The sequence below is a fragment of the Clostridium sp. HBUAS56010 genome, assembly GCF_007115105.1.
Taxonomy (GTDB): Bacteria; Bacillota; Clostridia; order Lachnospirales; family Lachnospiraceae; genus Lacrimispora.
Genome location: NZ_SULJ01000007.1, coordinates 127400 through 185070, shown reverse-complemented (window position 1 = coordinate 185070; position 57671 = coordinate 127400). Strand labels below are relative to the sequence as shown.

Sequence of the window (57671 nt, the reverse complement as noted above, 5' to 3'; positions counted from 1 at the left end):
CACTCCCGTAGGTCCTAAGAATAAGAAGGAGCCAATGGGGCGTTTTGGATCTTTTAATCCCACTCTGCCTCGTCTTATGGCTTTTGCAACTGCTGTAACCGCTTCTTCCTGACCGATTACCCGTTCATGAAGAATATTCTCTAAATTCCGCAGACGCTCGCTCTCCTCTTCTTCCAGTTTTCTAACCGGAATCTTCGTCCAGCTTGAGATTACATCTGCAATCTCTCCCTCGTCAACAATCAAACTCTTGCTTGTCTTTTCTTTCTGCCATTTCTCACGGATCTTTTCTATCTTTTCCCGCTTCTTTTCCTGTCTTTTCTTAATAACTCCTGCTTTTTCATATGCCTCTGCTTTGATTGCTTCTTCTTTCTGGTCTTCCATCTGCTCAATCTCTGCTTCCAGCACTTTAATCTCTGCCGGTTCCACATAGGTAGTCAGACGGACTTTCGAAGACGCTTCATCAATCACATCAATGGCTTTATCCGGAAGAAAACGGTCATTGATATATCGGGAAGACAATTTCACTGCTGCCTCCAGGGCATCTTCTGTAATGGTCACTTTATGGTGATCTTCATAGCGTCCTTTTAATCCTCTTAAGATTCCAACCGCTGCTTCTTCTGATGGTTCCTCTACGGTTACCGGCTGAAAACGTCTCTCAAGAGCAGAATCCTTTTCAATATATTTTCGGTATTCTTCTATGGTTGTTGCTCCAATCAGCTGAAGCTCTCCCCTTGCAAGAGAAGGTTTCAAGATGTTCGAAGCATCAATGGCACCTTCCGCTCCGCCAGCACCAATGATGGTATGAATCTCATCAATGAATAAAAGAACTTCCCCATCTTCAATGACTTCAGCAATTACCTTTTTAATTCTTTCTTCAAACTCTCCCCGGTATTTGGAACCAGCTACCATTCCGGATAAATCCAGGGTTAAAAGACGTTTTCCGGCAATTGTCTCCGGTACATCTCCATTTATAATCATCTGGGCAAGACCTTCCACCACAGCCGTCTTACCCACTCCTGGTTCTCCGATCAGACATGGATTGTTCTTGGTTCTCCGGCTTAAGATCTGGATAAGCCGCTTGATCTCTGATTCTCTTCCAATCACCGGATCCAGTTTTCCCTTCTGGGCAAAATCAGTCAGATCTCTGCTGTAGCTGTCCAGAGTAGGTGTATTGCCTTTTGCCTTATGACCTTTAATCAAATCCTCTTTATTGGCAGGTGCATCTTCTCCCATGGCAGCCAGCACGTCAATATATAACTTCTGAATACTGACGCCAATGGTGTTTAATAGTCTGGAAGCCACACAGTCATTGTCTCTGATCACAGAAATCAACAGATGTTCTGTACCGATTAAATTCGCCTTAAACCGGACTGCTTCCCGGTAACTGTTCTCCAGAACTCTTCTGGCACCAGGAGTATAACCACCGTCTTCCTGAAGACGAACCGGCTGATCCGGAGAGATCAACTGACTGATTAAATTTAATACTTTTTCTTCCTTTACTCCATTTTCCTCTAACACTCTGGCTGCAACCCCGGTACCTTCTTCCAGAAGCCCGATCAGCAGATGTTCTGTGCCCACATAACCATGCCCCAGCCGTTCAGCAGCCTGTACAGCCAGATTAATCGCTGTTCTGGCCTTTGTCGTAAATCTGTCTATCATGAATGCAATCCTCCTGTTATATTAATTCCGGCAGCTCACTGCGAATAAAATCCGCTCTGGCTGAATCCAGTTCTTCCTTATTAAGAGGACGATCTGAAATCTTCTGTAAATTTGCCGGCTGTATTCCAAGCATCAGACGATAGATGGATACTTCCTCTCTGGTCTGAATCAACTCATCTGTTTTGGCTGCCATTAACTGAGACAAAAAAATCATGGCATCCCGAAACGTCAGCCTTCTGGCATATTTTAAAACACCATAAGACTTATAAACTTCATCCTCCCGCTCCAGTTTCCTTCTTTGAATCGAGAGCTTTCTTACCTGCATCTCCTGGTTAGTAAGCTGAATCGCTGCCTTTGTCACTGTATCTATAATCTCTCTCTCCGTCTGCCCAAGAGTCTTTTGATTGGAGATTTCAAAAAGAGAACCAAAATTTTCTTCGCCTTCCCCGCATACTCCCCGGATCGTCGCCCCAAAACGGCTCATATCACCAATCAGACTGGAGAACTTTCTGCCAAGAGACAGCATAGGCAGATGAACCACGACCGAGGCCCTTAACCCTGTTCCAACATTGGTGGGAAATGTAGTGAGATAGCCATAGCGGTCATGAAAGGCATAAGGGAAACGCTCATTGATATAGTTATCAATTCTGTCCGCCTTTTCCCACAGCTCTTCCAGATCCAATCCGGTTTTTAATAACTGGATTCTTATGTGGTCATCGCTGTTTAAAACGATTCCTGTATCTTCTTCTTCCGAAAGAAGAATAGCAGCCGGTTTTTTCTTCTTAACTGCTGCCAGATTAAGTACCCTTCTCTCCTTTAACGCTACCCTGTCCAGTTCTTCCAGATCGCCTAACAGAGAGAATACAAACGCTTTTCCTTCTTCATTTCCCAGATCCTTTAATCCAAATTCCAGGCGGTGAACCACTTCTGCACTTTCCTTTTCATCAAGTTTTGCCGGAAAACGATATTCCTGCAGATTCCTTACCAGACGGACTCTGCTGCTGATTATCCCTGGTCTATTCGTATCTGCACGCTCAAACCACCTACTCATTGGTCTCATTTCCTTTCCTGAGTTCTCTGATTTTATCCCGGCATACGGCAGCCGTCTCATAATCCTCAAAACGAAGCGCTTCTTTCAGTCTGGAATCCAGTTCATATAACTCTTTTTCCTCTGCGGAAGCATCTTCTGTCACTGTCTTACGATTTCCGTCGACTGCGGTAGAAGATGCTTCTGTATTTTGATAGACAGGTACCTTACCTGTATGAACTAAATTTCCTTGAAGCTGCTTTAAACTATCTTCCATTAATGGACCAAACACGCTGTAACAATCTGCACACCCAAACCGGCTGTCCCGCACGAAATCATCGTAGCTGGCACCACAGGTGGGACACGCAATCTGATGAAGCTTATCTGGTCCTTCGTCTGTTTCTTCAATTCCCAGAAGTCCGGAAAGCAGCTTTCCCAAAGGAAAATCGCCGTCAAAAATAGCTGCATAGACACCAAAATCCATCTCTTTCGCACACTGTGCACAAAAATGGTGTTCCTTCTTCACTCCATTAACCACTTCCGTATATTGAATATTTGCTTCGCGAATCTTACATCTCTCGCATAACATAATGAACCTCCAATCCAGTGAATCATTCTCCCCTCTGGTTTCTCATAAATGATTGAAATATCTCATCTACCAGTTGGTGTGCTTCTTCACATGTTACATTTTTACAGATACCTCTGGCCAATACAACACTCAGGTCTCTACGCATCTCGTCAAGAACCTGGATTTTATCCACATCCAGAGATACAACGGCTCCTTTGCGGCGGTCAAGCTTTACAAAGCCTTCCTGTTTTAATACAGTGTACGCCTTATTCACCGTGTGCATATTTATCCCTATGTTATCGGCCATCTGGCGTACGGAAGGCAGGGGATCTCCTTCTCGGATACTTTCTGTGGCGATTCCTATGATTATCTGGTTCCGAAGCTGGATGTAGATAGCTTCATCACTGTTAAAATCAATTTGCAAAAACATTTTTTCACCATCTTTCGTTATATCTGTTATATGAATATTAGCACACATCACTTTTTTTTTCAATACTCTTATGCTCTCCAGGTTTTAAACTTTTCTCATTTAAAAATTTATCCTTTTTCTTTTTTATAGTTTATTCTCTCCCAGCCTTTTAATTTCCTGCTATTTCAAATAGTCTGATGTGTCTTTTATTATGGAGGAGTTTGTGGAATTTTTCCAGGATAGAAAAAACTGCTGTGCGATAACTGGTTTCCAGTCACTGCACAACAGTTTTTCTTTTGTTAAAAACCTTGTTTTACCACACGTTAAGATTCATCATCCAGATCCAGGAACTCGAAATCATCTTCTTCATCAGAAGAATCTGTCTGATCTGGCATAGCCGGTGTCTGATCCTTTTCCTGGCTGACAGCATCAGGCTGCCTTTTTGTTGGTCCTCCAAACGACAGTTCCTGCTCGACTTCTTCAAGAGTGGACTCTGTAATAAAATCATCCTCTTCATCCGGCTCTTCTTTCTGTAAGAAATCAGGCTTGTCCGTAACAGCATCAAATTCTTCTCTGCTGTAACGTTTGATTCTGCTTGAGGGAACTTCTTCTTCCGGCTCATGATAGAACCTTGGTTCTTCTGTCTTTTGCTTTCTGCTGCTTCCAAACTCTTCTCTCTGAGGGGTATCCTTACCAGAACCCTTACCTTTTCGCAACAGGAGAATCAAAGCTACGAGAAGACCCAGCCCAGCCACACTCACTGCAATCAAAACATAGAACTGAATATGGTAATCTTTTCTAAGGGCTTCATAAGTTTTTGCCAGATTCACATACTCTTCATTGGATACTCCGGAAGCAAAGTATCTCTGAACGGTTTTTTCTTTCAGATCATAACGATAGAAAAACTTTTCTCCATTCCAGTTCATGGCATAAAAGATGCAGTATTCCGGCTCCGCCTCTGTTTTGGCAACCCAACCGGTTACTCGTACCCCATCAATATCCACCTGGCGCTCAGTAAAGCCTTCCGGTATTTTGGTATCAGAATCCAGAGGAATGATGACGATTGCTTTGGAACTGGTCTCTACCTGTACAAACTGGGACCAGGAATCGGAACCTTCATTGTAAATAAAGAATCCTCCGTTTCCTCCTGCATCCTTTAAATACAACAGTAAAAGGTCTTTCTCCAATCCCTTTCCTGACATAACCTCAGTTCCTTTATAAGAATAGGTTCCAGCCTCAAATCCTTCTGGAAGAGCTGATTCGTCAAAGGAAGTTGCAACGTTATACTCCGTTCCATTAACCATAACCTTTGTTGATCCGAACTCTGGTTCTTTTGTCTCTCCATCCCCATCTGCCGGGGGAACTGCATCTCCGCCCTCAGGTTTTGTAACATGAATGGTGTAATTTTTCACTGTCTGCCCGTCTTCTGCAGTAACTTTGACAACAACCGGGTTCTCTCCCGCTTTCAGTCCTTTATCTCCCTGTAGCGCAACACGGGCACCAGCATTGGCTGCCACAGCATTCACCACCAGATCAGCCGTATTTGCATCTACTTCTGCTGTGTACTGATCAACAGAGGGAGAAAAAGCAGGGGTTAGGTTTCCAGGAGAAATCTTTAAAGATTTCAAGGTGGCATCCTTGGAATAATTGGCTGGTGAAGTCACCTTTACCGTAGCACTTCCCTGTTTGCTCACAGACAGTGCCTGGGAATTCACATCATAGATCTCCTGGGATGTAACCTGGATCTTGGCATTCCCTGCCTGCAGAGTCTTAAACTTCAATGTAAAATTAAATGATTTCTGATCTGCTGATTCCATGCTTCCAAGAACCTTAATGGCACCTGCACCACCATTGGCATTGGTGCCGCCTGTAAATTCCAAAATACCCGGATCGTAGGACAGCATCACTTCCGCTGTTCCAAGGGCAGTGTCACTGGTCACTTTCATACTCACTGTTACTTCGTTTCCTACCATAACAGACGGGTCGGAAAATGCAATCTTTGTGTTGGAAGCCCAGGATATCATCTGACCCGCAGGACTTCCAATCGTGATGATGCAGACAGCCAGCACACTGACTATCAGTCTTTTTAGTTTCCTATTCATATTGTCTCCTATTTCTGCAAAGCCTTAAAGTCCCAAAACTTTCTTTTTCAAAAGCAGAAGATCTCTGGAATCTACTTTTCCATCTCCATTTAAATCAGCCGCTTTTTTCTCTTTCTCAGACAGTTTTTCCAGTCCAAGCAGATGACGCTGCAGTTTTAAAACATCCTTGCTGCTGACTTTTCCATCGTTATCAAGGTCACCTATAAGCAGGGTTGACTTGGGGCTGGCTGCACTCTCAGGGGCGGCCGTCTGCTTTTGTGTCTCCGGGATAGCTTCGGTTGCCTGTATCTGGGTTCCCGGTCCCTGCAAAATCACTCCGGAAGAAGTCTGCACCGAAACTTCAACCTTACCAACCGGGGCAATGGTTACATTGCTTCCTCCCGGTGTTCCTCTGTTCTCTTCCTCTTTTGGCCGGCTGACTCCAGGACCGTAACTGCTTCCGGGACCAGATGAAGTGCCGCTGCCCTGGCTGCCGTGATTGTTCTGATTATTCTGACTGTTTCCTGTTCCTGCCCCAGCCCCGGAAGAATAAGTAGGGCCATTGCTCTGACGCACCACATGAAGAATATACTCCCTGACATTGCCATTCTGAGCTGTCACTGATACCTTAATATCATTATTGCCGTTCGAAAGAGCGATTGTACCTGTTCCCTGAATGGAGGAAGACGAATTTAATGCGGATGCATTTACCTTAATATTCGAAACAGAAGGATCGACGATTAAATTATACTCCCTGGTATCCCGGTTAAACGTCGGGGTCATAACAAAGCCTTCCACGCTTAAATTAGCCAGCATATTATTCGGATTACCATTGCCAGTAGGCTGACTGGCTGGAGATTCCGGCATATTATTATAAACAGGTATCTTAAATTCCAGTGCGTTCTTCTTCATCTCACTGTTATATGCCTTTGAAAAAACAGCTCCCTCTGATGCGGCTCCCTGCACATTGGTCATATACTGGTGCTTATAAAGGTTTGATCCCTGTACATTGAATTTCTTCAGATAAAATGTATCCTGCCCAACTTTCACATAGTTATTACCATAATATAGAGCGCCTCCTAAAATTGACTTCTCAGGAGAATTCCACGGTCTTCCATAATTGCCGCTTTGAGAAGCCCACCACAGTCCTCTCTGAACCGCTGACATACTTCCTGACTGATACGCTTCTATATTAAAAAAGTTGTAATATCCTTCATATCCGGATTCTTTTCCGGAAACGCTTTTACCATTGCCTGCAGAACCCTGCTCCTGAATAATCATTGCCGCAAGAACGTAAGGATTCACTCCCGACTGGGTTGCCGCATTCATAATCATATTAGCATAGGCATTACTTCCGGATACAGAACCGGTGTTATTGCTGTCAGATGACGGTCCCGTCAGATTAGCTCCTGGACCATATTCCATGAGCACCCAGGGATTCTTTGGTGTAATAGAGGCACGGGGTGCTTCCAGACTTACATTCCCAGAACCTGATTCCGGACTATTATCTGTGCCGGAAGAAGCTCCGGGGCCACCGGAAGAATTCCCAGGAGAAACCGGAGAACCAGAATTATCAGGCAAACTGCCGCCATTTCCTCCGCCTGCCGCCTCACCAGATAAGAATGTTCCTTTTATTAATGTATGAAGCCCATCCATCGTCTGTCTGTTACTGTCATAAGAATGGCTTAAAAACTGAAAAACATTTGACTCATCTAAGAAGTTTCTCGGATCCATATAATATCTTACAATCTCTTCCGAAGCTGTTACCCAGCTGCTTCCGTCAAATCCAACCCATGTACTGTTATCCCAGTTATAAGCTCCAGGAAGCATGGACTTCCAGGAAGACATGCTGTTTGTATGTACAAGAGTCTTTCCTACCTGACTCTCTTCTTTTACTGCTGTATTCCAGTCCAGATTGGTCTTTTGTGCACGAAATATCCACTGAGGATACTGAGCATGAAGTTCCCTCAGACGTGCTTTATAACTTTCAGGAAATCCTTCTGCACTAAGGCTGGCTTCAAAATTCCCATCCTGAGTGTAAGAAGCCGGAAACCGGATATAACTTTTAGAAACATAGCCGGACACAGCACTCCCGTTGGAATTAGAAAAACGGATATGATACCACAACGCTCCATCGGACGCATTCTTTTCATCAATCACTGTCACAGCAGCACCATTTGTTAATTTCGTAACAACAGAATAGGTGGTTCCCGGTCCGCTCCTCACATTTAAAGAGGTGGCGTTCACCGTAGCCGGTCTCTCCGTGTAAGCATATGCACTAATGTGTGGTGAAACGACTCCCAGACCGGAATCCAACACCAGGACACTGGCCAGAACTGCGGCCATTATACGAGCTTTTTTATACTTTTTCATCTGTCTCTCCCAAAATGCCCTTATGTATTTTAAATTTTACAATTATATGTAGATTACCCATTTTCTTATTATAATGACAAATGATACCATGTGTCAACTGAATCAGTAAATCTTCAGGCAATTGGAATTATTTGTAAGAAAATCTTTCGCATTTAAAAAGCCTCCCAATATCGGGAGGCAAAAGTCCGGTTATACCGGGTATACTTTATTATCTTTATCTGCAATATTTGAATCCACACCTGTCTGCTGCGCTGCCCTGTATTCAAAAAATTCTTTTGCAACAGCAGGAAACAGTGCATAAGACAATACATCTTCATCCTGTTGTTTCCACTGTGCACATTCTTTTTCAAATCCTGGAAGCTGAGGAGCAATATTATCTGCTGGACGGCAGGTAATGGGAACTTCATCACCGATGATTTTTTTCTGAATTTCTGCGTTAAAGGGTTTTACTGTCTGCCCAAATTCTCCTAAGAACATCTTCTTGGTTTCCTTGGTCACCATCTTATACCGTTCACCGCTGATTACATTAAGAACCGCCTGGGTTCCAACAATCTGGGAAGATGGTGTAACAAGAGGTGCTTCTCCAAGATCTTTTCTGACTCTTGGAATCTCCTGAAGAACTTCCATGTATTTGTCTTCCTGACCTGCTTCTTTTAACTGATTCACCAGATTGGAAAGCATTCCTCCAGGTACCTGATACTGAAGTGTTTTAATATCAACACCAAGTACTTTGGGATTTAAAAGACCGCTCTTTAATGCTTCCTCACGGATTGGCTGTAAGTAAGAACAGATCTCAGCCAGAAGGTGCTGATCAAATCCTGTGTCATATGGAGTTCCCCTGAATGTTTCAACCATCACCTCGGTAGCCGGCTGACTGGTACCCAGTGCCAGAGGAGACATCGCCGTATCAATGATATCACAGCCTGCTTCTACCGCCTTTAAATAAGTCATGGAAGCAACACCAGACGTATAATGGGTATGAACATCAATAGGAAGCTTTGTGGATTCCTTTAAAGCGCTTATGAGTTCTTCCGCTTTATAAGGTGTTAAAAGTCCTGCCATATCCTTTACGCAAATGGAGGAAGCTCCCATACCTTCGATTCTCTTTGCAATATCCTTCCAGTAATCAAGGGTATATGCGTCACCAAGAGTATAACTTAATGCAACCTGTGCATGACCCTTTTCCTTGTTGCATGCACTTACAGCCGTCTCCAGATTGCGGATATCATTCAAACAGTCAAAAATCCGGATGATATCAATTCCATTGGCAAGGGACTTCTGGACAAAATATTCAACCACGTCATCGGCATAATGATTATAACCTAAGATATTCTGTCCACGGAAAAGCATCTGCAGCTTCGTATTCTTAAATCCATCTTTTAATTTCCGAAGTCTCATCCAGGGATCTTCTTTTAAAAAACGGAGACATGCGTCAAACGTTGCTCCGCCCCAGCATTCCACTGCATGATAACCAACCTGATCCATCTTTTCCACAATCGGAAGCATCTGTTCAGTTGTCATTCTTGTAGCAATCAGAGACTGATGAGCATCACGAAGAGCTGTCTCAACAATCCTGACCGGCTTTTTCTCTATTACTGCCATTGTCTTACCTCCTGATCATTGTTATTCATTCAATGTGGCTAATGTAGCACCTGAATCTACAGACTCACCCGATGATACATGAATGCTTGCTACGGTTCCATCAGAAGGTGCTACAATCTCATTCTCCATCTTCATAGCTTCAAGAACAACCAGTACATCTCCCTTTTTCACAGACTGTCCTGCACTTACCTTAACGCTTAAAATCTTTCCTGGCATGGGAGCTGCCACAGTTACGGAACCTTGTGTGCCAGAAGGTGCTGCTGCCTTTTGAACCGGTGCTGCCGGAACAGGTGCAGGTGCTGCTGCAGGTACCGGTGCTGCTGCCCTTGGTGCCGCTGCGGCTCTTGGTGCTGATGCCTGGGAAGTTCCTTCCTCTACGGTTACGTCATAAACATTGCCATTCACTGTAATTGTATAATTCTTCATAATGAAAATCCTCCTGATTATTTAGCATTTTTCCATCTGCCTGCCGGCGCACGTCTGATTGAACGAACTACAAGACTGCCTGGTGAACTTCCTGTACTTGCCGCAATCGCTGCTGTAATAACTGCAACCAGCTCCAGATCATCAACAAGCTCAGCCGTCTCACCAACCGTTTCCACACCTGATTCCATTAATGGCGCTGCACCAGCAGTTTCATCATTTTCTTTGCCGGAACCAGTCTCTGGTCTGCTGTTATATTTACGGAATCCAACAATCACAATCACGAGAACGATGGCACCCACTGCCAGCCAGCCATATAAATCTTCCTGACTGTTTCCCGCTCTTTCCGGTTCAAAGGTTACACTCAATAACTTTGTAATTCCAGGATCCGTTGTGATGGTGAAATTCAAATTTTTATTTTCAAATACAGCCTCTAATGTTGCACTGTACCCTTCCGGCACTGCTTTTACTTCTGCCCTTTCTTCTATGGAAACCAGTTCTCCCAGTTCCTGTCTTATGCTCTGCCAGGTATCGGTTGCCGGGATAAGAGGGGCATAACTTTCAATGTTTTCCAACTGTGCCTTAAACTGTTCTGCTTCACTGTCCTTTAAATCCACAAACGCCTGTAAAAAAGGCTGAGGAAGCTGCTCAAGCCTCACCTTTACACTGTCATCAATTTCTGTAGGAACGGTGTCAGCTTTACTGTTTATGGGAAAGGAAAAGAGACAGACTGCCATGGCAAGTCCCAACACTACTCGTTTTAAATTCAGTTTCATATTTCCGTCACCTCATTCTAAATCGTGCCATGTTTCTTTGCGGGACGATCCTCATTTTTCGTAAATAACATCTCAAATGCAGCGATCACTCTGGCTCTTGTCTCGCTGGCATCAATGATATCATCGACATACCCTCTCTTTGCTGCTGAAACTGCACTGGACTGGAGCTTTTTATAGCTCTCTGCCTTCTCACTGATGAGAGCCTTTCCATCTTCCGATTTTGCAATCTCATCGGCATATATAATCTTTGAAGCTTCCTCTGCATCCATCATGCCGATAGAGGCATTCTGCCAGGCATATACCATATCAGAACCAATGGATTTACTGTTCATGGTTAAATATGCGGTTCCAAAAGCTTCACCAATTACGACTGTAACCTTTGGAACGGTTGCATTGGCAAAGGCATAGGTCAGTTTTGCTGCCGCTTTTCCAATCCGCTTTTCAGAACACATGGTTGTCTCATATCCCTTCGTATGAACAAGGGTGAGAACCGGAATGTCAAAAGCATTGCAGAAATTCACAAATTCTGCCGCCTTCTCACAGCCTCGTGCTGTTAAAAGAGGCTCGTATGAAGCTGTTTTAATCCCACTCTCATTATAAGCTTCTGTTCTGTTGGCAACACAGCCTATGGTCGCTCCGTTTAAACGGATAAATCCAGTAACCATGGAAGGTGCATAATCTTTCTTTGTCTCCAGAAAAAACTGGTCATCGGAAATCATGGTAAGAGCGATTGCCGTATCTCCCACATAATTGGACAAATCAGAACAGATTCTGTTTAAATCATCTTTACACTCCGTATAAGAAAGATCATCCTGATTGTTAGAGGGAAGAATGGAAATAAGAGTTCTGATCTTAGATAAAAGTTCTTCTCCCTCTCCGGTAAAGTCCACCATACCTGCTTCTTTGCTCTGGAATTCAGCGGAAGCAGTATTGCACTTTTCCGTATAATTTTCATGGATTGCATTCGGAGAATTAACAAACAGTTTTCCGCTCCTGCTTTCCATTAAAGTGAAATCTGCCATTGCTGCTGAAACCGCCATTCCGCCGCCGCAGGCTCCAAATACTGCGGTAATCTGCGGAATCACACCGGAAGCCAGAGTCTGACTCATATAAATCTCGCCAAAACCATTCAAAGCATCGGTTGCCTCCTGGAGCCTTAATCCTGCACAATCAACCAGGCCGATTACAGGTGCACCTGTTTTCATCGCCATATTGTAAAGTTTTGTGATCTTTTTTGCGTGCATCTCTCCTACAGAACCGCCAAGAACTGACGCATCCTGGCTGTATACATAAACAAGACAGCCCTCAATTGTACCATAGCCAGTAACAACACCGTCAGCCGGAGTCTCCTTTGATGGCATATTAAAATCTGTGCTTCTTGCTGTTACACAGGCGCCAACTTCAACAAAACTGTTCTCATCAAGCAAAGCATGTATCCGATTGCTTGCTGATGTTTGTGTTGAATTACTCATTTTGCAATCCTCCATTTTGTAATAAATATATAATTTCACCTGCATCTATCAGGAAAATTATAGAAAACACTCAGATTCTTCCTTGTAATTGTATAATTAAATATGACGAATTACAAGCTGTTTTTAGCAAAAAAAGAACAGGAATCTATTTGTTTTTCACAATGATAGACTCCTATTCTTTCCATAAATAAGCATTTTGATGTAACTCTTGGATATATACGTCGATTTGTATAGTTTTTTGTATTATTTTTATAAATAATTCACATAGCTATTCTTTAATTTCTGTTATTCCCATGGTTCCATCGGTCTTAACCTGGTAGATAATTCTTGATTCTCCTTCTCCCAGGACAATTCCTGCGGGAGAGATCTCTAACATCCCAGTGTCTACATTGGCGACTGCAACCATCAGGTCATCTCCAAAAACCATATCCGGGTTCTGCTTTGTTAAATCATCTCTTTTTTCAAGAATAATCTTTTCCTGATCTCCGGTTATAAATACACATGGGTAAAACAGTAAGTCTGCTAATGTATCCAGATTCCGGTCAGAAACTGCCTCCTGGATTTTCTCTGCAAATGCCTCTGCTTTTTTATCCGGTTCCTGACTTTCACTGCTCTCCATTGCGCCCGGTCCTTCCTCACCCACCATTACCTGTAAGGTCTCTTCTTCTGTCTGGACGGCTACAGTTTCTCTTTGTGTTGTCTCCTCCGTGATTGTTTCTGTTGGAGTACTCTCGGAATCTGCTGCTCCTTTTCCACTGCAGCCGACCAAGAAAACCATGACAACCAGCGCGGCTAGACAAATGCAACTGATTCTTTTTCTGTTCATTCCTGGTTCCTCCCTGCGTCCATTCATTGCTTCGGGCACAGTATAGCACTTAAAAAGACGACAAGTCAATAGAGTTTCTAAAACCGTAAACCTTAGACTGCAATCTGTAAGATTCTGTAAATTCTTTCGTTCTGCCTATTCCTTTTAATTTCTACTTTTATTCTTGTGGAATTATGTGATATACTTATTTCTGATATTGATATCAAGGAGGAAATTCATGGAAATCTATCTAATCGTAGCGGCTGTCATCTGTATTCTCTGCATTCTTGCCAGCAACTTATCTTACCGGATCGGCGTTCCGTCATTGCTGCTCTTTATCTTACTTGGCATGATGTTTGGAACAGACGGAATCTTTCGAATCAACTTTTCTGACTATGCCCTTTCCGAAACCATCTGCTCCGTTGCTCTCATTTTCATCATGTTCTATGGGGGATTTGGTACCAACTGGCATGAAGCGAAACCAGTGGCAGTCAAATCTATCATTTTATCCAGTGCAGGTGTAATTCTCACCGCAGTTATTACCGGTCTTTTCTGTTATTTCGTATTGAAGACTTCTCTGCTCGAGGGACTTCTCATCGGTTCTATTTTAAGTTCTACCGATGCAGCAAGCGTCTTTTCCATATTAAGGGTTAAAAAACTGAATCTGGTCAATGGTATGGCTTCTGTTCTTGAGGTGGAAAGCGGAAGCAACGATCCGGTTTCCTATATGCTGACCATCATTGTTCTCGGTATCATGAACGGAAAAACTTCTGCCGCTTCTATTGGAATCATTTTTGGCGAAGAAGTTTTATTCGGACTGATTTTTGGTGCACTGGCTGGTGCTGCAGGCTACTTTATTTTCCGGATCAAACAGTTTCGTTCCAGAGAAATGCTTCCGATTCTGGGCATGTCCATCGCCCTTTTGACCTTTGGTCTTTCCAATTCCGTAGGAGGAAATGGTTTTTTAAGCGTATACATAGCAGGAATTATAATTGGAAACAGTAAAATCCATTATAAAGCAGAAATGGTTCACTTTTTTGACGGAATAACGGGTATGATGCAGATCGTACTGTTCTTCCTTCTCGGACTCTTATGTTTCCCTTCCAGAATTGTTCCTGTCATTTTACCCTCCATCGGCATCTGGGCATTTATGCTGTTCATCGCAAGACCCATTGTGGTAGGTATTATCCTCACTCCATTTAAGGTTCCTTTCCGACAGCAGCTTTTAATCTCCTGGGCAGGTCTTAGAGGGGCTGTTTCTATCGTCTTTGCCATACTTGCCGTATTAAACCCCACAGTCCTGGAACTGGATATATTCCATATTGTTTTCTGTGTCTGCCTCCTCTCCGTATCCATTCAAGGATCTCTGCTCCCCTGGATGGCAAAAAAGTTAAACGTCATTGGAGCAACGGATAACATCTTTAAAACCTTTAACGATTACAGCGAAGATCCGTCTATCCATTTAACAGAGATCCGGCTGCCCCAGGATCATCCCTGGATTAACCATACCTTAAAAGATATTGTATTTCCAAATGGAATGATGGCGGTCATGATTTTACGGGATGGAAAGACCCTCATTCCCAGAGGAGATACTATGATTCTGGCGGAAGATTCTGTCATCTTAAACAGTCCGGAATACACAGACAATAAGATGAAGCTTCGGGAAGTACAGATCGGACCGTACCACCCCTGGATCAATCACAAAATCAGCGATCTGACTCTGCCAGAAGATACTTTAATCTTTCTGGTTCAGCGTGCCGGAAGTTCCCTGATCCCAGACGGTCAGACCTGTCTAAAAGATGGGGATTGTCTCATTTTAAACGCTTAAAAAAATCCCTGAACCGTCATTTCACAGTTCAGGGATTTTTAATATTGTTTCAGATCTGAGCAGTTAAGTACTTCTGCTTTAATTTTTCCCGTTTCTCATGGGTAAGACCAATCCGCTTTTCCAGATACTCCTCTACTGTTCCAAATGTCTTTTCTATTGCGGAAAAAGCATGGAGAATATAGTCCTCTGATACGGTCAGCAGAACACGGACACAATGAGCCAGTTCCTGGTCTTTTGTCTCCTGTTCGGCATAGGAAGCGATTTTCTGCGCTCCCTCCATCACATAAGTATTGGTTTCTGTAAAATTATCCACAACGATTCTACGCTCTACAGATAAAGCGGATAAGAGCAAGGCTGTTCCAATCCCGACCCGGTCCTTTCCCGCACTGCAATGCCAAAGCACTGCCCGCTCATCTGCTTCCAGCAGATGGTCGAAAAAACGTCCATACTGACTGGCTGCATACTGGCTTAACACAAGGTTTTCATATAGTTTGTTTATGTATTGGTGAGGCTTTCCTGACAGAGACGCAGCATGATTGATAATTCCCTGAAACTCATGTCTTCCTTCCCCCTCTTCAAAGGTGATTCCAACAGTTTCTTCATCAAGAATGGGATTAAATATATTGACAACGCCTGGAATTACAGGGTCCGGTTTCTGTTTCCGTTCTGCCTCTGTTCTAAAATCAATGACAGTCCCAAGCCCAAAGCCATCAGCCAGGATCTCTATATCCCGTTTCGTTGCTTCATACAGGGTTCCGCTCCTGATCAGCTTTTTAGGAAGAATCATTTTTCCTTCTGTGGTTCTGATTCCACCCAGATCCCGTGTATTGGGAAGTTTTTCTAAAAAGATTCGCCCCATGCTGCAATTCAACTGTTCTCTCATCTTCATGTATTCCTCCTGTTCAATCTGCACAAATTCTGTCTGCTTCATTATATCATACAGTCTCTCTATAAGAAAGGAATAACAGAATTAAGCCCTGGAAGGGTCAGATACTGATCTAGAATATTCTTCACATACCAGGAAGCAGTCAGACGGTCCACACCTTCCATCAAATGGACCGGATATGCCTTTAACACGTCTCCATTGAGACGGTATACAACAGAGCCGATTGTCTGCCCCTTTGATACGGGTGCCTTTAACTCTTTGGGAAGTTCCACCTCTACCGTTACTTTCTCATCCTCTGCCAGAAGAATTTTTAAGTTCTTATCCTCAGAATCCAGAATCCCACAGGAAACAAACACCGGATCTTCCAGCCTGCCAGAAGGCGGAACCCCATTCTTAATTAAAATATCCTGAAAATTGGTTTCCTGAAACACATCTTTATAATGGAAGCGATCCAGCCCGTATTGAAACAGTTTTCTTGCATCAGACCATTTATAAGTCTTGTGGGGAGGCCAGCCGCACCCCAGTAAAGCAATGGTATAAACTCTTCCCTCATCTTTTAATGCGCCTACATAAGAATACCCTGCCCCTCCGGTAAATCCGGTTTTACCGGAAAATGCCCCATTCATGGAATGCAGCAACGCATTATGATTGTTGCAGCTAAAGGACCTTTTCCTTTCCAGATCCTGAAAATAATAACTTTGTGTCCCGGTTATCTCTAAAAATTCCTCTTTCTTTGGGGACTGCCCAATACAGTAATTCATAATTTTGGCAAGATCTGCTGCTGTGGTGGAATGTTCTTTCACCTGTCCATCTTTTTCTTCCTTGGCATCTAACCCGTTGGGAGTAATAAAATAGGTGTTATTGCAGCCTAAATCTTTGGCTTTCTGATTCATAAGCTCCGCAAATTCCTCCATGCTCCCTCCAACATGTTCCGCAATCATCATTGCCGCATCATTATGGGATTCCAGCATCAGGCTGTAAAGCAGATCTTTCAGTGTAAATGTCTCTCCTTTATAAACACCAAGATGAACTTTTGGCTGCGATGCCGCCTTTTGACTGGCTGTTACCGTATCAGAAAGATTTCCATATTCCAGAGCTACGATGCAGGTCATAATCTTTGTGGTACTGGCCATTGGCCGGACCAGATCTTCATTCTTTCCATATAAGATGCGGCCGGTCGAGGCATCCATTAGGACCGCTGACTGAGCATAAAGATTTAATTCATCCTTTGTCTGGACCGGTTTTTCTTTCTTTTTCTCTTCTACAGTTACTTTCCCATTGACAGTCTCTCGCTCTGACAGCCTGTATACCCCTATTCCTGCCACAAAAAACAGGACGAATACAGCAGCTAACAGAAATCTTTTTGTGACGTGCCTCATGAAAGAGCCTCCCGCTTGACTTTATTTTATCCTATTCCATTGTTTTTTCAATTATTCCCTTTACTTTCCGAACATATTTTCGGTATAATAAAAGAGAAAGGAGAATATCATGGAATCTCAACGACTGATTTTTCATATTGATGTAAATTCTGCATTTTTAAGCTGGGAATCCGTAGCCCGGCTGGAGCAGGACCCTGACGCTCTGGATCTGCGCACCATTCCTTCTGCAGTAGGCGGCGATGCTTCCTCCAGACACGGAATTGTCCTTGCCAAGTCAACGCCGGCAAAAAAATACGGAATTTCCACTGGAGAACCCATTGCCCATGCCTTAAAGAAATGTCCCAACCTCACTGTTGTGCCTGCCCATTTCCAGATATATCTGGAGAAATCCAGGCAGCTTATGAACCTGTTATCCAAATACACCCCTGATATTGAAAAATTCAGTATTGATGAAGCTTTTCTGGATATGACCTCTACCATTCATCTTTTTGGCACTCCCCTCACGGTTGCCAACCAGATCAGAGAAGAAGTCTTAAACCAGCTTGGTTTTACAGTCAATATCGGAATTGCGCCTAATAAACTGCTGGCAAAGATGGCATCTGACTTTAAAAAGCCCAATCTCTGTCACACACTATTTTCCCATGAAGTTCCGCAAAAGATGTGGCCCCTTCCCATAAGGGAATTATTTTTTGTAGGTCATTCTGCCGAAAAAAAGCTGCAGAGCATTGGAATCCACACAATTGGTGAACTGGCTGCCTGCAACGCCAATCATTTAAAGCATCTGTTAGGGGAAAAATATGCGTTGCTGATACATGATTATGCCTGTGGCATTGATCATTCTCCAGTGGAAGAACGGGAACCAGTGAATAAAGGTTATGGCAACAGCACCACCTTATCCAGAGATGTGGATGACTACGATGTCGCCTGTCAGGTTCTCCTTTCCCTATGTGAAACTGTAGGAGCAAGACTACGCCACGACAAGGTTCAGTGTGACTGTGTGTCTGTGGAGATCAAGGACTGGGATTTTCACACTCAGTCCCATCAGATGACCCTGAACAGTCCTACGGATTCCACCACAGTTCTTTACGACAATGCCTGCTCCTTATTAAAAGAATTCTGGGATAAGACTCCTTTACGTCTCATAGGAGTCAGAACTACAAAGATTACAGAAGATGGGTATAGCCAGTTAAACCTTTTTGAATCAGAACAATCCAAAAAAATGAAAGAGATGGAAAAAGCAGTCGATCATATCCGGAACAAATTCGGAACGGACAGTGTAATGAGAGCCAGCTTTTTAAAGAGGGATACGATTGTCGATCATGTAAGCGGAAAAGAAAAACATCTGTGAATGATTGAGCCTTATCTTACTGTTCTCCTAATCCTTTGAACCCTTCCCCGTACACTTCATTGGAATCTGTAATAATCAGGAATGCCTGCTTATCCACTTCATGAATTGCCCGCTTAATGGGAACCACCTGGCTGTTATTGCATGCGCACATGACAATTCTTTTCTCATTCAGAGAATAGGAACCTTCTCCTTTTAAAAAGGTACAGCCTCTTTTTGTGGTTCTTTCAATTCTCAGTGCCACTTCCCGCTCATGATCTGTTACTACAAAAACAAGTTTTCCAGAACCAAGACCGTACATGATCTTATCAATAACCATGGTGGTCACTATGGTGGATAACAGACCTAAAATAACTGCATCAATGTTACGAAATACCAGACCACCGGCTAAGATGACAATTGCATCAATGACCAGCGAGATCTGACCGATGGTATAGTGGGGAACCTGTTTGCGGATTGCCATAACAAGGAAATCAGTTCCCCCGGTGGAACAATTCCTCAGATAGACAAGGGTCAGTCCCAGCCCAGAGAGTATTCCGGTACAGGCTGACGCATACAACGGATTCCCATGGTAGACAGGAAAATACGGAACAACATAATCCAGCACCAGTGCAAAAATCAACATGCTTTTCATGGAACGGAGCAGAAAACTTCTGCCAAGGACTTTATAGCTGACTAAAATTACTGGAATATTTAAGACAATGCTGGTAATTCCCATGGGCAAGCCAAAGAGATACCTCAAAATCAAGGCAATTCCCGATATTCCCACCGGAGCAAATTCTGCATTTACCGCAAAGTTATAGATTCCTATATTAAATAATAATGCACCTGCCAGATCACAGAGAATATCCATGAAGATTTCTTTTGGCAGGCGCTCCTTCTTTATTGATCCCATAAAGTGTGCGCCCCCGTTTCTGCTGTCTGAATAAATTGTTTCTCAATGGATTATTTATAGAAGATAATCATTGATCTCAAATTCTTTTTTCGCAACCTTTACCCGTTTGATGAATACCGTTACTTCTTCCTCTTCTTCGGAACAGATCCCAGTTACCTCAACTGCTGTCTTTCCATAGGATTCCTTTAAACTGATTTCTTTATCCATAATATTCTTATCTGCCAGCGCTTCTGCCAAATCAAGCAGAACTTCTTCCACATCTTCTTCGATCCGGTTCTTTTCAAATTCTTTTTCTAACGCCTCATACATATCTTGATTGAACATCCTGCATGTCCTCCTTTTTTCTATTTACTAATTATAACCTATGGTTCCATCTTGTCAATCCTGTGGCATCGTGATAGAATCCCTTTATGAAAACAACAATGACATACCGCATAACGGAAGAACAGCAAAATATAACGGTGGAACAATACCTGTTGTCAAAAGGATATTCCCAAAGTCTGATCAGGCATTTAAGAAATACAGAAAATGGAATAACCATAGATCAAAAACTGGTATATACCACTCATAAACTGATTCCGGAAGAAACTCTCACAGTTCTTCTGGTTGATGAAGAATCCTCCAGACACATTACACCAACGCCCATGGCTTTGGATATTGTATACGAGGATCAGCATCTCATGGTGGTGAATAAAGAAGCTGATGTTCCGATTCATCCATCTCAGGGAAACCATTCCCACACACTTGCCAACGGAATTGCCCACTATTTTAAGGAAAAAGGAGACTCGTTTGTTTACCGTGCCATCAACAGGCTGGACCGGGATACTACAGGGCTTTTGATCCTGGCGAAAAATCCGCTGAGTGCCTGTATTTTATCCAATATGGTTAAACACAGGCAAATCCAGAGAAGATATCTCGCCATCGTCTGCGGAAATCTGCCTGAGAGCGGAATCATTGATAATCCTATCAAACGAGTGGATGATTCCACCATTGAACGATGCGTATCACCGTCTGGAGAGCGGGCAGTTACGCATTATAAAAAGTTGTTCTATGACCCTGTAACCGATCACTCCCTGGCAGGTCTGGAACTGGAAACCGGAAGAACCCATCAGATCAGAGTGCATTTAAACTCCATCGGTCACCCTCTTCCAGGAGATTTCCTCTATCATCCGGATTACCGCTATATAAAAAGACAGGCGCTCCATTCTTTTCGCCTGAATTTCATTCACCCCATTGAACAAATTCCGCTTTTCTTTGAGGCTCCTCTTCCAAAAGATATGCAGTTTCTTAAAATCGGGTCTGATCACTTATCATTTCCGTTAAATTTTTAGGGAAATGAAGATTTTAAGTGTAATTTTGTGCTGGAATTGACAGAATAGTAAGAGATAAACTCCTGGAGGTCTTTTATGTTCTTATCAACCATTACTGCTTATTTCATCATTCCAGTGTATACCATATTATTTGCATGGGGAACAAACTGGTTTACCATGAATTTTTCCGTTCTCGGCAATTTACCCAGCCGTAAGAATTTCTTCCTGCTGTGGGGAATTATTGTAGGCGCCTATTTTTATTATATTTTAAAACAGATTATATTCATCTTGCCAAGGAATAAGAAAGAGAAAGCCTTAAGCCTTCTTTCCATCTTCTTTCTGGCATTTGGTGTCTTAACCCCTTACCTGCCTGATTCCCAGCCATTTTCTTCCGTCCTTCATGTTATGCTTTCTTTTATGGCATCCATCTCGCTGCTGATCTGCCTTTACATGATTATGTGGAAATTATACTGTATGAATAAAACGGCTTACCGCTCTTACCTTATCTGTCTGTCAGGAATTACTGTGTTATCCGCATTCCTCTTAATTCTTTCAGGAATCGTAAGCACGGCACTGGAGATCTTCTTTGTCTTATCCTGTAACATGCTTCTCCATAAACTTTACAATAAATTGTATTCTCCAAAGCTGATTTATTGATACAGACACGCCCTGCCATACCGGCAAAATCAAAACCGGGACCTGCCATAAATAGCGCCTGTCCCGGTTCTCATCTGTTTATTCTTCGTCTTCGCCTACCAGCTCATCATACTCTGCTTCATCGAGTAACTGATCAAAAGCCTCTGCAACGATCTCATATTCATCATCATCTTCAATATTCGCAAGATCCGGCTGTCCGTCCTCTTTCTCAGAATAACGGTATAAATAAACTTCTCCTTCTTCTGCCTCCGGACCATCCATGGGAAGCAGGGCAATATAATCTCTTTCACCTGCTGTAAAGATGGTAAGTACTACGCACTCCAGATCTTTTCCATCATCCAGGGTCAGAGTTACGGTCATCTCCTCCTGGGGTTCCATTCCATCGTGCTCTAAATTAGGATCCTGTGCCATCCTGATACCTCACTTTTTTAAATTAATCTGCTTACTAAGACGTTCAGAAACGCCTGCTTTCACTCTACCAGACAATCCGACAAAAATCAAGGGATTTCTCTCTCAATATTCGATTCCCTTCCTTGCCTTTATTCCTCTGTCATAGGGATGCTTGATCTTCTTTATTTCCGATACATAATCAGCCAGTTCCAACAGTTTCTCAGATGGTTCTCTTCCTGTGAGCACCACTTCAAGATCCTTTGGACGATGTTCTAAAAACTCCAGCAAAACAGCCTCATCCACAAGCTTATAATTGGATACTGCCATGATCTCATCCAGTACTAGAAGATCATAGTTCTGCTCCTTTGCCTGTTGGAGAGTCTGTTGAAGCAAGAAAGAATAATAACGTTTTGCTTCCAGCTTCTGTTCTTCGGACATTTTTGAAAAAAAGCCAAAACTCTGCTCACAGGGTGTTACCGTTATTCCAGGCAATTGGTTTAGAGACTTCACCTCTCCGGAGTAATCCGTCTTTAAAAAACGGGTAATCAGAACCTTTTTTCCGCTTCCTGATGCACGCACTGCCAGACCTGCAGCAGCCGTTGTCTTTCCTTTTCCATCCCCACAATAGATATGGATACAAGACTCCATATATACATTCTCCTTTCCTATCCCCGATTTAAATATTCTTTTACGAATCGGGAGATTTCCTGCTTTTTGCTGTATCGTTCCCGTACATAATTGATATGAAGACGTTCCTTTGCTCTTGTCATGGCAACATAAAACATCCGCCGTTCTTCCTCCAGATCCGCAGGCAGAACCGCCTTGTGATGAGGGGTTACTCCTTCGTTGGCATCCAAAATATACACAATCGGGTATTCCAGCCCTTTTGAACTGTGCATGGTCATAAGTGCTACCCCATCCACCTCTTTTTCTTTTGCCTGTACCTGGGCCTTTAACTCTTCCCCATATTCTTTCATGTGATCAAACCACTGGTCAAAAGTAGGATAATTTACTGCACTCTCTTTTATCTGATCCAGAATCTCAAAAAGCTCCTCCGGTTTCACTCTCCGGTACTGGGCATACTCTCTGATATAGTCGTCATACCCCACCGCTTTTCTAATGTAATTAAGGGCTGCAACTGGTGCCATATTTCGAATCATCCGGAGATCATATTCCAGTTGTTCCACTCGTTCAATCATAAACCCTTTATCCTGATAGAAAGATTTTACCGATTCCCAGTTTACCACATTGCCGTCCAGAGCATCCCGGCTGATATAACGGTTTGGGCGGTTTAAAAACTGAAATACATTTCCTCTGGATAAATCTCCGCAGGCCCCTTTGATATAAGCAATGATGTTTTTACAAATCCAGTGATCAAACAAATTAGGAACCGAGTCTTTCATTGAAAATGGAATATTATATTCCATCAGCTTTTCAATCAGCATTCTGGGACCGAGGTTGGTCCGATATAAAACAGCCATTTCCTGCCAGGCAAATCCAGCCTTCCGATAGTCCATGATCTCCTTGACGATCTCCTGATTTTCCTCCTGGGGGTCCTGCCACATCCTGGTGATTACCGGTTTTCCATTTCCTTTTTTCGGTATGATCTTCTTAGGAAAACGGACCTGATTGTGGGCAATTAACAATCCTGCGGTCTGAACGATCTCTTTGGTACTTCTGAAATTCACATTAAGCACTACTTTTTTTGCATCCCTGTAATCCTTTTCAAATCCAAGCATGATCTCAGGCTTTGCACCCCGAAACCGATAGATCGACTGATCATCATCTCCCACAATAAACAGATTATTCTCCGGTGCAGCCAGCATTCGGATAACTTCATACTGTACCAGATTAATGTCCTGAAATTCATCAATTAAAATATACTGATATTTTTTCTGCCATGCCTCTAAAATATCCTTTCTCTGTGTAAACAATTCGTAACACATCACAAGCATATCATCAAAATCAATCAGACCTGCCCTGCGCAGCCGTCCCTCATATCCCATATAAAGCTGTTTAAAAATCTCCTCAGAGCAGTTTTTAGAATAGTAATGATCCAGATCAATCATTTCTCCTTTAACCGAACTGATCTCTGATAAAACGGAAGATACAAAATCCGCCTCATCTTCCACCTCCATACGGCATTGATCCATCTCTTCTTTTATGTACTGGATTCTCTGCTCATCCCTTACAATGCTTCTGGCATCATAGCGGTATGCAAACTTTAAAATTCGAAAAAATATAGCATGAAAGGTTCCAAAGCTTACGGGAGCTGTCTTTCCCTCCATGAGTTCTTCAAACCGCTCTTTCATCTCTCCTGCTGCGGATTTGGTAAATGTAATAACCAGAATATTGGAAGGATTTACTCCCAGATCATGAATCAGATGATGGATCCGGTGAGTGATCGTAAATGTTTTTCCTGATCCCGGACCAGCCAAAACCAGCATAGGGCCTTTGTCATGAAAAACTGCTTCTTTCTGGGCACCCTCATATATAATTGGTTCCTTCATCAATTCCTCCTTTGTACAGAAAGAAAAGCAGGGGACCGGTCTCAGCCGGTTCCTCTGCTTTTCTTTCAATTTCTTTTATAAAGTCCCGTTGCTTAAAAGTCTGATTCCTTCTTTGATTCGATTTAAGGATTCTTCTTTTCCAAGAACTTCCATAATCTCAGTAGCGCCGGCAGGTGTCATCTGCTTGCCGGAAACGGCTGTACGGATCGGCCACATAACAAAGCCTGTCTTGCAGCCTTTTTCTGCCACATACTTCGATAAAGCCTCATACAGAGCGTCATTGCTGTAATCTTCCTGGGATTCCAGAATCGGAAGCACTTCCTGTAATAAAGAAAGAGAAGTTTCGCTGTTTGTCTTCATCTTCTTATTGGTGTACATGGAAAGGTCGTAGGATGGAAGAGCCTCGAAGAAATCAATATGCTCTGCAATGTCCGGGAATATCTCGATTCTCGTCTTAACCATGGCTGCAATCTTCTTCAAATCCAGATCTTTTTTAATCACCTTTTTTATATACGGCTCTGCAAGCTTGAAAAATCCGTCAAAATCCATGGACTTCATATATTCACTGTTCATCCATTTCAGCTTTGCCATATCAAATACAGCCGGAGATTTACTTAAGTTATGATAGTCAAATTCTTTTACCAGTTCTTCTAAGGAGAATATCTCCTGATTGCCCTCCGGAGACCAGCCAAGAAGTGCCACATAATTGACCACCGCTTCTGAAATGAACCCCTGCTCAATCAAATCTTCATAGGAAGCATGTCCGCTTCTCTTACTTAACTTTTTATGTTCCTCATTGGTAATCAATGGACAATGAACGTATACCGGAACCTCCCAGCCAAATGCGTCATAAAGCCGGTTATATTTAGGGGATGAGGACAGATATTCATTTCCTCTTACCACATGGGTAATTCCCATCAAATGATCATCTACAACGTTCGCAAAATTATAGGTTGGATATCCATCGGATTTCATTAATACCATATCATCAAGCTCTGAATTATCTACAGAAATATCGCCATATATCTCATCATGAAATGTGGTTTTCCCTTCTGTTGGATTGTTCTGGCGGATGACATAGGGAATTCCGGAAGCAAGCTTTTCTATAACCTCTTCTTTCGACAGATGAAGACAATGCTTATCATAAGTCATGATTTCCTGTCCGTCTACTGTTCTCTTTAAAGTATCCAGCCTGTCCTGACCGCAAAAGCAGTAGTAGGCTTCCCCTTTTTCGATCAGCTTCTTTGCATATTCTAAATAGATACCGGAGGCCTGACGCTCACTCTGGACATAAGGACCCACACCGCCATCCTTGTCAGGACCTTCGTCATGAACCAGACCTGTTTCTTCCAGGGTTCTGTAAATAATCTCGACAGCGCCTTCCACGAAACGTTCCTGATCCGTATCTTCAATGCGGAGAAGGAAATCACCGCCTTCATGTTTTGCAATCAGGTACGCATACATTGCGGTTCTTAAATTCCCTACGTGCATACGGCCAGTAGGACTCGGTGCGTATCTTGTTCTTATTTTTGTCATTGTGAACACACTCCTATATCTTCTTTCTTATGGTTGGCAAGTGTCATTTAACAAGCCATGCGGTTAAATAAAGAGACCGCATAGCCCATTATATACCCTATAACCGGAAAAAACAATGTTTTGGCAAAATTATCTTTTTACTTTTCCATTACATTCCAGGTCCTACAGACTGGGGACCATAATCGTAATCCTCCGGACCTGCCCCTGGCTCATCTCCATATCCAGGTTCCATATCTCCCGGAAATACAGGTGTAGTTGTTTCAGAAGGTCTTGTGACTCCCGGACCGATCTCCTGGGGTTTCTGGCTGGAATCTTCCTTCCTTGGAAGACCAGATACGTGGTTAAGAGCTTCTTCCAGCGAAGGTCCTAAACTATCGTAATACGGCGTATCAGCAAGCTGATTTAACAGAGACTGGGCAGTGCTGACCTTTTCCTCGGAAGAACTGTCTCTGTACTGCAGACTATTCAGTTCTTCAATCAATGTCTGTAAAGAAGCTGCTGCTTCTTCAATTGCCTGTTGGGAAGCAAGAGAATCCTCCTGGCCTTTTCTTACCAATGCTTCCTGCTTCTTGCGTTCCTCCTCTTCCTGCCATTTCCTTGCATCTGCTTTGGCTGCTGCCTCAGCAATTGAGGAAAACAGGTCTTTTCTTCCTGTCTCATTCGATGTCTTCTCTCCCATGGAATCAACATTATAAAGAGAAACCGTAGACGGCATATCCCAATCCTCTGCCGGCAGCTCTTTGTTAATTTGAGTCATAAAATCTCTCCAAATTCTGCCAGAATATGTCTTTCCATAGACACCAGGCATTGCCTTTGGCGTATCATATCCTACCCATACAGAGGTGGTATAATGTTTGGTATATCCGCAGAACCAGGTATCTTTATTGCTGTTTGTGGTACCGGTCTTTCCTGCCGCCGGAACATTAAGTCCCAGACCACTCCCGGTTCCATAAGGTTTATCGAGAGTTCCCTTTAATATATCCGTAATCATGTAGGCAGTGTCTTCTGTAAACACCCGCTCGTCTGCCTGATTTCCATTAAATACTTCTCCATCATACTGGCTGATCATGCTGGTAATACAAGACCTGCTGCTGTACATTCCCTTATTGGCCAGTACCGAGTAACCCTTTGCCATATCAATGATTCTTGCCCCTTCGGTAAAGCCGCCGATACTCATACTGGTATTCCCGTTATCCATATAGCTTAAACCGGTAAAGTGCATCTTACCCAGATATCCGATTCCCTTGTCGACTCCAATATCTGCCAACACCTGCCACGCCACTGTATTTAAACTGCGGTTTAAGGCTTCCCTTACAGAAACATTGCCAAAATATTTGCCGCCGCTGTTCTTCGGTCCTTTTTCAAACAAATGGTCATTGACAAGTCTGGATGGATAATAAAATCCGGTTTCAAATGCCGGAGCATAATCAATCAGCGGTTTAATGGTGGAACCTGGCTGCCGTTTGCTTAGAAAGCCACGGTTATATTCATCGTCAGTTCCCCTTCCTCCCACAATTGCAACCACATATCCTGTCCGGTTGTCAATGCAGACTGCTGCTCCCTGCAGGGCAAACTTTCCATTCTTCTGAAGCTCTTTAAAGCCTTTCAGCCGCTCATCAATATTACTCTGCAACAGATTCTGGATGTTGGTATCCAGACTGGTATGTATCTCAAACCCGCCATTTCTGATCATATCGCTTTTGGACTGGTAAACTTCCTGATACTGTTCTTTATACGCATCATAGGAAGACTTATTATCAAAAACATATTTAAACACAAATCCGTCGTTCTTCATCAGCTCAAGAGTTGCCGCATGAATGGCATAACTTGTCTGATAATTCTCTTTTGTCCCAGGCTCATAGACCTTTGCCACAGTCAGCGGCTGAGCCTTTGCATAATCCCGCTCTTCTTCGGTAATTAATTTATTAACAGCCATATTGTTGATGACCTGATCCCTTTTCTTTTGAGAAGTCTCCGGATGAGCAACCGGATCATATCTGGAGGGATTGTTGCTGATTCCTGCCAGAGTCGCTGCCTCCCAAACCGTTAAGTCTTTTGCTTCTTTATCAAAATAATAACGGCTGGCTTCCGATACTCCATAACAGCGGTTTGCGTAAAAATTAGTATTGCAGTAAAACTCTAAAATCTCAGCTTTTGAATATCTCTGTTCCATCTGCGGAGCTGCAAAAAATTCAGTCAGCTTTCTCTGAAATGTCCGTTCCTGGGTCAGATAGGTATTCTTAATTACCTGCTGGGTAATGGTACTTCCCCCCTGGGTAATGGTTCCCCGGTTCTTTACAAATACCATACCTGCACGGAGAAGTCCCAGATAATCAATTCCCTTGTGCTTGTAAAAGCGTCTGTCCTCCTGGGCTACATAAGCTTTTTGAAGATTCTCGCTGATCTCTGTAATTGGAACATACTCATAATGACCAGAATTAATGGTTCCGATCAGGTTACCGGAAGCATCAAAGATCCTTGTATCTGTCGGCTGGGAAAAATCAGTCTTGCTTGTCTTACTCATGATTAAATCAGCCTTTTCTTTGCAGGCTAAAATCTCATCCTGATATTTTAAAAATACGGCACCTCCGGCAAGACAGCCCAGAACCATAACCGCCAGAAACAGGAAAAGAATGACTTTTACAGGCTTAAAAAAAACAGACCATTTGCTCTTTTTCTTTTTCCTTTTTCGTTTCTCCATTTCGATGTGCCTCCTTCTTCCTTTTTGCATATGACAAAAACGGGAAGTCTATAAATTAAGACTTCCCGTTTGTTTTCAAAGCTGATGACGGGAATCGGACCCGTGACCTCCTCACTACCAATGAGGTGCGCTACCATCTGTGCCACATCAGCTTATTAATGGTTCTTCGCTCGAACCTCGTATATCATAGCATGGGAAAATCTGTTTGTCAACATTATTTTTTTGTTTTTTGTTTCATACATACAATAGCAAAAATTTAAGTTATTTAGTACTTAAAACCCCGTTTTGTTTTCCTTTTATGGCGGAAAAGAAAAAATGTCCCGCAACTATTCCTTCTCTTCCGCCATCAATCTTCTGCTTTTACAAAATCCCCTCAAAGCTTTCTTTCAAAGTCTTGCAGGAAACTGAAAAACGCTCCAGTTCATCTTCCGTCAGCGAAAGCTGAAGCACTCTCTGGATTCCATTCTGGTTGATAATACAGGGAACACCGGCATAAACCTCTGACTGTCCATACTCTCCCTTTAACATGGCAGAAACGGTAAATACACTGTTTTCATCGCCTAAAATAGCCCTGGTAATTCTGGTCAGAGACATTCCTATTCCATAATAAGTCGCCTGCTTGGCTTCAATGATCTTATAAGCTGCGCCTCGCACGTCTTCTTCAATCTGTTTTAATTCCTCCCGGCATACCATATCCTCTTCTCCGCCGGACCCGCAGAGAGAAAGAATCGGTTTGGTGGCGATCATTGCCTGGCTCCATGGTACAAATTCACTGTCTCCATGTTCACCAATAACATAAGCATGGACATTGCGGGGATCCACCCGGAGAGTTTCCCCAAGGAGATAACGGAGTCTTGCGGTATCAAGAGTGGTTCCGCTTCCAATGACCCTTTTCGGATTAAAGCCGGATATGGCATAAGTAATTCTTGTCATAATATCCACGGGATTGGTTGCTACCAGAAAAATTCCGTTAAATCCTGATTCTGTCACCGGTTGTATAATCGAACGGAACACGGCTGCATTTCGTTTTAAAAGGTCTAGTCTTGTCTCTCCCTGCTTTTGTGCCACACCTGCACAGATCACTACAATATCTGCATCATGGCAGTCTTTGTAATCACCTGCATAAATCTTCATATGCGCTCCGGAAAAAGCAAGTCCATGGTTTAAGTCCATGGCTTCGCCTTCTGCCCGTTTCCGGTTAATATCAATTAATACCAGTTCATCGCACGCTCCCTGATTCAGCATGGAATAGGCATAGCTCATTCCCACCATTCCAGTGCCCACCAGTGCTACTTTTCTCTTATCTGTTTTCATAATCAAACACGCTCCTGTTCTTGATATCGTTATTGTAACTGCTAATCAGGAAACTATTCCTTTCTACTTCATACGATCAATCTTTTTTGCCATCAGCTCACTGTTACTGCTGTATACTACTGCATTTTCTCCGGTTATTCTTCCTTCTTTATATAGATTTAACAGACTGGAATCCATAGATATCATATTTTCTGCCTGCCCGGTTGCTATAACGGAATCAATCTGATGGGTCTTTGATTCACGGATCATATTCCGGATAGCATTATTAAAAAACATCATTTCAAACGCAGGAGCAACACTTCCATCTACTGCAGGAATCAACTGCTGGGATATCACTGCCTGAACCACCATGGAAAGCTGCATCCGGATCTGATGCTGTTGATTAGGCGGAAAACTGTCGATAATACGGTCAATGGTATTGGCAGCACCAACGGTATGAAGAGTGGATATAACCAGATGCCCCGTCTCTGCCGCAGTCATGGCAATTCGGATCGTCTCATAATCCCTCATCTCTCCCACTAAAATCACATCCGGTGCCTGTCTTAAAGCTGCCCTTAATCCGGTTACATAACTGTCCGTGTCTGTAACAATCTCTCTTTGGGTTACCACACTCTTCTTATGACGGTGAAGAAATTCCAAAGGGTCTTCCAGGGTAATGACATGAGCATTTCTGGTGTTATTGATCTTATCAATGATACAGGCAAGAGTTGTGGTCTTTCCGCTTCCTGCCGGCCCAGTCACCAGCACAAAACCTTTTGTCATCCTGGCAACTCCCATAACCGGCTCCGGAATATGGAGTTCTTTGTAATCGGGCAGATCAAAAGTAACAACCCTGATTACGGCTGCCAGAGAACCTCTCTGCCGGAAAACGCTGGAACGGAATCTGGAAATACCCGGAAGTGCAAAAGAAAAATCATCGTCACCATGTTCTTTTACTATATTCATACTGCGGTTTCCAGCCAGTTCATATAGTTCCTTCATTAATGATTCCATTTGGTCTGAAGAAAGCTTTTCTTCATTTTGATATACAATTCTGCTTCCGATTTTATAGGAAAAAGGCATACCCGGCACCAGAAAAATGTCCGACGCTTTCTGAGCCACAGCAGCGCTTAACAAATCTACTACATTCATCTTCCAATCTCCTGCTCATTCCCTTCCATGCCATTCCAGACCGGCATGGAGCGGTCAATCTCATAATCTTCAATAAGAATTACATTCCACGATTTAATTCCTATGATTCCATCTTTTTTTAATTCAGGAAGCAATTCAATGGAAAGTGCCTGCCCCCGTTCCATGGGAATCAGGGTGTTTATGGTTCCATCATCTGGATGATAGGAATCTCCCAGCCTGGCAGTCAGTAACTTGTCATACTCACTTTTACTGCCTGTTTTTTGTGCCTGCCGTACTGCCGCATAAACGCTTTCATAAAAATCCTCTCCCTTTTTGTCCGCCCTGTAATACTCTCTGACAGCCGCCCCATTACGCTCCGCCAGATTATATTCATTCTTTGCTCCGCTTAAAGACAACATCCCAAAGGTCACCAGACACATCACAATAAAAATTAAAATCAGAGAGGGACCACCGATGCTGGCTCTGTACTTCACTTCCTGTTTCGCCATGCTCCTACCTCCCCTGAATGGATTCTTCATGGCGTTTTACGGAAAGAGTATACAACTGCTTTCCGCTTCTATTCACCACCACAGCCATCTCTTTATTTTCTAAAAAGTCTGTTTCCACATAAAAATCAGCCTGCTTTCTGCCACATGGATTCCCGCTCTTATCAAAAAAAAGGGTGAAGTTTCCTGCTTCAGTTTCCTCCTCCACAGTGAATCTCTCTTTAAGGCCCTGTTTTCCTTCTATTTTAAAGACTTCTGCCGTACTCTGGGCAATAAAAACTGCCCGGTTTAAATTCCACGCATGAAGACTGTAAGAGTTTGCTTTTGCAAATGTCTGAACACAGATTCCTGCACAGAGTATGAGAAAAAAAGAAACCCCGATCATTTCCATTAAGAAGACTTTGGAATTACTTTTTCTATTCATCTGCAACTCCTCCGCTTCTTAAAGAAATCCACAGGGAACCGCCCGTAATTCCCTGGCTCTTTATGTAGAGAAGGTCTCCCTTTTGCTCCACATAAACAGGACTGCAGGAGAGAATCTCATTTCCATCTCCTACTCCAAGCCCGCTTTCTTCATCGGTAAACAGCTCCCACAGCGCCCCGTCTTTGTAATAAATATCGGTTACATAGACCGTTTCGTTAATGGTCTGCTTTAATTCCAGAACCCATATGCCCGACTCTTCTTTTAAGGAGACAGCTCCTGCCCGGTCACCCTGCCGTACTTTGTTGGCAATATAACTCAGAACCACATCTTCCTGATAAGTACTTTCCCCTCTCATCTGAATGTTCTCATAAACCTTTGCGCCAATTAAAACCAGAAAAAGGGCACTGAGTAGAAACACCAGAAATAGTAAAAAGGTAAAAAGAGTTCCGGTAAGCCAGCCTCTTTGAACTTGATTCCCCTTCATCTTTTACCTCCTGATTATGGTTCCCGGAAATTAACGGTAATGTCTGGCATAAAATTTGATGCAAACCCATCAAAAAAAACATCATACCGTTTTCGGTCAATCTGTATTCCGTAATTTTTCTCCAGATATTCTACGTCTGGCGGATATCTCCCTTCAATGGCATAACACTGAACCGATGCTCTGCGGATGGCATCCCTAAGAGTGTCCGCCCCTTTTTTATCTGCATTATTCGAAAGAAGGAGGGTTGCCCAGAGAAACAAACCAATCATTGCACAAAACAACACAGGCATAGCTACAGATTCCGCAAACCTTTTCCCATAACTTCCAAGCTTCATAAAAACCCCTTCCTAACCAATGGCAGACAGAATCCCAACAAGAGGAAGCATGACAGATAAAAGAATCATTCCTACGGCAACAGCAAGAACAGCTACCATTCCCGGTTCAAACCTGCTGATCATGTGCTCCAGGGCAAGGTCTGCTTCTTCTTCATAATTTTTTGAAATCTCCCCTAAAACACAATCCAGACTTCCGCTTTTTGTGCCAACCTTGATCATCTGCACATAGAACCCCTTGAACATCCCGGTATTCTTAAGGGCATTATAATAATCGGTTCCGGCGGCAAGTTCTTCGGAACAACGGTTAATCTTTTCTTTCACCGCCTTGTTTTCCACCAGTTCTCCAGCAATCTCCAATCCCTTTTCCAGATCCAGTCCGCTTTTTAGTGTAAGGGCAAGAACCGCAGTAAACCTTCTGCCGGCTACGGCAAGTGCAATCTTATTCTTTTTCTTGATCCGTTGAAAAAAAACTTCCACAGGAGGTATTTTTTTACCTTTTTTTCGAGAGATCCAGACAGAAAAAACAACGATAAAAAGGAGCGCTTCCAATAAAAGTGCCACAGCACTGAACACTCCTCCCAGTTTCGTTGCAACAAGAGAAACCGGCGACATCTCTGCCCCCAGTTGCTGATAAACACGTTCAAATACCGGCATAACCTTTGTAAACAAAACAAGCAGCACCACCAACAGCATAGAAATCATGATCGCCGGATAGGTCACTGCATTTTTAATGTTGCGAATAAGAAGATGTTCTTTCTCATAATAGGAAGCCAGAGACTCCATAATCTGATCCAGATTGCCTGTTTCTTCTCCCAGTCTTGCCATGCGAACCACATAAGAGGGATAGGCCCCTGCATTCTCTAAAACACTGGAAAATGGATTCCCAAGCTCGATCTGCTCCACCATACCTGTCAGAATCTTTTTCTCCTCTTCCCAGCCTGCATCTTCCGCCATAGCAGACAATCCCTCTTCCAGAGGGATTGCCGCATGAAGCAGAAGGGATATCTGGAGGCAGAAGGCAGAAATTTCCCTGGCTGAATATAGCCTCTTTGCATTCTTCGCCATACGCCATCCTCCCTTTTCCTCTGTTTTCTTTAGTAAGTGTATTTTGCTTTATAATTAGAGCTGTTGGTAATATATTCTTTAATCGTCGGACTGTTTCCTCCTGATGAAGCAAAAGTAGGATCCATAAGCTTCCAGTTATATCCGTCAAAATAAATAATGTTATCCACCCAGCCCTGACCTTCAATATATACATTCACCCAGGCATGGTAGACATTCCCCGTATACCCTACCACAAGCTTGGTAGGAATATTCTGGGATCTTAACATGGCGGTCATTACCGCCGCATAATCGAAACAGATTCCTTTTTTCTTCGCCAGAACCTGATCAACATTAGGCAGATACCCTGACTCAACGGTATTGGCAAGGGCTGTATCGTAAGTAAAATTATTCACCACATAATTATACACATTGGTTATCACTCCCAGGGAATCAGAGGCTGATACAGCAAGTTCTTCACTCTTCGCTGCCACTGCACTCCCAGAGGAAAAGTTCACATACTGATTGGGATATAAAAACGGCTCAAACTCACTCTTTAAATTCACTGAAAGCTGGTTGTTGGATTTCACCGCATACTGATTGCCTTGAACCTGTTCCAATACACGAACGGTATAAGTTCCATTTCCTTCCGTAAGAGGAAATACCTCATAAGCGGATCTGGCATTTAAGTCATAGGTATACGTCTCTCCCCCGTTTTTCATTATCTGAACTTTTATTTTTGAAGCTTTGCCTGTATACTGAATCATCACATATCCATGACTTACATTCGAGGCATCTATCATTGCAGAATTACTGCTAAACGTGACTGTTCCCGGAGCCTGCGGCTTCTTTACATTTGCTGCACCTGGTTTTGAACCAAGAGGGATCTGTTCCTCTTTGATATTCACAATTGTGTCCTGCTTTGCCCAGACTTCGCTGTTTCCAATTCCTGCAATACTTCCACTGCTGCTTTGCGAAGCAAATATAGCGGCTGCAAAAGCCATTGCAAAAGCTGCACCAATTCGTTTCATTCCCATCATCTCCTTATGGCTTAACCTAAACGCTGCCTCACGATTTCATAAGCAAGTACTCCTGCCGCAACAGAAGCATTTAACGAATCAATGTCTCCTTTCATGGGAATAGAAGCCACCATATCACAGCTTTCTTTTATAAGTCTTCCCACTCCGCTTCCTTCACTTCCAATCACAAGACCAATAGGTCCTTTTAAATTCAAGCGGTACATTGTCTCGCCTTCCATATCGGCACAGACGAACCACAGCCCTTTTTCTTTCAGTTCTTCCATGGTTGCAGTCAGGTTCGTAACTTTTGCAACCGGCGTATAGTTCAGTGCCCCGGCAGATGTCTTGGCAACCGTAGCCGTAAGTCCCACCGCTCTGCGTTTTGGAATAATGACTCCATGAGCACCTGCCAGATTGGCGGTACGGATAATGGCTCCCAGATTGTGGGGATCTTCAATTCCATCGAGAAGAAACAAAAAAGGCGGTTCTCCCTTTTCTTCGGCGGCTTTTAACATGTCCTCCACTTCTGCATATTCATATGCAGCGGCATGGGCAATGACACCCTGATGGTGTCCTTCTTCGGACATCTGATCCAAACGCTCTCTCTCCACAAAATTAATGATGGTATCAACCTTTTTTGCTTCCCGTACAATAGACTGGATCGGACCATCCTGAACACCTTTTTGTACATACAGCTTATCAATGGTCTTTCCGGAGCGAAATGCTTCCAGTACAGCATTCCTTCCCTCAATGGTAAATTCTTCTATCATTCCAGTTCTCCTATTCTCTCAAGTCCTTTGCCCACCATGGTAATCAGCCGATTTATATCTCCTTTTAAATACAGATATCCGCAAAGAGCTTCAAAACCGGTGGCAGTGCGGTAATCCGCCATTGTGGCATGTTTAGCCGTTGTGACGGATTTGGCATTGCGTCCCCGCTTATAGACAGTGATTTCTTCTTCTGTCAGATCATTTTCTTCCATTAGCCTGCGGATGATCTCCGCCTGGGTTCCTGCATTCACCAGTTTTGCACTCTTTTTGTGCATATTGTTGACCTGGGTACTGCCGTGATTCATTACCTTGGTACGGATAATCAGTTCATATACCCCATCTCCGATATAAGCCAGAGCCAGAGGGGAATAACTTCTTATATCCACATCTTTCAGATGGAGAGTTTCTTTACAAAATTCAGATAAGGCTTTTATACTCTCTTCCATTTTACACCTTCCCTGGTGTCCTCCAGAACAATTCCCTTTTCCAGTAAATCTCCCCGGATTTTATCTGCCAGACCAAAATCTTTGTCTTTTCTTGCCTGCTGTCTTGCCTGAATCATGGTCTCAATCTCTTCTTCAAGAATCTCTTCTTCTTTTTCTGTAATAATACCAAGGACACCACAAAGTCTCTCTATCGTCTCTTTAAGATACGTTACATATTCTCTGGAACTGTCTTCACCCGTGGTTGAATTGCTTAACTTTACCAGTTCAAAGATGGCAGATATGCCATCTGCTGTATTAAAATCATCATCCATGGCAGTCTCATATTTCCCAACCAGTTCATCCACTGCCTTACAGTCTTCGCTGTCACGGAGAACTTCTTCTTTTGCTCTGCTCTCAAGATCTTTTAACTTATCAACTGCAGTCAAAATCCTCTCCAGACCGTTCTTTGATGATTCCATTAAGTCTGCGCTGAAATTAAGCGGACTTCTGTAGTGGGCGCTGAGCATGAAAAAGCGTAAAATCTGTAAATCGTATTTTTCACTGATTTCACGGACCGTAAAGAAATTTCCCAGAGACTTCGACATCTTCCGGTTATCAATATTTAAAAATGCGTTATGCATCCAGTACTTTGCAAATTCCTTGCCATTGGCAGCTTCGCTCTGGGCAATCTCATTCTCGTGGTGAGGGAAAATCAAATCCTCTCCGCCTGCATGAATATCAATCTGATCCCCCAGATACTTTTTAGACATAACGGAACATTCTATGTGCCAGCCAGGTCTGCCTTCACACCAGGGAGACTCCCAATAAGGCTCCCCTTCTTTTTTCGGCTTCCAAAGAACAAAATCAGACGGATCTTCCTTTCCATCTTCTCCCGTCACTTTTATCTCCCTGAAACCAGACTGCAGATCTTCCAGATTCTTATGAGACAGCTTGCCATAATCTTCAAATGCTTTGGTACGGAAATAAACAGTACCGTCTTTTGCCTCATAAGCGTGACCGGAATGAATCAGTTCCTTTATCATATCAAGCATCCCATGAATCTCTTCTGTTGCCAGAGGGTTTCTGGTTGCCGGTTTTATATTCAGGGATGCCATATCCTTTTTGCACTCTTCAATATAGCGCTTGGATATCACATCAGCATCTACCCCTTCTTCAATCGCCTTTTTTATAATCTTATCATCCACATCGGTAAAGTTTGAGACAAAGTTCACCTCATAACCTTTATATTCAAAATACCTTCGAACGGTGTCAAACACGATCATTGGTCTGGCGTTGCCAATGTGTATATAATTATATACCGTAGGACCGCAGACGTACATCTTGACTTTCATCGGCTCTAACGGTACAAACTCCTCCTTCTGTCTGGTTAATGTATTAAAAACTTTCATAATATCTCCTTCCATCTGACTTCGTTCCTATCTGTGACAGCAGCCTCCGCAACTGCCGCAATCTGGTTTCATGATCTGCTCATCATAGCAGTAATCTTCCACTGATGTAAGAAGAGTGACAGCCTGGGCGGCAATCCCTTCTCCGCTTCCGGTAAATCCAAGTCCTTCTTCTGTAGTTGCCTTTACATTCACCTTTTTTACCGGCAGATTCAGCGCATCCGCAATATTCTCTGCCATCTGGGGACGGTAAGTTAACAACTTAGGCTTCTGTGCAATCACAGTGGAATCAATATTCTCAATAATATAGCCCTGTTCTTCTAAAATTCCTGCTGTCTGCTTTAAAAGTTCCATACTGGATACATCTTTATACCTGGAATCCCCATCCGGGAAATGCTCACCAATATCTCCTAAGCCTGCAGCACCAAATAACGCATCTATAACCGCATGAATCAGCACATCGGCATCTGAATGACCTAAAAGCCCTTTTTCATAGGGAATATTCACTCCGCCGATAATCAGATCTCTTCCTTCTACTAATTTATGAACATCATATCCCTGTCCAATTCTCATAATTATTCCTTTCTTATATATATACAAACATTGCTAGACAATCACACGCAATTTTTTACTGATACATTGAATCTCTATATTGTTCTGGCAAAAGCAGCTTTCTCCGTCGACATGAACTGCCATCGGATGTTCCATGTAAACAGCAATTTCCCCGCAGGTATAAAAACGGATCCCTGCATTCGACGATTTTCTCCCTAAAAGGGAGCAGACTAAAACTGGGATCAGCTTTCGTTTCTTTCTGTTATTCATCATGCAGACAGTCAGTTTCCCATCCTCAAAATTCGCATCGGGAGCGAACTTAAATCCTCCGCCTTCATATGGATGGATATGTGCAGATATAAAATACACATGGTTAAATTCCACCTTCTGAACACCGTCAAGAAGAATATATCCTTTTGCCGGTTTTGCCAGAGACAGTTGTTTTATCCCAATAAGAAGATAAGCCAGACGTCCTATATGAAGCTTATGAAACCAGCCTTTGGATTTTGAAAATAACAGGTTATGGCAGACAGCCGCATCCATACCAATTCCGGCACTTACAATAAACCGTCTGTGAGAGACCTCTCCATCTCCATAAGAGAGAACTCCGTAATCCATCAGTTTAAAATACTTCGGTTTTAATATCTTTTTCAGACACTTCACCGGATTTTTAGGCAACTTTAAGCTTCTTGCCAGATCATTGCCTGATCCGGCAGGAATATACCCTAGTGTAATAGAACCACAGAAGGAAAGCCCATCTAAGATTTCGTTTACCGTCCCATCTCCGCCTACTGCTATGATAATGCTGGATTCTTTACAGCCTTTTGTCAACTGTGCTGCAAAGGTTCTTGCATCACCCGGCTTCTCCGTTAAAAAAGCCTGGTATTCCACGCCTGAGGTCCTTAATATGGTCTCAAGCTTTCTCCAGATTCTGAGTCCATGACCGCAGCGTGAGTTGGGGTTTACAATAAAATTATACATGGAATCCCTCCACTTTTTGCTATCTGTTAGTATATCATAAAAAGGCAGAAATGAATATAAAAAAAATGGAAAAAGCACGTCTGTTCCTGTTAAAGCAAAAAAAATACCCTGTAATCAAAGATTACAGAGTTTTTAATAGCGGAAGGGAGATTTGAACTCTCGACACCACGGGTATGAACCGTGTGCTCTAGCCAACTGAGCTATTCCGCCATATTTAATTGAAGCAGATAAGTTTCTGCTAATGGGACCTACAGGGCTCGAACCTGTGACCCTCTGCTTGTAAGGCAGATGCTCTCCCAGCTGAGCTAAGATCCCAGTGCTTGTCAGGGTTATTATTGCTCCGTTCCCGACTGCTTCATTAGTATAATATGAATTGTATTAATTGTCAACACTTTTTTGTCAATTTTTTTCCTTTTTTCTCCCTTCCTGGAAAAGCCTTGATTCTATAAGGGTTTCCCCTCATTTAACGCTTATATTTACCGCCTGGAAATACCGCTTCCAGGCGGTAAAAGATTAATTACTTTTCAAAAATACTGCTTTGCTGTTATTCCTGGTTTCCCGAACTTCCAGTTGTACAATACTGTGTACAAATTTGGAAAAAGTGGAATATCCATAATCTTTCACTTTAAAATCCGTGAACTTACGGTGCATCCCATTGCCAAGAGCGGCTAATTCCATGCCGTTTTTCCCATTGCCTTTTACTAATTTAATAGCATAATCATCAAGCTCCTGACGCTTTGTACGATTATCTTTCATACGGACGGTTACCACATTGTTGGATCTCCTCAGTTCAAAACTATCCATCTCCTCTAAAAATTTGGACAAAGAGCTGTAACCGTAATTCCGCACATCAAAATCAGAGTATTTTTTCACCAGGCGGTTGCCGATCTCTCCCAGCCCGGTTGCTTTATTCCTGTCGTCGTTTTCCAATATTATAGAAGCAATATCCTGTTCAATGACTTCTTTGCCGATGGCACCACCGCCTGTGCCTTCTTCATCCTGATCAAGAAGAACTTCCAGATTGGTAAACACGGTACAAGCCGCACGGAACGACTTGGGTGTCTTTTCTTCTCCCATACCAATCACTTCCTTACCGGATTCCCGAAGTCTGCTTGCCAGTCGGGTAAAATCACTATCACTGGATACGATGCAAAAACCATCCACATGATCGGTATAAAGAAGATCCATTGCATCAATAATCAATGCAGAATCTGTAGCATTCTTTCCAACCGTATTGGAAAACTGCTGAATGGGTATAATAGAATTCTCCAAGAGTTCCAGCTTCCACTTGCCCATCTGGCTGCTTGTCCAATCCCCATAAATCCTTTTGTAAGTAATGACACCATATTTTGTCATCTCATCCAGAATACATGTAATATACTTTGCTGAAATGTTATCAGAATCAATCAATACTGCAAACTTTTTGTCACTCAAACTTCTGCTCTCCCGTCTTTTTTTCTTTTCCTATTCTTCCTTATCCGAACACTCTACTTTATTATATTTCATTTTTCCATTTATTACAATAACATGAAGGTGGTTTAAATGGGAGAATTTTTGTAAGGTATTTTTCATTTGACCGTTAATACTAAAAAGGAAGCATTTATCATAAATGATTGAACTGAAAGGAGTGTTATTATGAATTCATGCCCATCATGCGGTTGTGACTCTTCAAAAGGAATTCCTGCAACTCCAAGTGCGTCCGTACAACTGGCGATTGCAACCATACCCATGCAGCCTTGGGAACAGCCATATGATCCTGTAACAGCATTAAAAAACGGGACGATCTTCCCAAGTCTTAATCTCCCTTTTTACGCAACAGGAGGTGACAAATAATGACAGATCGAAACAGTCTTTTAAAGCAATTAACAGAAATCAGCTTTACCGTAAGCGACTTAACGTTATATCTGGATACTCACCCTCTTGATGAGCAGGCATTGACAGCATTCTCTCAGGCAAAAGAACAGAAAAAACAGCTTTTACAAACTTTTGCAGAGAATTTTGAACCTCTCACCGTAGATTGTGTATGCCCGGATACCAATAACAAAAGCCAGACCAATACAAAATATGCCGGGCAGAAGCATTTTACCTGGACCGATGGTCCTCTGCCCTGGGAAGGAGGTACCTTATAATGTGGAATTATGAAAAAAGACTTCAATTTCCAGTAAATATCACAGAAACCTGTCCCAAGACAGCTTCTCTTATCATCACACAGTTTGGCGGCCCTGACGGAGAATTAGCTGCATCTATGCGATATCTTTCCCAAAGATACACCATGCCATGCAAAGAAGTCGGCGGACTTTTAACAGACATTGGGACAGAGGAATTGGGACATCTTGAAATAATCTGTTCCATTGTCTACCAGCTTACAAAAAACCTCACAGCAGAGCAGGCAAAAACTGCGGGCTTTGATGCTTACTATGTAGACCATACCACAGGAATCTGGCCTACTGCCGCAGCAGGTGTTCCATTTAATGCCTGTGAGTTTCAGTCAAAAGGCTGTGCCATTGCCGATTTAACTGAAGATCTTGCCGCAGAACAGAAAGCCAGAACCACTTACGACAATCTGATCCGTATTATTCCTAATCCAGAAATAAGAGAGCCGCTTAAATTTCTTCGTGCAAGAGAAGTGGTGCATTTCCAGCGATTCGGAGAGGCGCTGGAAAAGATCAAATCCGATCTGGATTCCAAAAACTTTTATTATTTTAACCCGGAATTTGATAAACAGTTTGTGAAAAAACAGGGGCAATAACAAGGAAAAAGACCGGAACCAGGATACGCTCCTGCTCCGGCCTTTTTCTTGTTTTACATTTAGGATTTCTGCTCGTCATAACTGTATTTTAACAGTTCATAAATCTCATCGGTAACGACATCTTCCTTATAATAGTCATCAAGAAGTGTTATGATCTTTGCAGCAAACTCCGAGGGTACGGGAAGATCTTTTACCGCTGCATGGAAATCCTCTTTCATCTGGCTTACTGTATCCCTTTTTTGAGGAACAGAAAGACCATATATCTTATAGAGCATTCCCATAGCTGCACATGCTTCATTAGGAGAAGTCAGAGGTGCTTTCTCAAATCTGGTTTTTATCTCTACCGCCTGTTTGTTGATGGAAAATATCATAATATCACAATCCTTATATATTCTTTACCTGTGCAATGTCAATGAGAGTCAGTTCTTTTGCCCTGTTTTCCATACTGGTCACTAACGCTGCTGCTGTGTCCAAAGAAGTCAGAACCGTTACACCTGTTTCAATCGCATTCCTTCTGATAACAAATCCATCTCTGCTCCGGTCCGCACCCTGAGGTGGTGTATCAATGACCAGATCAATCTCATGACCCAGAATCAGATCTAAAAGATTGGGTGATTCCTGCTCCAGCTTTCTAACCATAAGAGCTTTCACTCCATTCTGATTCAGGACTTTGGCAGTACCTGAGGTGGAGAAAATCTTGTATCCCTGTGCCTGAAATCTTCTTGCAATGTCAATGATCTCTTCTTTGTCAGATTCCTTCACCGTAATAATCATGTTTTTATGCTTTGGCATCTTAATTCCTGCGCCGGCAAATGCCTTGTACAGTGCTTCATTAAATGTCTTTGCAATTCCAAGACACTCTCCTGTGGATTTCATCTCTGGTCCCAAATTTACATCAGCACCACGAATCTTTTCAAAGGAGAATACCGGCATCTTCACAGCAATATAATCTGCTTCCGGCTGAAGCCCAGGCTCATAACCAAGTTCCCTGATCGTATGTCCGCAGATCACTCTTGTTGCCAACGGAACGATTGGAATTCCGGTCACTTTGCTGATATAAGGAACCGTACGGGAAGAACGTGGATTCACTTCGATGACATAAACATCACTTCCGCTTACGATGAACTGAATGTTAATCATTCCTTTTACGTGAAGGGCTCTTGCAAGTCTTCTGGTATACTCAACCAGCTTTTCTTTAATTTCCTCATCAATGCTTTGAGCCGGGTACACTGATATACTGTCCCCTGAATGGACACCTGCACGTTCAATGTGTTCCATGATACCAGGAATTAATATATCTTCCCCGTCACAGACCGCATCTACTTCAATCTCTTTTCCCATAATGTATTTATCAACCAGAATCGGGTGTTCCTGAGCAATCTGATTGATGATTCCGATAAATTCTTCCACATCTTCATCGGAGATGGCAATCTGCATTCCCTGTCCGCCCAGTACATAGGAAGGTCTTACCAGTACAGGGTATCCCAGCTCATTGGCAACTTTCTTCGCCTCTTCTGCTGTAAATACAGTCTGACCTGCCGGTCTTGGAATCTGGCATTCTTCCAGAATTTTATCAAATAATTCCCGGTCCTCTGCTGCGTCCACATCTTCTGCTGCCGTACCAAGAATGGGCACGCCCATCTTCATCAGTGCTTCTGTCAGCTTAATTGCTGTCTGTCCGCCAAACTGCACCACTGCTCCGTCTGGTTTTTCAATATCAACAATGCTCTCCACATCTTCCGGAGTCAAAGGCTCAAAATAAAGCTTATCTGCAATATCAAAATCCGTACTTACTGTCTCGGGATTGTTGTTGACAATAATTGTCTCATATCCTTCTTTGCTGAAACTCCAGGTGCTGTGAACGGAACAGAAGTCGAATTCAATTCCCTGCCCGATTCGGATCGGACCGGAACCAAGAACCAGAACTTTTTTTCTTCCGGAAGTCTGAACCGCCTCATTCTCACTTCCAAAGCAGGAATAGTAATATGGTGTCTCTGCCTCAAACTCAGCCGCACAGGTATCTACCATCTTAAAGGCAGCTACAATCTGATTGTCTTTTCTCATCTGACGAATCTCTTCCTGAGAAACTCCGGTCAGTTTTGAGATTACCGTATCCGGGAATTCCAGACGCTTTGCTTCTTTTAAAAGATCAATGGTCAGAGGTCCTTTTTTCAAAGCATCTTCCATCTCTACAAGAATGGCAAGTTTATCAATAAACCACACATCAACCTTTGTAATCTCATGAATGGTTTCATAAGTGAATCCTCTGCGGAGTGCTTCTGCAATCACCCAGATTCTTCTGTCATCAACAAGATGAAGGGTTTCTGTCAGTTCTTCCTCTGTCAGACCAGTAAAGTCATAAGACAGCAGACTGTCCACATGCTGTTCCAGGGACCGGATCGCTTTCATCAGTCCGCCTTCAAAACTGGTACAGATACTCATAACTTCTCCAGTTGCCTTCATCTGGGTTCCAAGCGTTCTCTTGGCACTTAAGAATTTATCAAATGGAAGGCGGGGCATCTTGACTACACAGTAATCAAGCATCGGTTCAAAGCTGGCATAAGTCTTCTTTGTTACCGCATTCTTAATCTCATCAAGAGTATAGCCAAGGGCAATCTTAGCAGCAACTTTTGCAATGGGATATCCGGTTGCTTTTGATGCCAGTGCAGAAGAACGGCTTACACGAGGATTTACTTCAATGACACAGTATTCAAAACTCTCCGGGTGAAGGGCATACTGAACATTACAGCCTCCGGTAATTCCCAGTTCGCTGATAATCCTTAAGGCAGAGGTACGCAGCATCTGGTATTCCTTGTCTCCAAGAGTCTGGGAAGGAGCAACTACAATACTGTCTCCGGTATGAACGCCTACCGGATCAATGTTTTCCATATTACATACGGTAATCACATTCCCTGCTCCGTCACGCATTACTTCATATTCGATTTCCTTCCAGCCTGCAATGCAGCGTTCCACCAGAACCTGTCCTACACGGGACAGGCGGAGTCCATTCTCTAAAATCTCACGGCACTGGGCAGGATTCTCTGCAATTCCGCCGCCGGAACCACCAAGTGTATAAGCAGGACGAAGCACGATTGGATATCCGATCTCCTGTGCAATCTTAAGACCATCTTCTACATTCTCAACAATATCAGAAGGAGCAACCGGTTCGCCGATCTTCTCCATGGTTTCCTTAAACATCTCACGGTCTTCTGCCTTTTTAATCGTAAGGGCAGTGGTTCCGATCAGACGCACATGATGTTTCTCTAAGAATCCGCTGTCTTCCAGCTCCATGGCAAGATTAAGACCTGCCTGACCGCCGAGGGTCGGAAGCACACTATCTGGTTTTTCTTTTAAAATAAGCTGTTCTACCACTTCAACAGTCAGCGGTTCAATGTACACTTTATCCGCAATATCTTTATCTGTCATGATGGTTGCCGGATTGGAGTTTAAAAGAACAACCTCCACACCTTCCTCTCTCAAGGAGCGGCACGCCTGGGTTCCGGCATAATCAAATTCTGCTGCCTGGCCGATAATGATCGGACCTGAGCCAAGAACGAGTACCTTTTTAATATCCTGATTCTTTGGCATTATTTTCCCTCCATCATGTTTAAAAACCGGTCAAATAAGTAACTGGAATCCTGTGGTCCCGGACAGGCTTCCGGGTGATACTGAACCGTAAATATGTTTTTACCCGTATATTTCAATCCTTCATTGGTTCCATCATTTACATTGACAAAAGCCGGAACAGCAACTGCCGGGTCCACCGTTTCCTCATCAACCACAAATCCGTGATTCTGAGAGGTTATATATACGCGGCCTGTCTCTAAGTCTTTCACCGGGTGATTGCCGCCTCTGTGACCATACTTTAACTTATGGGTATCTGCACCGGTTGCAAGCGCCATGAGCTGATGCCCAAGGCAGATAGCGAAGATGGGAACCTGGGACTGGTACAGCTTTTTAATCTCTTCAATTACCTCTGTACATTCCTTTGGATCTCCAGGGCCATTGGAAAGCATGATTCCGTCAGGATTGGAAGAGAGAATCTCTTCTGCACCGGTTCCTGCAGGATATACGGTTACCTCACAGCCTCTTTCGTTTAAAGAGCGGGCAATGTTCTTCTTCGCCCCCAGATCCAGAAGGGCAACTTTTTTACCGCTTCCTTTTAAAACATACGTTTCCCTGCAGGTGGTCGCCTTTACAACACCAGTAACCGAATATCTTTTCATACGCAAAATGACTTCGTCAAGATTAAAACCCTTATTGGTTGTAATCATGCCGTTCATTGTACCTTTTTCTCTTAATATTTTTGTAAGGGCTCTCGTATCAATACCACTGATACCTGGAATGTCGTTTTCTTTTAAGAAATGCTGAATGGTATCCTCGCTTCTAAAGTTGCTGGGGATTCTAGATAATTCTCTGACAATGTAGCCAGCCGGCCACGGTTTTAATGATTCCATATCTTCCCGACAAATACCGTAATTACCAATTAACGGATAAGTCATCACAACGGCCTGTCCCGCATAGGACGGGTCGGTAAGAACTTCTAAATATCCTGTCATGGAGGTATTGAATACAATCTCGCTTATTACTTCCCGTGTTGAACCAATGCTTGTTCCTGTAAACACAGTTCCGTCTTCCAGTATTAAAAAAGCTTTCATACGCAAAGTCCCAATCCTTTCTGAATGCTATGTTATCAGGCTGACTGATATCAGCCCAAATTGAATAGATTATACATTATCCTGTGACATTTTTCAACTATTTTTTCTGTATTTCTTTTTTTAATTTTTATACATATTATTTGAATATTTCAAATCTTTCCCCATTAATAATGTATAATTATACAATCATGATTCTGGAAGAATATTCAAAAGTATACTTTCCCTTTCATTCGGGGAAAATAGCTGCGAGGTGATAAATATGATAGACAACAATGAACTTCCAATCGGATTTACCATGGAATTAGCCCAGCACTCCAACATTCTCAACCGATTCTCCAACCTTTCTGATGCTCAGAGAAACTCCATCATCGAGGGAGCAAGAACAATTGAAAGCCGTCAGGAAATGAGAAATTATGTTCAATCCATGTTTCAGGAATCCAAATCATCCTTTTTCTAAAAAATTCCCCGCAGAATCCATATTTTTCTAAATCTGCGGGGTCTTTTGTAATCATCTGCCCCAGGGTGTAATATATTGGTAATAACCATTCCATTAAGGGGCATTTTATGAATCCATACATGACAGCCAGAGCGCAGCAGACCACTTATACCGGCACTCTCCAGGTTAATGTTGTTTCTGCAGAAAATAACTTTCCAATAGAAAATGCGGAAATTTCCATCTCCTATAAAGGAGATCCAGAAAGCGCTACATTGGAAGAGCTTGTCACAGACTCCTCCGGGCAGACCCAGGATGTAAATCTTGCTGCACCTCCCCTGGATTTAAGTTTAACACCAGGTCTTGTACAGCCGTATTCAGAATACACACTGATGGTCAGTGCCCAGGGCTTTGAACCAGTTGCCATCTCCGGAACAGAGATACTCCCTGATACCATTGCCCTGCAGCCGGTCCGCATGACTCCCATCGTAGATGCAGTATCTCCGGATGTGCCTATTGTTATCCCGGATCATACCCTGTACGGAGATTATCCTCCTAAAATCGCAGAAGCAGAAGTAAAAACTGTCGCAGAAACAGGAGAAATCGTTTTAAGCCAGGTTGTGGTTCCCCAAACCATTGTGGTACACGACGGAGTTCCTACCGATCCTACTGCACCTAATTACTACGTTCCTTACGGAGACTACATAAAAAATGTTGCCTCCAGTGAAATCTATGCCACCTGGCCAAGAGAAACCATTATTGCCAACGTTCTTGCCATTATGAGTTTCACTCTAAACCGTGTTTATACCGAATGGTACCGCAACCAGGGATATGATTTTACCATTACCTCCTCCACTGCCTTTGACCATAAATGGATTTATGGCCGCAATATCTACGAAAGTATTTCCCAGGTTGTAGACGAAATCTTTAACAGTTACTTATCCCGTCCAGGAATCAGACAACCGATTCTTACCCAATACTGTGATGGGCAAAGAGTCCGCTGTCCAAACTGGATGTCCCAGTGGGGAAGCTGTGACCTTGGAGAACAGGGTTACACTGCCATTCAGATTCTCCGCAGTTTTTACGGAAGTGATATGTACATCAATACGGCAGAGCAGGTGGCAGGAATCCCTTCTTCTTTCCCAGGTTACGATCTGACCATCGGGGCAAGCGGTGATAAGGTACAGCAGGTCCAGGAGCAGCTTGACACCATTGCAGGCGTCTACACCGCCATTCCAAGAATTACCGCTGACGGAATCTACGGTCAGGAAACGGCAGAAGCAGTCCGCCAGTTCCAGACCATTTTCAACCTTCCAGTAACAGGAGTGATTGACTTTGCAACCTGGTACCGGATTTCTCACATCTATGTAGGCATTACACGAATTGCAGAATACTCCTGACAGATGGATTATTAAAAAAGGTTCCCCAATGAAGCTTCTACGCTGCCATTGAGGAACTTTTTTTATGATTATCCTTCTCCTCCAAGTAAATCTGCAATCACATACCCCAGTAAAGCCAGGGATATGCCTCCCATCAGTTCATAAAGCTTTACCGTATCCCATGAAAATCCCCAGAATATCACAAAAGGAGAAGAAAAAACCAGACCAATTACAATCCGGTACATCAGACATTCATGGGTGTTTAAAAGCTTCTCCACCCCTTTTGCAAATAAAAACACGCCCACCACCATACCTGTAAAGTAAGGAGCAAGTACCATAACATTAAAAAAAAGGCTCTCAAAATCCATAGAACCAATGGCTCGGATACAGGCATTATTCGCCTGTAAAATCGGTTCGTAAAATCCCAGCATCATCATGATCATGGAACCGCTGACTCCAGGCACCACCATGGTTGCGGCTGCTACAATACCAATAAGAAATAATACCAGAATCCAAAACCTCCCGGAAGAAAGATAATAGGCTCCTGTTGCCATATTAACCTCTCCCCCACTTTTCCCCGATGCAATGATGGTTTCCGCTACAAACGTAATAAGAATGACCACACCACAGGTAAGAGCTGCAGTAAAAATCCCCCGCATTTTATCCAAATGTTCTCTGGTAAATGACTTTCGAAACAAGGTGGGAAGTCCTCCCCCGATCAGACCAAGAAATGATAGTTTTGTCTGAACCGGATATGTATGAAACAGATATTCAAAAACCAGGGACAAAAACACGATTCCTGCCACCGCTCCTACTCCATAAGGAAATAAAATACGAATGCTTTTCACAGGTTCTTTAAAGATACGATTTACTGCATGAATGATTTTGTCATATACTCCCATGGTTATTGCAAGCATTCCGCCGCTGATACCTGGAAGTATATTGGCAACTCCAATAATGACGCCTTTTAAAAGCTCACTGATATACTTCAACCAATTCCTCCTGCATTCAATGGTATATCTTTATCCTATGCTCTTTTTCCCTCTCCTAATACACCTTTTCCCTGGGCACATCAGACACAAAAAAGCCGCAGGGGCGGGGCTCCTTACAAAGCCTGCGTCCCGGCGACCCTTTCCTTTCAATACACAGCCGGTCTTTTAACCATAAAAGTATGATATCCATACCGTTTAAGCGCCTGTTCCATCTGTACCGCATGATCAATGTCCTGAAAAGCGCCTACGCGAACCTTATAAAGTCCCTCTTCAAGAACCACAAAAGCAGGAAATCCCTGACCTTTTAATTCTTCCATCTGGGCTTCTGCCAGAGAACGGACCCGGTAAGCTCCAGTCTGAACCTGATAATACTCTGTTTGGGAATCCTCCTGCTCATAAAATGAATTTTTAATACCATCTGCTATGGCACGTGCAATGGCATCAAAATTCTGGTCAAATAAGTAATTATCTGCCTCGCTATCTATAAATCCAGCTTCTACCAGAGCCGAAGGAATCTTTGTTCTTCTAAGAACGATTAACCCCGGACGTTCTATGATTCCTAAATTGGGAAATCCGGTCTTGCTTAATGCTTCCAGGATATTCTTTGCCAGCACCGCCTGCATTCCCGTGTCTTCAAACACAAGAACTTCGGCTCCGGAACCAGAACCAGGAACGGGCATTGCATTACGGTGTATGGAAACGAAAAAGTCTGCTTCTGCATCATTCCCCATCATGGCTTTTTCAAGAGGTGTATGATAGGTGTCGTCAATTCTTGTATATCTGACATCAACTCCGTCATCTGCAAGAACCTTCCCCACCGCAAGTGCAAGCTTTAAATTATCATCCTTTTCCTGCCGCCCGTTATAGACTGCGCCCGGATCTGAACCACCGTGGCCGGCATCTATTACTACGATCTGTCTCTCAGCCAAAAGAAAAACTCCTTTCACATACATCTATTCTATAACGTATGTGAAAAAAGTCTCTTCTGTACCGCTTTTTTATAAATTTTATTCTTTTTCTCCTAATTCCGCCATAACATCTACCCCTCTTGGTCCTACGGGAGTGGAAAATACGATCTGAGTACTGGTTTTTCCGTATTTTTGAAGCTGTCCGATAAAAACATCCAGTTCCATGGTACTTTCAAATGCGACCTTAATCAACATGGAATAATCTCCTGTTACACAATTACACTCCAGCACATTGGGAATGGACTCCATATAAGAATAAAACTGAATTTTATCCACGGGAGATACATCAAGATTCACAAACGCAGTAATGTGATAACCAAGTTTCATCGGATCAACGGCAGCATGGTATCCGGTAATAATCTTCTCCCGTTCCAGCTTCTCAATTCTGGAGGAAACTGCAGGCGAGGACAAAAACGTATTTTCTGCTATGTTCTTTAAGGACGCCCGGGCATTCTGCTGCAGGGTCTGCACTATTTTCTTGTCGATATTGTCCATATCTTCCTCCTTAAATATAAAAAAGCGCCAACACCGCTAAGGTGCTGAACGCTTTTGTTCTAACAAATAAAACTGCAATCTTATAAATCTTACTTGTCTTTAATAATATCTAATTCTCAAATACTTGTCAACCTTTTTTTCTTAAGGAAGGCATTTTTTTAAGTCGTTCCATGGCTTCTACTGTGTTCTCGTAGGTTCCAAATGCAGTAAGACGGAAGTATCCTTCTCCGCTTGGGCCAAATCCGCTTCCAGGAGTTCCCACCACACTTGCCTCTTCCAGCAAAAGGTCAAAAAACTCCCAGGAGGTCATTCCTTCCGGCACCTTTAACCAGATATAAGGTGCATTCACACCGCCATACACCTGACAGCCTGCTTCTTTTAATCCTTCATAGATCACCTCTGCATTTCTCATGTAGTAAGCGACCTGGTCTTTTAGCTGGGCTTTGCCTTCTTCGGAATAAACTGCCATACCCGCCTTCTGGATGATATAAGGAGCACCGTTAAACTTTGTCCCGTGACGTCTTGCCCATAAACCATGCAGAGACACTCCGTCTCTTAATAATTCTTTGGGGATCACAGTAAATCCAAGGCGCACACCGGTAAACCCTGCATTTTTAGAAAAAGAGCGGAATTCAATGGCACAGGTCCTTGCTCCTTCAATCTCATAGATGGAATGAGGAACGTCCTCCTCAGCGATATAAGCCTCATAAGCCGCATCGTAAAGAATGACCGCACCATTTTTATTGGCATAGTCCACCCATACCTTTAACTGATCTTTTGTAAGCGTGGTTCCTGTCGGATTATTGGGCACACAAAGATAGATCAGATCCGGAGTCTCCGTTGGAAGTTCCGGCACAAAATGATTCTCTGCAGTACAGGGCATATAGATCACATTGCTCCATTTGCCTGTGACCTGGTCGTACTCTCCCGTTCTTCCTGCCATTACATTGGAATCCACATAGACAGGATATACAGGATCACAGACTGCGATCTTGCAGTCTTCATCAAAGATCTCCTGAATATTTCCGCAGTCACTTTTTGCTCCGTCAGAAACAAAGATTTCATCCGCTTCAATCTGGCAGCCCCTGCTTAAATAATCTTCTCTTGCAATCGTCTCTCTTAAAAAGCTGTAGCCAAGATCCGGTGCATAGCCATGAAAAGTCTCACTGTTCCCCATCTCCTCCACCGCATCATGAAGTGCTTTAATAATGGCAGGTGCCAAAGGCTGTGTCACATCGCCAATACCAAGTCTTATCACCTTTTTATCTGGATTTGCCTCTATGTAAGCATTTACTTTTTTTGCGATTGTGGAAAACAAATAGCTTCCCGGAAGTTTTAAATAATTATCATTTACTTTTAACATGGGTTCCTCCTGTTTTATCTATAGATTCTTTATGTCAAATTCTCCCTGAAACACTTCGACTGCCGGTCCTGTCATGAATACATGACCTGTATTCCTGTCCCAGTGTATGGTCAAATTTCCACCCTTTAATTCCACTTCAACGGTATCTGAAGTTCTTCCGCTCATTGCAGAAGCCACCGCACTGGCAGTTGCTCCTGTTCCACATGCCCAGGTCTCCCCGCTGCCTCTCTCCCACACCCTCATACGGATGTAGTCCGGACTTATTACTTCAATGAATTCAGAATTGGTTCTCTCCGGAAACCGCTCATGAGTTTCAAAGCCTGGACCAATGGCTTCCAGATCCAGCGAATCAATTCCATCCATATAATAAACAGCATGAGGATTGCCCACGGAAATGCCAATGAACTCATAGTCTTTACCGTCAATGCAAATAGATTCAGGCAATTGGCTGGTCAGTTCCGGGATTCCCATATCCACCGTAATCTTCACCGCTTTCCCCTCTTTTGCAATTACCTTCAAATGCTTGATTCCCGCTTCTGTCTCCACATCAAATTCTGTCTTCTCCACAAGATGATGATCGTAAACATATTTTCCCACACAGCGGATTCCATTGCCGCACATGGAGCTCTCCGACCCATCTGCATTGAACATACGCATCCGGCAGTCTGCTTTCTCGGAAGGACAGATCAGAATCAGTCCGTCAGAACCGATTCCAAAGTGCCGGTCACTGACTTTCTTTGAAAGCTCTGCCGGATTCTCTACCTTTTCTTCAAAACAATTAATATAAACATAGTCATTACCAATTCCCTGCATCTTTGTAAATTTCATTTTAATACCTCTGCTTTTATTGATTAATCAAACTCATGATCATCTGGGCAGTTTCAACCATATTATTACCGCTGTCCATGCTGCACTTCTGAATATAGCGGTGTGCATCGGACTCTGTCATATGATTCCTCTCCATCAGGAGTTCTTTTGCCTGCTTAATCATATCCAGTTCTTCTTTGCTTCGTTCCTTTGGCTGGCTTTTTAATTTCTTCCTTCTTCTCGCCATGGTTTCCAGCATCATTCCCAGAGTACTTACAAGATCCTGCACTTTTAAAGGAAGTCCCAGGCATACCACATCCTCTGGGGCTGAACCAGACCACTGGCTGGGAGAGGCCACTAGAAGCATCTGCATCCCTTTTGGAAGACACTCATAGATCTCCTGATATACCATGTCAGCAAATCTGCATCCGCATACCACAACTCCGCTGCCCAGCTCATCCGCACTGTTGACAGCCTGCGCACCGGAGGTGCAGACCCCATAGACCGAAAATCCATGCTTTACCAGAATATTTTTAATATTTTTCGCATCCTCTGCTTTGGAAAATGCCACTATCACATTGGTCAAACACCCTCACCTCCAGATAACCGTATCGGATACAAAAGATTAATACTTATACAGGTATTCTTCTACTTCCCAGTCTGTTACCTGGGCGCGGAACATCCGCCACTCGGCTTCCTTGGCTTCTAAATATTTGGTGAAAATATGATCTCCCAGCACTTTTTTCATAAACTCGTCTTTGCGGAACGCATCAATCGCTTCCCCAAGAGTCTCCGGAAGCTGCTCGATTCCTCTGCGGAGAATTTCTTCTTCCGGCATGGCAAACACATTGCTGTCCACGCTTTCCGGCGGTGTCATCTGTTTCTCAATTCCATCAAGCCCTGCTGCCAGACACGCAGCCAGCGCCAGATAAGGATTAACAGCCGAATCCGGACAGCGAAGTTCGATCCTTGTACTGGTTCCTCTGGAGGAAGGAATCCGGATCAGGGAAGTTCTGTTTGCTTTGGCTGACCATGCAATATATATGGGTGCATCATAGCCTGGTACCAGACGTTTATAGGAATTGACCAGTGGATTGGTCAGAATTGTCATTCCCTTCATATGATGAAGGATTCCGGCTATAAACTGGTAGGCATTCTTACTTAAACCACGTTCATCACTGGTATCTTCAAACATATTGTTGCCGTCCAGATCGGATAAGGACATATTAATATGCATCCCAGATCCATTGACTCCTGCCTTAGGTTTTGGCATGAAGGTAGCATGAAGTCCGTGACGTTTTGCAATTGCCTTTACTGCCATCTTAAATGTCATAATATTATCTGCGGTTACAATCCCTTCCGCATACTGAAAATCAATCTCATGCTGTCCTGGAGATATCTCATGATGGGAAGCTTCAATCATAAAGCCCATCTCTTCCAGGGATAAAACCATATCCCTCCGCACATTCTCCGCCTGATCAATAGGAGCTACATCAAAATAGCTTGCGATCTCATGGGTATGGGTGGTTGGACGTCCCTCTTCATCTGTATGAAAAAGAAAAAATTCACATTCGGGACCCGCCTGGAATACAAATCCCATATCACGGGCTTTCTTCAATACTTTTTTAAGAACATACCTGGGGTCCCCTAAAAAAGGAGTCTGGTCCGGGCAATATACATCACACATAAGTCTGGCAACCTTTCCCTGCTGGGGACGCCAGGGAACAATCTCAAATGTATCCAGGTCCGGATAGAGGTACATGTCAGACTCTTCACTTCTTATAAATCCCTCAATGGAAGATCCATCAAACATACAACGGTTATCCAGCGCTTTGGAAAGCATGGTTTTTGTAATTGCGACATTCTTCATCATACCAAAAATATCCGTAAACTGAAGACGGATAAATTCCACGTCCTCTTCTTCCACCATACGGAATATGTCTTCTTTGCTATATTTGCTCATAATACACTCTCCCTTTCTTAATCCTAACGCAAGTATACCCAAAAAACGGGTGTGCAAACACAGTCTCACAACAATGGACCGTCTTCGCACCACCCGTAATATGTGTAAAATATAACAGTTGGAAAATAATTTGTCAACGTTTTTTTAAACTTTGCTCTGATATTTCAGTGCACGGATTGCATTTAAAATGGCGAGAACAGACACACCTACATCTCCAAATACAGCCGCCCACATGGTTGCAATCCCCATAGCGGAAAGAACTAAAATCAGGACCTTTATGCCAATGGCAAAGGCAATATTCTGCTTTACAATCACCATGGTTTTTCTTGCGATTAAAATGACGTCAATAATCTTTGATGGTTCATCTGTCATAATTACCACATCAGCAGCTTCCACGGCTGCATCAGATCCAATGCCGCCCATGGCGATTCCCACATCAGCCCGGGCAAGAACAGGCGCATCGTTAATTCCGTCTCCCACAAATGCCAGCATGGCTCCTTCCGCTTTCTGATTCAGAAGTTCTTCTACTTTTAAGACCTTATCTCCCGGCAGCAAACCACCATGAACTTCATCAAGCCCAAGAGCATCTCCCACCGCCCTGCCTACCTCTGGTTTATCTCCAGTCAGCATCACCAGCTTTTTAATTCCAGCGGCTTTCAGACCCTTTAATGCAGAAGGTACATCATCACGGACTGTGTCACTGATGGTAATGGAACCAAGATATCTCTCCCCTTCCGCTACATAAAGCGTGGTTCCCATCATTGGCTCTTTTCCAGATATTGATACAGAAAGCTGTTCCATGAGACGTTTATTTCCAATGGATAATTTTCTGCTTTCTCCATCAAATAACAGTTCAGTACGGACACCATGACCTGGTATCTCTTCAACAACTCCAACTTTTTTCGGATCTATAGCCTTTTTGTAAGCTTCTCTTACAGAAAGAGCAATAGGGTGGTTGGAATGATATTCTCCATATGCCGCAAGTTCCAGAAGTTCTTCCTTTGAACATGTCACTCCATCAATATCGGTAACCTTAAACTTTCCTGTAGTAAGGGTTCCTGTCTTATCAAAGACTACGGTATGAAGGGAGGCCATGGATTCCAGATAGTTGCTTCCCTTTAAAAGGATTCCCTGTCTGGAAGCAGCTCCCAGCCCTCCAAAGAAACTTAAAGGAACAGAAATAACAAGAGCACAGGGGCAGGATACAACCAAAAAACTGCATGCCCGGTAAATCCAGGTTCCCCAGTCTCCTCCAAACAATAAAGGAGGAGCAATGGCAAGAATCACAGCCAGAAAAACAACAACAGGAGTATAGATTCTTGCAAAACGAGTAATAAAATTCTCCGCTTTTGCTTTTCTGGAGCTGGCATTCTCCACCAGTTCTAAAATCTTTGCAACGGTGGAATCATCAAACAACCTGGTAACCCGTACCTCCAGCACACTGTTTAGGTTAATAGAACCGCTGACCACCTCGTCTTGTTCCTTCACTTCCAAAGGCATGGATTCTCCAGTTAAGGCTTTTGTATCAAGAGAGCCGGCCCCTTTTACTACAATTCCATCTAATGGAACCTTTTCTCCTGGTTTTACAACAATGATGTCTCCAACCTGGACTTCGTAAGGGTCTACCTGCTCTTCTTTGCCATCTACAATCAGATTGGCATATTCCGGATTGATATCCATGAGTTCTGTAATGGAACGCCTGGATTTGTTCACTGCATAATCATTAAACAATTCACCGACCTGATAAAAAAGCATAACTCCCACGGCCTCTTCCATGGCTCCAATGCCGATGGCTCCAAATGTAGCAATAGACATAAGGAAATTCTCGTCAAAAAACTGACCATTTCTCATCCCTCTTAATGCACGCAGGGGAACATCATAACCAGCGGCAAGATATGAAATAATAAAGGGAACCAGATACCAGGAATTTTTTTCTTCAAAAAACATTCCTACCGCAAAAAACAAGGCACTGGCAATCAGACGGATTACCATCTTTTTTTGTTTTTTTGTCATAATATCTCCTTTGTCTTTACCGGAGAATTCGGAATTCTGCTTCCGGCTCAATCTTATTGGCAATCTTTTTGGCAGCATCCATAATCTCGTCGGTCTTGCCTTCTTCCACTTCCAGTGTAAGTCTCTGGGTCATAAAGCTTAAAGAAGCACTCTCAACTCCTGCCAGTTTCTTTACTCCGTCTTCAATCTTCGCAGCACAGTTTGCACAGCATAATCCTTCTAATTTGACGATCTTTTTCATGATTTTCATTCTCCTTGCTGATATATTTTTCATTCATTATTCATTAATATGCTCCATTCCCTGAGCTAAAATGGTTTCAATATGACCATCTGCCAAAGAATAAAAAACAGTCTTTCCTTCTCTCCTGAACTTCACCAGGCGCATCTGTTTTAATACCCGAAGCTGATGGGAAATAGCTGACTGGCCCATCTGTAAGAGAGTTGCAATATCGCATACACACATCTCCGACTGACTGAGTACATAAAGGATTTTAACTCTGGTTGGATCTCCAAAAACTTTATAAAAATCAGCCAGATCACGAAGTTCCTGTTCCTTTGGCATGGCTTTAAGCACTTGATTAACAATTCCTTCATGAATGCAAATAAAATCACACTGGTCAAATTCCGAATCCGCCACATTATTTCTCACGTCTGGTTCCATAAGGCACCTCCTTTGTTATATATTATTATATGAATATGTGTTCATATGTTAATATTATCATTTTTTTTATTTTTGTCAAGCATTTTTCCAACTCTTGACATAAAAATTGGACAGTGGTAAACTATAATTCCTTTTCCATTCTATATGAGATCTTCATTGAGGAAAAGAGAATATTATACCACGGCAGAGTC

56 protein-coding genes and 3 tRNA genes (1 of these 59 cut by a window edge) are annotated in these 57671 nt (G+C 43.1%); 9 read left to right on the top strand and 50 right to left on the bottom strand.

Annotated features, from left to right (window positions below; all coding sequences use genetic code 11):
• The 11 genes from FAY33_RS12765 to FAY33_RS12715 all read right to left on the bottom strand — a co-directional run.
• Nucleotides 1–1659, bottom strand: the 5' portion of a protein-coding gene (locus FAY33_RS12765; protein ID WP_143321606.1) for an ATP-dependent Clp protease ATP-binding subunit. 792 nt of this gene lie to the left of the window's left edge; the window shows 1659 of its 2451 coding nt (coding positions 1–1659); its start codon is at nt 1657–1659; the stop codon falls past the left edge of the window.
• A 16-nt stretch (nt 1660–1675) separates the two neighbouring features.
• Nucleotides 1676–2710, bottom strand: a complete 1035-nt coding sequence (locus tag FAY33_RS12760) for an ATP--guanido phosphotransferase (protein ID WP_143321605.1) — start codon at nt 2708–2710, stop codon at nt 1676–1678.
• Nucleotides 2703–3275 (bottom strand): UvrB/UvrC motif-containing protein, encoded by a 573-nt coding sequence (locus FAY33_RS12755; RefSeq protein ID WP_143321604.1) that lies wholly within the window; start codon nt 3273–3275, stop codon nt 2703–2705. Before FAY33_RS12755 ends, FAY33_RS12760 begins: the two co-directional genes overlap by 8 nt.
• A gap of 22 nt (nt 3276–3297) precedes the next feature.
• Entirely contained in the window at nt 3298–3684 is a 387-nt protein-coding gene (locus FAY33_RS12750; RefSeq protein WP_143321638.1) for a GntR family transcriptional regulator, read from the bottom strand.
• Between the two features lie 302 nt (nt 3685–3986).
• Nucleotides 3987–5765 (bottom strand): cadherin-like beta sandwich domain-containing protein, encoded by a 1779-nt coding sequence (locus tag FAY33_RS12745; protein ID WP_143321603.1) that lies wholly within the window; start codon nt 5763–5765, stop codon nt 3987–3989.
• A 24-nt stretch (nt 5766–5789) separates the two neighbouring features.
• Nucleotides 5790–8117 carry a dockerin type I domain-containing protein gene (locus tag FAY33_RS12740; RefSeq protein ID WP_143321602.1) on the bottom strand — a complete coding sequence of 776 codons (2328 nt, stop codon included), beginning with the start codon at nt 8115–8117 and terminating at the stop codon, nt 5790–5792.
• Nucleotides 8118–8306: 189 nt separating this feature from the next.
• Nucleotides 8307–9719, bottom strand: coding sequence for an oxaloacetate decarboxylase subunit alpha (locus FAY33_RS12735; protein WP_143321601.1), 1413 nt, complete (start codon nt 9717–9719; stop codon nt 8307–8309).
• 21 nt (nt 9720–9740) lie between these two features.
• Nucleotides 9741–10145 carry a biotin/lipoyl-containing protein gene (locus FAY33_RS12730; RefSeq protein ID WP_143321600.1) on the bottom strand — a complete coding sequence of 135 codons (405 nt, stop codon included), beginning with the start codon at nt 10143–10145 and terminating at the stop codon, nt 9741–9743.
• Nucleotides 10146–10162: 17 nt separating this feature from the next.
• Nucleotides 10163–10918 (bottom strand): OadG family transporter subunit, encoded by a 756-nt coding sequence (locus tag FAY33_RS12725; RefSeq protein WP_143321599.1) that lies wholly within the window; start codon nt 10916–10918, stop codon nt 10163–10165.
• Nucleotides 10919–10935: 17 nt separating this feature from the next.
• Nucleotides 10936–12390 (bottom strand): carboxyl transferase domain-containing protein, encoded by a 1455-nt coding sequence (locus FAY33_RS12720; protein WP_143321598.1) that lies wholly within the window; start codon nt 12388–12390, stop codon nt 10936–10938.
• Between the two features lie 268 nt (nt 12391–12658).
• Nucleotides 12659–13216 carry a hypothetical protein gene (locus tag FAY33_RS12715; RefSeq protein WP_143321597.1) on the bottom strand — a complete coding sequence of 186 codons (558 nt, stop codon included), beginning with the start codon at nt 13214–13216 and terminating at the stop codon, nt 12659–12661.
• Nucleotides 13217–13433: 217 nt separating this feature from the next.
• Between FAY33_RS12715 and FAY33_RS12710 the strand changes: the two genes are divergently transcribed.
• Complete coding sequence (locus FAY33_RS12710; protein ID WP_143321596.1) at nt 13434–15023, top strand: potassium/proton antiporter; 1590 nt, start codon at nt 13434–13436, stop codon at nt 15021–15023.
• A 49-nt stretch (nt 15024–15072) separates the two neighbouring features.
• Here FAY33_RS12710 and FAY33_RS12705 read toward each other — a convergent pair whose 3' ends face one another.
• Nucleotides 15073–15912, bottom strand: a complete 840-nt coding sequence (locus FAY33_RS12705) for a tyrosine-protein phosphatase (protein WP_185967611.1) — start codon at nt 15910–15912, stop codon at nt 15073–15075.
• A 59-nt stretch (nt 15913–15971) separates the two neighbouring features.
• On the bottom strand, nt 15972–17288 hold the full coding sequence (locus FAY33_RS12700; RefSeq protein WP_143321594.1) for a D-alanyl-D-alanine carboxypeptidase family protein: 1317 nt from the start codon (nt 17286–17288) through the stop codon (nt 15972–15974).
• A 109-nt stretch (nt 17289–17397) separates the two neighbouring features.
• Between FAY33_RS12700 and FAY33_RS12695 the strand changes: the two genes are divergently transcribed.
• The gene (locus tag FAY33_RS12695; protein ID WP_143321593.1) at nt 17398–18636 is read left to right on the top strand and encodes a DNA polymerase IV; all 1239 of its coding nucleotides are present in this window, start codon (nt 17398–17400) and stop codon (nt 18634–18636) included.
• Between the two features lie 16 nt (nt 18637–18652).
• On the opposite strand, the gene FAY33_RS12690 is transcribed toward FAY33_RS12695, so the two are convergent.
• A complete protein-coding gene (locus FAY33_RS12690) occupies nt 18653–19528 on the bottom strand; it encodes a YitT family protein (protein WP_143321592.1) in 876 nt (291 codons plus the stop codon).
• Nucleotides 19529–19582: 54 nt separating this feature from the next.
• On the bottom strand, nt 19583–19852 hold the full coding sequence (locus FAY33_RS12685) for a U-box domain-containing protein 56 (protein WP_143321591.1): 270 nt from the start codon (nt 19850–19852) through the stop codon (nt 19583–19585).
• Between the two features lie 86 nt (nt 19853–19938).
• Between FAY33_RS12685 and FAY33_RS12680 the strand changes: the two genes are divergently transcribed.
• Nucleotides 19939–20859: an RluA family pseudouridine synthase gene (locus tag FAY33_RS12680; protein WP_143321590.1), complete on the top strand. Its 921-nt coding sequence runs from the start codon at nt 19939–19941 to the stop codon at nt 20857–20859.
• Between the two features lie 75 nt (nt 20860–20934).
• Complete coding sequence (locus FAY33_RS12675) at nt 20935–21495, top strand: hypothetical protein (RefSeq protein ID WP_143321589.1); 561 nt, start codon at nt 20935–20937, stop codon at nt 21493–21495.
• Between the two features lie 78 nt (nt 21496–21573).
• Here FAY33_RS12675 and FAY33_RS12670 read toward each other — a convergent pair whose 3' ends face one another.
• The 22 genes from FAY33_RS12670 to FAY33_RS12565 all read right to left on the bottom strand — a co-directional run bounded on the left by FAY33_RS12670 (nt 21574) and on the right by FAY33_RS12565 (nt 40433).
• Nucleotides 21574–21906 carry a DUF1292 domain-containing protein gene (locus FAY33_RS12670; protein ID WP_143321588.1) on the bottom strand — a complete coding sequence of 111 codons (333 nt, stop codon included), beginning with the start codon at nt 21904–21906 and terminating at the stop codon, nt 21574–21576.
• 102 nt (nt 21907–22008) lie between these two features.
• Nucleotides 22009–22533, bottom strand: a complete 525-nt coding sequence (locus FAY33_RS12665; protein ID WP_143321587.1) for a cob(I)yrinic acid a,c-diamide adenosyltransferase — start codon at nt 22531–22533, stop codon at nt 22009–22011.
• A 17-nt stretch (nt 22534–22550) separates the two neighbouring features.
• Nucleotides 22551–24395 (bottom strand): ATP-dependent helicase, encoded by a 1845-nt coding sequence (locus tag FAY33_RS12660; protein WP_143321586.1) that lies wholly within the window; start codon nt 24393–24395, stop codon nt 22551–22553.
• A gap of 75 nt (nt 24396–24470) precedes the next feature.
• The gene (gltX, locus tag FAY33_RS12655; RefSeq protein ID WP_143321585.1) at nt 24471–25931 is read right to left on the bottom strand and encodes a glutamate--tRNA ligase; all 1461 of its coding nucleotides are present in this window, start codon (nt 25929–25931) and stop codon (nt 24471–24473) included.
• A 148-nt stretch (nt 25932–26079) separates the two neighbouring features.
• Nucleotides 26080–28632, bottom strand: coding sequence for a transglycosylase domain-containing protein (locus FAY33_RS12650; RefSeq protein ID WP_143321584.1), 2553 nt, complete (start codon nt 28630–28632; stop codon nt 26080–26082).
• 79 nt (nt 28633–28711) lie between these two features.
• Nucleotides 28712–28784, bottom strand: a tRNA-Thr gene (locus FAY33_RS12645).
• 208 nt (nt 28785–28992) lie between these two features.
• The gene (locus FAY33_RS12640; RefSeq protein ID WP_143321583.1) at nt 28993–29946 is read right to left on the bottom strand and encodes an L-lactate dehydrogenase; all 954 of its coding nucleotides are present in this window, start codon (nt 29944–29946) and stop codon (nt 28993–28995) included.
• Nucleotides 29947–30009: 63 nt separating this feature from the next.
• Nucleotides 30010–31077 carry a PilT/PilU family type 4a pilus ATPase gene (locus FAY33_RS12635; RefSeq protein ID WP_143321582.1) on the bottom strand — a complete coding sequence of 356 codons (1068 nt, stop codon included), beginning with the start codon at nt 31075–31077 and terminating at the stop codon, nt 30010–30012.
• Nucleotides 31074–31565: a short-chain dehydrogenase gene (locus FAY33_RS12630; RefSeq protein ID WP_143321581.1), complete on the bottom strand. Its 492-nt coding sequence runs from the start codon at nt 31563–31565 to the stop codon at nt 31074–31076. The genes FAY33_RS12635 and FAY33_RS12630 overlap by 4 nt, the downstream gene beginning before the upstream one ends.
• Nucleotides 31566–31569: 4 nt before the next feature.
• Nucleotides 31570–31986 carry a hypothetical protein gene (locus FAY33_RS12625; protein ID WP_143321580.1) on the bottom strand — a complete coding sequence of 139 codons (417 nt, stop codon included), beginning with the start codon at nt 31984–31986 and terminating at the stop codon, nt 31570–31572.
• Nucleotides 31979–32470, bottom strand: coding sequence for a DUF4860 domain-containing protein (locus tag FAY33_RS12620; protein ID WP_143321579.1), 492 nt, complete (start codon nt 32468–32470; stop codon nt 31979–31981). Before FAY33_RS12620 ends, FAY33_RS12625 begins: the two co-directional genes overlap by 8 nt.
• 14 nt (nt 32471–32484) lie before the next feature.
• On the bottom strand, nt 32485–32805 hold the full coding sequence (locus FAY33_RS12615; protein WP_143321578.1) for a hypothetical protein: 321 nt from the start codon (nt 32803–32805) through the stop codon (nt 32485–32487).
• Nucleotides 32806–32817: 12 nt separating this feature from the next.
• The gene (locus FAY33_RS12610; RefSeq protein WP_143321577.1) at nt 32818–33870 is read right to left on the bottom strand and encodes a type II secretion system F family protein; all 1053 of its coding nucleotides are present in this window, start codon (nt 33868–33870) and stop codon (nt 32818–32820) included.
• A gap of 29 nt (nt 33871–33899) precedes the next feature.
• A complete protein-coding gene (locus FAY33_RS12605; RefSeq protein WP_243126725.1) occupies nt 33900–34877 on the bottom strand; it encodes a transglutaminase-like domain-containing protein in 978 nt (325 codons plus the stop codon).
• A 20-nt stretch (nt 34878–34897) separates the two neighbouring features.
• Nucleotides 34898–35635: a 23S rRNA (guanosine(2251)-2'-O)-methyltransferase RlmB gene (rlmB, locus tag FAY33_RS12600; RefSeq protein WP_143321576.1), complete on the bottom strand. Its 738-nt coding sequence runs from the start codon at nt 35633–35635 to the stop codon at nt 34898–34900.
• Nucleotides 35632–36081: a ribonuclease III domain-containing protein gene (locus tag FAY33_RS12595; protein ID WP_143321575.1), complete on the bottom strand. Its 450-nt coding sequence runs from the start codon at nt 36079–36081 to the stop codon at nt 35632–35634. The genes rlmB and FAY33_RS12595 overlap by 4 nt, the downstream gene beginning before the upstream one ends.
• Entirely contained in the window at nt 36066–37469 is a 1404-nt protein-coding gene (cysS, locus tag FAY33_RS12590) for a cysteine--tRNA ligase (protein WP_143321574.1), read from the bottom strand. The genes FAY33_RS12595 and cysS overlap by 16 nt, the downstream gene beginning before the upstream one ends.
• A gap of 27 nt (nt 37470–37496) precedes the next feature.
• A complete protein-coding gene (gene ispF, locus FAY33_RS12585; protein ID WP_143321573.1) occupies nt 37497–38039 on the bottom strand; it encodes a 2-C-methyl-D-erythritol 2,4-cyclodiphosphate synthase in 543 nt (180 codons plus the stop codon).
• Nucleotides 38040–38072: 33 nt separating this feature from the next.
• Nucleotides 38073–38999 (bottom strand): diacylglycerol kinase family protein, encoded by a 927-nt coding sequence (locus FAY33_RS12580; RefSeq protein WP_143321572.1) that lies wholly within the window; start codon nt 38997–38999, stop codon nt 38073–38075.
• Nucleotides 39000–39135: 136 nt separating this feature from the next.
• Nucleotides 39136–39209: transfer RNA gene (locus FAY33_RS12575), tRNA-Met, on the bottom strand.
• 32 nt (nt 39210–39241) lie between these two features.
• Nucleotides 39242–39314 (bottom strand) — tRNA-Val (locus FAY33_RS12570).
• A 198-nt stretch (nt 39315–39512) separates the two neighbouring features.
• A complete protein-coding gene (locus tag FAY33_RS12565; RefSeq protein WP_143321571.1) occupies nt 39513–40433 on the bottom strand; it encodes an NYN domain-containing protein in 921 nt (306 codons plus the stop codon).
• Nucleotides 40434–40634: 201 nt separating this feature from the next.
• Here FAY33_RS12565 and FAY33_RS12560 point away from each other — a divergent pair, with 201 nt between their 5' ends.
• Genes FAY33_RS12560 through FAY33_RS12550 form a run of 3 tightly spaced genes read left to right on the top strand, consistent with a single transcriptional unit; the run spans nt 40635 to nt 41748 of the window.
• Complete coding sequence (locus FAY33_RS12560) at nt 40635–40832, top strand: spore coat associated protein CotJA (protein ID WP_143321570.1); 198 nt, start codon at nt 40635–40637, stop codon at nt 40830–40832.
• Nucleotides 40832–41128 (top strand): spore coat protein CotJB, encoded by a 297-nt coding sequence (locus FAY33_RS12555; RefSeq protein ID WP_143321569.1) that lies wholly within the window; start codon nt 40832–40834, stop codon nt 41126–41128. The genes FAY33_RS12560 and FAY33_RS12555 overlap by 1 nt, the downstream gene beginning before the upstream one ends.
• The gene (locus FAY33_RS12550; RefSeq protein ID WP_143321568.1) at nt 41128–41748 is read left to right on the top strand and encodes a manganese catalase family protein; all 621 of its coding nucleotides are present in this window, start codon (nt 41128–41130) and stop codon (nt 41746–41748) included. The genes FAY33_RS12555 and FAY33_RS12550 overlap by 1 nt, the downstream gene beginning before the upstream one ends.
• Nucleotides 41749–41807: 59 nt before the next feature.
• Here FAY33_RS12550 and FAY33_RS12545 read toward each other — a convergent pair whose 3' ends face one another.
• From FAY33_RS12545 to FAY33_RS12535, 3 genes are read right to left on the bottom strand one after another with little or no spacing between them, the layout of a single operon-like run.
• Entirely contained in the window at nt 41808–42119 is a 312-nt protein-coding gene (locus FAY33_RS12545; RefSeq protein ID WP_143321567.1) for a DUF3837 family protein, read from the bottom strand.
• 13 nt (nt 42120–42132) lie between these two features.
• Nucleotides 42133–45336, bottom strand: coding sequence for a carbamoyl-phosphate synthase large subunit (gene carB / locus FAY33_RS12540; protein WP_143321566.1), 3204 nt, complete (start codon nt 45334–45336; stop codon nt 42133–42135).
• Nucleotides 45336–46406: a carbamoyl phosphate synthase small subunit gene (locus FAY33_RS12535; RefSeq protein WP_143321565.1), complete on the bottom strand. Its 1071-nt coding sequence runs from the start codon at nt 46404–46406 to the stop codon at nt 45336–45338. The genes carB and FAY33_RS12535 overlap by 1 nt, the downstream gene beginning before the upstream one ends.
• A gap of 259 nt (nt 46407–46665) precedes the next feature.
• Between FAY33_RS12535 and FAY33_RS12530 the strand changes: the two genes are divergently transcribed.
• Together FAY33_RS12530 and FAY33_RS12525 are read left to right on the top strand one after the other, a co-directional pair.
• Entirely contained in the window at nt 46666–46863 is a 198-nt protein-coding gene (locus FAY33_RS12530; protein WP_143321564.1) for a hypothetical protein, read from the top strand.
• Nucleotides 46864–46970: 107 nt separating this feature from the next.
• A complete protein-coding gene (locus FAY33_RS12525; RefSeq protein ID WP_143321563.1) occupies nt 46971–48239 on the top strand; it encodes a peptidoglycan-binding domain-containing protein in 1269 nt (422 codons plus the stop codon).
• A 68-nt stretch (nt 48240–48307) separates the two neighbouring features.
• Here FAY33_RS12525 and FAY33_RS12520 read toward each other — a convergent pair whose 3' ends face one another.
• The 10 genes from FAY33_RS12520 to FAY33_RS12475 all read right to left on the bottom strand — a co-directional run bounded on the left by FAY33_RS12520 (nt 48308) and on the right by FAY33_RS12475 (nt 57480).
• Nucleotides 48308–49210, bottom strand: a complete 903-nt coding sequence (locus FAY33_RS12520) for a DUF368 domain-containing protein (protein WP_143321562.1) — start codon at nt 49208–49210, stop codon at nt 48308–48310.
• A 146-nt stretch (nt 49211–49356) separates the two neighbouring features.
• Entirely contained in the window at nt 49357–50139 is a 783-nt protein-coding gene (locus tag FAY33_RS12515; protein WP_143321561.1) for an N-acetylmuramoyl-L-alanine amidase, read from the bottom strand.
• Between the two features lie 78 nt (nt 50140–50217).
• Entirely contained in the window at nt 50218–50673 is a 456-nt protein-coding gene (locus FAY33_RS12510; RefSeq protein WP_143321560.1) for an Lrp/AsnC family transcriptional regulator, read from the bottom strand.
• A 127-nt stretch (nt 50674–50800) separates the two neighbouring features.
• Nucleotides 50801–52036 carry an LL-diaminopimelate aminotransferase gene (locus FAY33_RS12505; RefSeq protein WP_143321559.1) on the bottom strand — a complete coding sequence of 412 codons (1236 nt, stop codon included), beginning with the start codon at nt 52034–52036 and terminating at the stop codon, nt 50801–50803.
• An 18-nt stretch (nt 52037–52054) separates the two neighbouring features.
• A complete protein-coding gene (gene dapF / locus FAY33_RS12500; protein WP_143321558.1) occupies nt 52055–52864 on the bottom strand; it encodes a diaminopimelate epimerase in 810 nt (269 codons plus the stop codon).
• A gap of 16 nt (nt 52865–52880) precedes the next feature.
• Entirely contained in the window at nt 52881–53420 is a 540-nt protein-coding gene (locus tag FAY33_RS12495) for an ANTAR domain-containing protein (RefSeq protein ID WP_347562695.1), read from the bottom strand.
• A 48-nt stretch (nt 53421–53468) separates the two neighbouring features.
• A complete protein-coding gene (gene glnA / locus FAY33_RS12490) occupies nt 53469–54806 on the bottom strand; it encodes a type I glutamate--ammonia ligase (protein ID WP_143321556.1) in 1338 nt (445 codons plus the stop codon).
• 144 nt (nt 54807–54950) lie between these two features.
• On the bottom strand, nt 54951–56819 hold the full coding sequence (locus tag FAY33_RS12485; RefSeq protein ID WP_143321555.1) for a heavy metal translocating P-type ATPase: 1869 nt from the start codon (nt 56817–56819) through the stop codon (nt 54951–54953).
• A gap of 16 nt (nt 56820–56835) precedes the next feature.
• The gene (locus FAY33_RS12480; protein WP_143321554.1) at nt 56836–57060 is read right to left on the bottom strand and encodes a cation transporter; all 225 of its coding nucleotides are present in this window, start codon (nt 57058–57060) and stop codon (nt 56836–56838) included.
• Between the two features lie 36 nt (nt 57061–57096).
• Entirely contained in the window at nt 57097–57480 is a 384-nt protein-coding gene (locus FAY33_RS12475; RefSeq protein WP_143321553.1) for a metalloregulator ArsR/SmtB family transcription factor, read from the bottom strand.
• Nucleotides 57481–57671: the final 191 nt, after the last annotated feature.

What these genes read in the sequence shown, in the direction of transcription:
- FAY33_RS12760 (WP_143321605.1), bottom strand. Translation starts at nt 2,710, where the DNA reads ATGAGTAGGTGGTTTGAGCGTGCAGATACGAATAGACCAGGGATAATC.
- FAY33_RS12755 (WP_143321604.1), bottom strand. Translation starts at nt 3,275, where the DNA reads ATGTTATGCGAGAGATGTAAGATTCGCGAAGCAAATATTCAATATACG.
- FAY33_RS12750 (WP_143321638.1), bottom strand. Translation starts at nt 3,684, where the DNA reads ATGTTTTTGCAAATTGATTTTAACAGTGATGAAGCTATCTACATCCAG.
- FAY33_RS12745 (WP_143321603.1), bottom strand. Translation starts at nt 5,765, where the DNA reads ATGAATAGGAAACTAAAAAGACTGATAGTCAGTGTGCTGGCTGTCTGC.
- FAY33_RS12740 (WP_143321602.1), bottom strand. Translation starts at nt 8,117, where the DNA reads ATGAAAAAGTATAAAAAAGCTCGTATAATGGCCGCAGTTCTGGCCAGT.
- FAY33_RS12735 (WP_143321601.1), bottom strand. Translation starts at nt 9,719, where the DNA reads ATGGCAGTAATAGAGAAAAAGCCGGTCAGGATTGTTGAGACAGCTCTT.
- FAY33_RS12730 (WP_143321600.1), bottom strand. Translation starts at nt 10,145, where the DNA reads ATGAAGAATTATACAATTACAGTGAATGGCAATGTTTATGACGTAACC.
- FAY33_RS12725 (WP_143321599.1), bottom strand. Translation starts at nt 10,918, where the DNA reads ATGAAACTGAATTTAAAACGAGTAGTGTTGGGACTTGCCATGGCAGTC.
- FAY33_RS12720 (WP_143321598.1), bottom strand. Translation starts at nt 12,390, where the DNA reads ATGAGTAATTCAACACAAACATCAGCAAGCAATCGGATACATGCTTTG.
- FAY33_RS12715 (WP_143321597.1), bottom strand. Translation starts at nt 13,216, where the DNA reads ATGAACAGAAAAAGAATCAGTTGCATTTGTCTAGCCGCGCTGGTTGTC.
- FAY33_RS12710 (WP_143321596.1), top strand. Translation starts at nt 13,434, where the DNA reads ATGGAAATCTATCTAATCGTAGCGGCTGTCATCTGTATTCTCTGCATT.
- FAY33_RS12705 (WP_185967611.1), bottom strand. Translation starts at nt 15,912, where the DNA reads ATGAAGATGAGAGAACAGTTGAATTGCAGCATGGGGCGAATCTTTTTA.
- FAY33_RS12700 (WP_143321594.1), bottom strand. Translation starts at nt 17,288, where the DNA reads ATGAGGCACGTCACAAAAAGATTTCTGTTAGCTGCTGTATTCGTCCTG.
- FAY33_RS12695 (WP_143321593.1), top strand. Translation starts at nt 17,398, where the DNA reads ATGGAATCTCAACGACTGATTTTTCATATTGATGTAAATTCTGCATTT.
- FAY33_RS12690 (WP_143321592.1), bottom strand. Translation starts at nt 19,528, where the DNA reads ATGGGATCAATAAAGAAGGAGCGCCTGCCAAAAGAAATCTTCATGGAT.
- FAY33_RS12685 (WP_143321591.1), bottom strand. Translation starts at nt 19,852, where the DNA reads ATGTTCAATCAAGATATGTATGAGGCGTTAGAAAAAGAATTTGAAAAG.
- FAY33_RS12680 (WP_143321590.1), top strand. Translation starts at nt 19,939, where the DNA reads ATGAAAACAACAATGACATACCGCATAACGGAAGAACAGCAAAATATA.
- FAY33_RS12675 (WP_143321589.1), top strand. Translation starts at nt 20,935, where the DNA reads ATGTTCTTATCAACCATTACTGCTTATTTCATCATTCCAGTGTATACC.
- FAY33_RS12670 (WP_143321588.1), bottom strand. Translation starts at nt 21,906, where the DNA reads ATGGCACAGGATCCTAATTTAGAGCACGATGGAATGGAACCCCAGGAG.
- FAY33_RS12665 (WP_143321587.1), bottom strand. Translation starts at nt 22,533, where the DNA reads ATGGAGTCTTGTATCCATATCTATTGTGGGGATGGAAAAGGAAAGACA.
- FAY33_RS12660 (WP_143321586.1), bottom strand. Translation starts at nt 24,395, where the DNA reads ATGAAGGAACCAATTATATATGAGGGTGCCCAGAAAGAAGCAGTTTTT.
- gltX (WP_143321585.1), bottom strand. Translation starts at nt 25,931, where the DNA reads ATGACAAAAATAAGAACAAGATACGCACCGAGTCCTACTGGCCGTATG.
- FAY33_RS12650 (WP_143321584.1), bottom strand. Translation starts at nt 28,632, where the DNA reads ATGGAGAAACGAAAAAGGAAAAAGAAAAAGAGCAAATGGTCTGTTTTT.
- FAY33_RS12640 (WP_143321583.1), bottom strand. Translation starts at nt 29,946, where the DNA reads ATGAAAACAGATAAGAGAAAAGTAGCACTGGTGGGCACTGGAATGGTG.
- FAY33_RS12635 (WP_143321582.1), bottom strand. Translation starts at nt 31,077, where the DNA reads ATGAATGTAGTAGATTTGTTAAGCGCTGCTGTGGCTCAGAAAGCGTCG.
- FAY33_RS12630 (WP_143321581.1), bottom strand. Translation starts at nt 31,565, where the DNA reads ATGGCGAAACAGGAAGTGAAGTACAGAGCCAGCATCGGTGGTCCCTCT.
- FAY33_RS12625 (WP_143321580.1), bottom strand. Translation starts at nt 31,986, where the DNA reads ATGAATAGAAAAAGTAATTCCAAAGTCTTCTTAATGGAAATGATCGGG.
- FAY33_RS12620 (WP_143321579.1), bottom strand. Translation starts at nt 32,470, where the DNA reads ATGAAGGGGAATCAAGTTCAAAGAGGCTGGCTTACCGGAACTCTTTTT.
- FAY33_RS12615 (WP_143321578.1), bottom strand. Translation starts at nt 32,805, where the DNA reads ATGAAGCTTGGAAGTTATGGGAAAAGGTTTGCGGAATCTGTAGCTATG.
- FAY33_RS12610 (WP_143321577.1), bottom strand. Translation starts at nt 33,870, where the DNA reads ATGGCGAAGAATGCAAAGAGGCTATATTCAGCCAGGGAAATTTCTGCC.
- FAY33_RS12605 (WP_243126725.1), bottom strand. Translation starts at nt 34,877, where the DNA reads ATGAAACGAATTGGTGCAGCTTTTGCAATGGCTTTTGCAGCCGCTATA.
- rlmB (WP_143321576.1), bottom strand. Translation starts at nt 35,635, where the DNA reads ATGATAGAAGAATTTACCATTGAGGGAAGGAATGCTGTACTGGAAGCA.
- FAY33_RS12595 (WP_143321575.1), bottom strand. Translation starts at nt 36,081, where the DNA reads ATGGAAGAGAGTATAAAAGCCTTATCTGAATTTTGTAAAGAAACTCTC.
- cysS (WP_143321574.1), bottom strand. Translation starts at nt 37,469, where the DNA reads ATGAAAGTTTTTAATACATTAACCAGACAGAAGGAGGAGTTTGTACCG.
- ispF (WP_143321573.1), bottom strand. Translation starts at nt 38,039, where the DNA reads ATGAGAATTGGACAGGGATATGATGTTCATAAATTAGTAGAAGGAAGA.
- FAY33_RS12580 (WP_143321572.1), bottom strand. Translation starts at nt 38,999, where the DNA reads ATGTATAATTTTATTGTAAACCCCAACTCACGCTGCGGTCATGGACTC.
- FAY33_RS12560 (WP_143321570.1), top strand. Translation starts at nt 40,635, where the DNA reads ATGAATTCATGCCCATCATGCGGTTGTGACTCTTCAAAAGGAATTCCT.
- FAY33_RS12555 (WP_143321569.1), top strand. Translation starts at nt 40,832, where the DNA reads ATGACAGATCGAAACAGTCTTTTAAAGCAATTAACAGAAATCAGCTTT.
- FAY33_RS12550 (WP_143321568.1), top strand. Translation starts at nt 41,128, where the DNA reads ATGTGGAATTATGAAAAAAGACTTCAATTTCCAGTAAATATCACAGAA.
- FAY33_RS12545 (WP_143321567.1), bottom strand. Translation starts at nt 42,119, where the DNA reads ATGATATTTTCCATCAACAAACAGGCGGTAGAGATAAAAACCAGATTT.
- carB (WP_143321566.1), bottom strand. Translation starts at nt 45,336, where the DNA reads ATGCCAAAGAATCAGGATATTAAAAAGGTACTCGTTCTTGGCTCAGGT.
- FAY33_RS12535 (WP_143321565.1), bottom strand. Translation starts at nt 46,406, where the DNA reads ATGAAAGCTTTTTTAATACTGGAAGACGGAACTGTGTTTACAGGAACA.
- FAY33_RS12530 (WP_143321564.1), top strand. Translation starts at nt 46,666, where the DNA reads ATGATAGACAACAATGAACTTCCAATCGGATTTACCATGGAATTAGCC.
- FAY33_RS12525 (WP_143321563.1), top strand. Translation starts at nt 46,971, where the DNA reads ATGAATCCATACATGACAGCCAGAGCGCAGCAGACCACTTATACCGGC.
- FAY33_RS12510 (WP_143321560.1), bottom strand. Translation starts at nt 50,673, where the DNA reads ATGGACAATATCGACAAGAAAATAGTGCAGACCCTGCAGCAGAATGCC.
- FAY33_RS12505 (WP_143321559.1), bottom strand. Translation starts at nt 52,036, where the DNA reads ATGTTAAAAGTAAATGATAATTATTTAAAACTTCCGGGAAGCTATTTG.
- dapF (WP_143321558.1), bottom strand. Translation starts at nt 52,864, where the DNA reads ATGAAATTTACAAAGATGCAGGGAATTGGTAATGACTATGTTTATATT.
- glnA (WP_143321556.1), bottom strand. Translation starts at nt 54,806, where the DNA reads ATGAGCAAATATAGCAAAGAAGACATATTCCGTATGGTGGAAGAAGAG.
- FAY33_RS12485 (WP_143321555.1), bottom strand. Translation starts at nt 56,819, where the DNA reads ATGACAAAAAAACAAAAAAAGATGGTAATCCGTCTGATTGCCAGTGCC.
- FAY33_RS12480 (WP_143321554.1), bottom strand. Translation starts at nt 57,060, where the DNA reads ATGAAAAAGATCGTCAAATTAGAAGGATTATGCTGTGCAAACTGTGCT.
- FAY33_RS12475 (WP_143321553.1), bottom strand. Translation starts at nt 57,480, where the DNA reads ATGGAACCAGACGTGAGAAATAATGTGGCGGATTCGGAATTTGACCAG.